Origin of the sequence: Staphylococcus sp. AntiMn-1 (assembly GCF_001663395.1) — a bacterium.
GTDB classification, from domain to species: domain Bacteria; phylum Bacillota; class Bacilli; order Staphylococcales; family Staphylococcaceae; genus Staphylococcus; species Staphylococcus equorum.
Window position 1 is genome coordinate 1038085 of sequence record NZ_CP012968.1, and the last position, 57671, is coordinate 1095755.

Annotated in this window: 50 protein-coding genes and 5 pseudogenes (1 of these 55 running past the window's edge); 18 read left to right on the top strand and 37 right to left on the bottom strand. The window is 32.8% G+C overall.

The features are described 5' to 3' along the window. Window positions 1-115, top strand: partial view of a nuclear transport factor 2 family protein gene (locus AOB58_RS05090; RefSeq protein WP_046465147.1) — the end only. Its footprint begins 305 nt before the window's first position; 115 of the gene's 420 nt are visible here — the last part of the coding sequence; the start codon falls outside the window, past its left edge; its stop codon occupies window positions 113-115. Between the two features lie 215 nt (window positions 116-330). Here AOB58_RS05090 and AOB58_RS05095 read toward each other — a convergent pair whose 3' ends face one another. Both AOB58_RS05095 and AOB58_RS05100 read right to left on the bottom strand, forming a co-directional pair. Beyond that, a complete protein-coding gene (locus AOB58_RS05095) occupies window positions 331-2151 on the bottom strand; it encodes an acyltransferase family protein (RefSeq protein WP_046465146.1) in 1821 nt (606 codons plus the stop codon). Window positions 2152-2383: 232 nt separating this feature from the next. Continuing rightward, window positions 2384-2692 carry a metal-sulfur cluster assembly factor gene (locus AOB58_RS05100; protein ID WP_002508116.1) on the bottom strand — a complete coding sequence of 103 codons (309 nt, stop codon included), beginning with the start codon at window positions 2690-2692 and terminating at the stop codon, window positions 2384-2386. Between the two features lie 113 nt (window positions 2693-2805). Here AOB58_RS05100 and AOB58_RS05105 point away from each other — a divergent pair, with 113 nt between their 5' ends. Together AOB58_RS05105 and AOB58_RS05110 are read left to right on the top strand one after the other, a co-directional pair. Continuing rightward, window positions 2806-3648, top strand: coding sequence for a Cof-type HAD-IIB family hydrolase (locus AOB58_RS05105; RefSeq protein WP_046465145.1), 843 nt, complete (start codon window positions 2806-2808; stop codon window positions 3646-3648). 32 nt (window positions 3649-3680) lie between these two features. Continuing rightward, a complete protein-coding gene (locus tag AOB58_RS05110) occupies window positions 3681-5003 on the top strand; it encodes a CoA-disulfide reductase (RefSeq protein WP_046465144.1) in 1323 nt (440 codons plus the stop codon). A gap of 81 nt (window positions 5004-5084) precedes the next feature. Here AOB58_RS05110 and AOB58_RS05115 read toward each other — a convergent pair whose 3' ends face one another. The 9 genes from AOB58_RS05115 to AOB58_RS05155 form a co-directional block, all read right to left on the bottom strand. Next, window positions 5085-5474 (bottom strand): YisL family protein, encoded by a 390-nt coding sequence (locus AOB58_RS05115; protein WP_002508119.1) that lies wholly within the window; start codon window positions 5472-5474, stop codon window positions 5085-5087. Window positions 5475-5716: 242 nt separating this feature from the next. Next, on the bottom strand, window positions 5717-6622 hold the full coding sequence (locus tag AOB58_RS05120) for a fumarylacetoacetate hydrolase family protein (protein WP_002508120.1): 906 nt from the start codon (window positions 6620-6622) through the stop codon (window positions 5717-5719). Window positions 6623-6735: 113 nt separating this feature from the next. Continuing rightward, window positions 6736-7875 carry a DUF418 domain-containing protein gene (locus tag AOB58_RS05125; protein WP_064783047.1) on the bottom strand — a complete coding sequence of 380 codons (1140 nt, stop codon included), beginning with the start codon at window positions 7873-7875 and terminating at the stop codon, window positions 6736-6738. Window positions 7876-7899: 24 nt separating this feature from the next. Next, the gene (gene addA / locus AOB58_RS05130; protein WP_177221968.1) at window positions 7900-11559 is read right to left on the bottom strand and encodes a helicase-exonuclease AddAB subunit AddA; all 3660 of its coding nucleotides are present in this window, start codon (window positions 11557-11559) and stop codon (window positions 7900-7902) included. Beyond that, window positions 11553-15020, bottom strand: a complete 3468-nt coding sequence (gene addB / locus AOB58_RS05135) for a helicase-exonuclease AddAB subunit AddB (RefSeq protein WP_046465141.1) — start codon at window positions 15018-15020, stop codon at window positions 11553-11555. Before addB ends, addA begins: the two co-directional genes overlap by 7 nt. 293 nt (window positions 15021-15313) lie before the next feature. Next, entirely contained in the window at window positions 15314-15889 is a 576-nt protein-coding gene (gene lepB / locus AOB58_RS05140; protein ID WP_046465140.1) for a signal peptidase I, read from the bottom strand. Window positions 15890-15907: 18 nt separating this feature from the next. Beyond that, complete coding sequence (lepB, locus tag AOB58_RS05145) at window positions 15908-16426, bottom strand: signal peptidase I (RefSeq protein ID WP_046465139.1); 519 nt, start codon at window positions 16424-16426, stop codon at window positions 15908-15910. 4 nt (window positions 16427-16430) lie between these two features. After that, window positions 16431-17006, bottom strand: coding sequence for a TVP38/TMEM64 family protein (locus AOB58_RS05150; protein WP_021339474.1), 576 nt, complete (start codon window positions 17004-17006; stop codon window positions 16431-16433). Between the two features lie 275 nt (window positions 17007-17281). Continuing rightward, window positions 17282-18613 (bottom strand): glucose-6-phosphate isomerase, encoded by a 1332-nt coding sequence (locus AOB58_RS05155; RefSeq protein ID WP_046465138.1) that lies wholly within the window; start codon window positions 18611-18613, stop codon window positions 17282-17284. A 341-nt stretch (window positions 18614-18954) separates the two neighbouring features. Between AOB58_RS05155 and AOB58_RS05160 the strand changes: the two are divergent. From AOB58_RS05160 to AOB58_RS05175, 4 genes and pseudogenes are all read left to right on the top strand, one after another. After that, window positions 18955-20159, top strand: a pseudogene (locus AOB58_RS05160) (argininosuccinate synthase). Continuing rightward, window positions 20149-21522: an argininosuccinate lyase gene (gene argH, locus AOB58_RS05165; protein ID WP_064783049.1), complete on the top strand. Its 1374-nt coding sequence runs from the start codon at window positions 20149-20151 to the stop codon at window positions 21520-21522. Before AOB58_RS05160 ends, argH begins: the two are co-directional and overlap by 11 nt. A gap of 355 nt (window positions 21523-21877) precedes the next feature. Beyond that, complete coding sequence (locus tag AOB58_RS05170; RefSeq protein ID WP_064783050.1) at window positions 21878-22867, top strand: glycerophosphodiester phosphodiesterase; 990 nt, start codon at window positions 21878-21880, stop codon at window positions 22865-22867. Between the two features lie 131 nt (window positions 22868-22998). Next, complete coding sequence (locus AOB58_RS05175) at window positions 22999-23379, top strand: YbaN family protein (protein WP_046465136.1); 381 nt, start codon at window positions 22999-23001, stop codon at window positions 23377-23379. A 531-nt stretch (window positions 23380-23910) separates the two neighbouring features. Here the strand turns inward: AOB58_RS05175 and AOB58_RS05180 are convergent. The 8 genes and pseudogenes from AOB58_RS05180 to AOB58_RS05210 all read right to left on the bottom strand — a co-directional run bounded on the left by AOB58_RS05180 (window position 23911) and on the right by AOB58_RS05210 (window position 32165). Further along, window positions 23911-24452 (bottom strand): annotated as a pseudogene (locus AOB58_RS05180) (GNAT family N-acetyltransferase). Window positions 24453-24558: 106 nt separating this feature from the next. Beyond that, window positions 24559-25362, bottom strand: a complete 804-nt coding sequence (locus tag AOB58_RS05185) for an MFS transporter (protein WP_237283172.1) — start codon at window positions 25360-25362, stop codon at window positions 24559-24561. 80 nt (window positions 25363-25442) lie between these two features. Beyond that, complete coding sequence (locus AOB58_RS13760) at window positions 25443-25760, bottom strand: hypothetical protein (RefSeq protein WP_237283173.1); 318 nt, start codon at window positions 25758-25760, stop codon at window positions 25443-25445. A gap of 582 nt (window positions 25761-26342) precedes the next feature. Beyond that, entirely contained in the window at window positions 26343-27587 is a 1245-nt protein-coding gene (locus AOB58_RS05190; protein ID WP_046465135.1) for a Glu/Leu/Phe/Val family dehydrogenase, read from the bottom strand. A 110-nt stretch (window positions 27588-27697) separates the two neighbouring features. Beyond that, window positions 27698-28888 (bottom strand): ornithine--oxo-acid transaminase, encoded by a 1191-nt coding sequence (locus AOB58_RS05195; RefSeq protein ID WP_002508135.1) that lies wholly within the window; start codon window positions 28886-28888, stop codon window positions 27698-27700. Window positions 28889-29466: 578 nt separating this feature from the next. Then, window positions 29467-30600, bottom strand: a complete 1134-nt coding sequence (locus AOB58_RS05200; protein ID WP_064783051.1) for an NADH-dependent flavin oxidoreductase — start codon at window positions 30598-30600, stop codon at window positions 29467-29469. Window positions 30601-30769: 169 nt separating this feature from the next. Continuing rightward, on the bottom strand, window positions 30770-31171 hold the full coding sequence (gene ygs, locus AOB58_RS05205) for a S1 domain-containing post-transcriptional regulator Ygs (protein WP_064783052.1): 402 nt from the start codon (window positions 31169-31171) through the stop codon (window positions 30770-30772). A 391-nt stretch (window positions 31172-31562) separates the two neighbouring features. Then, complete coding sequence (locus tag AOB58_RS05210) at window positions 31563-32165, bottom strand: peptidylprolyl isomerase (RefSeq protein WP_021339466.1); 603 nt, start codon at window positions 32163-32165, stop codon at window positions 31563-31565. A gap of 67 nt (window positions 32166-32232) precedes the next feature. Between AOB58_RS05210 and kapB the strand changes: the two genes are divergently transcribed. From kapB to AOB58_RS05250, 9 genes and pseudogenes are all read left to right on the top strand, one after another. Continuing rightward, window positions 32233-32613 carry a sporulation phosphorelay system protein KapB gene (gene kapB / locus AOB58_RS05215; RefSeq protein WP_002508139.1) on the top strand — a complete coding sequence of 127 codons (381 nt, stop codon included), beginning with the start codon at window positions 32233-32235 and terminating at the stop codon, window positions 32611-32613. A 126-nt stretch (window positions 32614-32739) separates the two neighbouring features. Further along, window positions 32740-35157, top strand: coding sequence for a Na+/H+ antiporter subunit A (locus AOB58_RS05220; protein ID WP_064783053.1), 2418 nt, complete (start codon window positions 32740-32742; stop codon window positions 35155-35157). Next, window positions 35138-35566 carry a Na(+)/H(+) antiporter subunit B gene (locus AOB58_RS05225; RefSeq protein ID WP_002512223.1) on the top strand — a complete coding sequence of 143 codons (429 nt, stop codon included), beginning with the start codon at window positions 35138-35140 and terminating at the stop codon, window positions 35564-35566. The genes AOB58_RS05220 and AOB58_RS05225 overlap by 20 nt, the downstream gene beginning before the upstream one ends. Further along, on the top strand, window positions 35566-35913 hold the full coding sequence (gene mnhC1, locus AOB58_RS05230; RefSeq protein ID WP_002508142.1) for a Na+/H+ antiporter Mnh1 subunit C: 348 nt from the start codon (window positions 35566-35568) through the stop codon (window positions 35911-35913). Before AOB58_RS05225 ends, mnhC1 begins: the two co-directional genes overlap by 1 nt. Further along, a pseudogene (locus AOB58_RS05235) lies at window positions 35900-37387 on the top strand (Na+/H+ antiporter subunit D); the annotation flags it as partial. The gene mnhC1 and the pseudogene AOB58_RS05235, both read left to right, overlap by 14 nt. Window positions 37388-37396: 9 nt before the next feature. Further along, the gene (locus tag AOB58_RS13630) at window positions 37397-37876 is read left to right on the top strand and encodes a Na+/H+ antiporter subunit E (protein WP_021339463.1); all 480 of its coding nucleotides are present in this window, start codon (window positions 37397-37399) and stop codon (window positions 37874-37876) included. Continuing rightward, window positions 37876-38169 (top strand): Na(+)/H(+) antiporter subunit F1, encoded by a 294-nt coding sequence (locus tag AOB58_RS05240; RefSeq protein WP_031266039.1) that lies wholly within the window; start codon window positions 37876-37878, stop codon window positions 38167-38169. The genes AOB58_RS13630 and AOB58_RS05240 overlap by 1 nt, the downstream gene beginning before the upstream one ends. Then, complete coding sequence (locus tag AOB58_RS05245) at window positions 38147-38503, top strand: Na+/H+ antiporter subunit G1 (protein ID WP_046465129.1); 357 nt, start codon at window positions 38147-38149, stop codon at window positions 38501-38503. Before AOB58_RS05240 ends, AOB58_RS05245 begins: the two co-directional genes overlap by 23 nt. A gap of 184 nt (window positions 38504-38687) precedes the next feature. Then, a pseudogene (locus tag AOB58_RS05250) lies at window positions 38688-39772 on the top strand (pyridine nucleotide-disulfide oxidoreductase). Between the two features lie 21 nt (window positions 39773-39793). On the opposite strand, the gene AOB58_RS05255 reads toward AOB58_RS05250, so the two are convergent. The 8 genes from AOB58_RS05255 to AOB58_RS05290 all read right to left on the bottom strand — a co-directional run bounded on the left by AOB58_RS05255 (window position 39794) and on the right by AOB58_RS05290 (window position 47172). Continuing rightward, on the bottom strand, window positions 39794-40171 hold the full coding sequence (locus AOB58_RS05255; RefSeq protein WP_021339834.1) for a hotdog fold thioesterase: 378 nt from the start codon (window positions 40169-40171) through the stop codon (window positions 39794-39796). Between the two features lie 30 nt (window positions 40172-40201). Next, window positions 40202-41518 carry a Na+/H+ antiporter family protein gene (locus AOB58_RS05260; protein ID WP_021339835.1) on the bottom strand — a complete coding sequence of 439 codons (1317 nt, stop codon included), beginning with the start codon at window positions 41516-41518 and terminating at the stop codon, window positions 40202-40204. A gap of 251 nt (window positions 41519-41769) precedes the next feature. Beyond that, window positions 41770-43248 (bottom strand): M17 family metallopeptidase, encoded by a 1479-nt coding sequence (locus AOB58_RS05265; RefSeq protein ID WP_064783054.1) that lies wholly within the window; start codon window positions 43246-43248, stop codon window positions 41770-41772. A gap of 205 nt (window positions 43249-43453) precedes the next feature. Continuing rightward, entirely contained in the window at window positions 43454-44299 is an 846-nt protein-coding gene (locus tag AOB58_RS05270; RefSeq protein WP_141712074.1) for an IS3 family transposase, read from the bottom strand. After that, complete coding sequence (locus tag AOB58_RS05275) at window positions 44260-44991, bottom strand: helix-turn-helix domain-containing protein (RefSeq protein ID WP_064783056.1); 732 nt, start codon at window positions 44989-44991, stop codon at window positions 44260-44262. Before AOB58_RS05275 ends, AOB58_RS05270 begins: the two co-directional genes overlap by 40 nt. Window positions 44992-45118: 127 nt before the next feature. After that, on the bottom strand, window positions 45119-46327 hold the full coding sequence (locus AOB58_RS05280) for an NAD(P)/FAD-dependent oxidoreductase (RefSeq protein WP_021339837.1): 1209 nt from the start codon (window positions 46325-46327) through the stop codon (window positions 45119-45121). Window positions 46328-46563: 236 nt separating this feature from the next. Further along, a complete protein-coding gene (locus AOB58_RS05285) occupies window positions 46564-46923 on the bottom strand; it encodes a HesB/IscA family protein (protein ID WP_002512219.1) in 360 nt (119 codons plus the stop codon). A 12-nt stretch (window positions 46924-46935) separates the two neighbouring features. After that, window positions 46936-47172, bottom strand: coding sequence for a YuzB family protein (locus tag AOB58_RS05290; RefSeq protein WP_002512218.1), 237 nt, complete (start codon window positions 47170-47172; stop codon window positions 46936-46938). A gap of 454 nt (window positions 47173-47626) precedes the next feature. Between AOB58_RS05290 and AOB58_RS05295 the strand changes: the two genes are divergently transcribed. Then, on the top strand, window positions 47627-48691 hold the full coding sequence (locus AOB58_RS05295; RefSeq protein ID WP_002508154.1) for an NAD(P)/FAD-dependent oxidoreductase: 1065 nt from the start codon (window positions 47627-47629) through the stop codon (window positions 48689-48691). A 138-nt stretch (window positions 48692-48829) separates the two neighbouring features. Here the strand turns inward: AOB58_RS05295 and AOB58_RS05300 are convergent, their stop codons facing one another. Beyond that, window positions 48830-49141, bottom strand: coding sequence for a YuzD family protein (locus AOB58_RS05300; RefSeq protein WP_002508155.1), 312 nt, complete (start codon window positions 49139-49141; stop codon window positions 48830-48832). A 106-nt stretch (window positions 49142-49247) separates the two neighbouring features. Here AOB58_RS05300 and AOB58_RS05305 point away from each other — a divergent pair, with 106 nt between their 5' ends. After that, window positions 49248-49490: a NifU family protein gene (locus AOB58_RS05305; protein ID WP_002483816.1), complete on the top strand. Its 243-nt coding sequence runs from the start codon at window positions 49248-49250 to the stop codon at window positions 49488-49490. A gap of 546 nt (window positions 49491-50036) precedes the next feature. Here the strand turns inward: AOB58_RS05305 and dltD are convergent. The 9 genes and pseudogenes from dltD to AOB58_RS05350 all read right to left on the bottom strand — a co-directional run bounded on the left by dltD (window position 50037) and on the right by AOB58_RS05350 (window position 57584). Next, window positions 50037-51182, bottom strand: coding sequence for a D-alanyl-lipoteichoic acid biosynthesis protein DltD (dltD, locus tag AOB58_RS05310; RefSeq protein ID WP_021339838.1), 1146 nt, complete (start codon window positions 51180-51182; stop codon window positions 50037-50039). Next, entirely contained in the window at window positions 51179-51415 is a 237-nt protein-coding gene (dltC, locus tag AOB58_RS05315) for a D-alanine--poly(phosphoribitol) ligase subunit 2 (protein ID WP_002508158.1), read from the bottom strand. The genes dltD and dltC overlap by 4 nt, the downstream gene beginning before the upstream one ends. Before the next feature lie 17 nt (window positions 51416-51432). Next, complete coding sequence (gene dltB / locus AOB58_RS05320; protein WP_064783057.1) at window positions 51433-52647, bottom strand: D-alanyl-lipoteichoic acid biosynthesis protein DltB; 1215 nt, start codon at window positions 52645-52647, stop codon at window positions 51433-51435. Continuing rightward, window positions 52647-54107, bottom strand: a complete 1461-nt coding sequence (dltA, locus tag AOB58_RS05325; protein ID WP_064783058.1) for a D-alanine--poly(phosphoribitol) ligase subunit DltA — start codon at window positions 54105-54107, stop codon at window positions 52647-52649. Before dltA ends, dltB begins: the two co-directional genes overlap by 1 nt. Window positions 54108-54121: 14 nt before the next feature. Further along, complete coding sequence (locus AOB58_RS05330; protein ID WP_002508161.1) at window positions 54122-54268, bottom strand: teichoic acid D-Ala incorporation-associated protein DltX; 147 nt, start codon at window positions 54266-54268, stop codon at window positions 54122-54124. Window positions 54269-54558: 290 nt separating this feature from the next. Next, window positions 54559-54969, bottom strand: a pseudogene (locus AOB58_RS05335) (transposase); the annotation flags it as partial. A gap of 427 nt (window positions 54970-55396) precedes the next feature. Next, window positions 55397-56356: a 2-hydroxyacid dehydrogenase gene (locus AOB58_RS05340; RefSeq protein WP_021339842.1), complete on the bottom strand. Its 960-nt coding sequence runs from the start codon at window positions 56354-56356 to the stop codon at window positions 55397-55399. A gap of 10 nt (window positions 56357-56366) precedes the next feature. Further along, the gene (locus AOB58_RS05345) at window positions 56367-57146 is read right to left on the bottom strand and encodes a TIGR01457 family HAD-type hydrolase (RefSeq protein WP_002508163.1); all 780 of its coding nucleotides are present in this window, start codon (window positions 57144-57146) and stop codon (window positions 56367-56369) included. A gap of 6 nt (window positions 57147-57152) precedes the next feature. Further along, window positions 57153-57584, bottom strand: coding sequence for a DUF86 domain-containing protein (locus AOB58_RS05350; protein WP_002512214.1), 432 nt, complete (start codon window positions 57582-57584; stop codon window positions 57153-57155). Window positions 57585-57671 lie beyond the last annotated feature (87 nt).

Here is a 57671-nt window from a genome sequence, read left to right on the forward strand (position 1 = left end):
GTGGATGCGTACGCATGGTAATGAACATTGGGAATTTAATGCTAATGGATTCATGACAAGACGTGATATGAGCGCGAATGATTACCCTATTCATGAAGCAGATAAAAAATATTGAAATTAAAATGTCCACTACATCATAGCGGTATTTTGTGACCACGTTTGACTAGTTAATACAACACTAGACAAAGACTACAGTTTGAAGCTATAGTCTTGGAAAGCATGCATAAAAATTATCGACAAAGCGTAAGACTTTGTCGACATTCTGAACGTCCTCAAAAATTGAGGGCGTTTTATTATTTTAATTATACACTTCCTCATATTACTTCTTGTTTATTCATCATTTTTCGGAATTATATGTTTTAATATTTCATCAGTCATAGCTTCAACACCTGACTTTTCTAAATGAATACCATCTGGTGCAAAGTATTCAGAGTGACCTGCAGAACGTTTGTACCAATCGATGAGCATGACATTATCATGTTCTTTAGCTGCATCATTCATCAGCGCATTAACGTGACTTTCATAATTTCTTGGTACTCGTGTGTTTATTAAATAAACTTTAGCACTATCAAATTTACCAATTAATTCATTTAATTGTTCTTTAGAAAAATCACCGTTTGTACCTAATTCTAATATGACTTGGTCATACTTTTTATTATATTGCCGTTCCACTAACGGTATAGCATCATATAAATTTCGTCCAACTTCACCGTCAATTTTAGCATTAGGCACACGCGAATTTAGATGTTGACCAATATCAACCATAACGGAATCACCAATAAACAACGGTTTTAAATCCGTGTACACTTTATTATCCTTATCCTTTTTAAAATTTGCATTACCTAAGAAATTAACATCATCTACTGGTATTGGATGCACTAAAGTTTTATCAATTTTTTCTGTATTAAAAGTCGTCTTTTTATTTGAATCTGTATCTTTACCTAAATGATCAAAAGCGCCTACAAAAACGAAGAGCGTTGGAATCACAATAAGAGTTAATATTACAGTTCTAATAAATCGAACTTTATTAAGCTTTTTAAACGTAAATATTTTAAAACCATTTTTCCTAAACGGTGTCTCAATATAACGATAAGATAATTCTGCGAAAATAGCTGTGAAAGTTAAGTCTATAATATAAACGTAAACAGGTATTTGACCGTCTACATAATAAGCATGTAAAAAACTAATAATTGGAAAATGCCATAAATATAAACTATACGAGCGTTTGCCAATATAGACAAACAAACGGTTACCAATAATTTTAGCGAAATAACCAGATGGATGTACTACGCTAATTATCACAAATAAAGTTAATGATGATATTAAATAGAATCCTCCATTATATATCCAACTACTATCATCACTTACTTTGAAAAACACTAACAATAGTCCTAGTAAAGCGAACATGCCTATACTATCAATTATATTGCGCAAAATGATATTAGGGTCTTTTTTTAGTTTGAATGGAGGCCAAATAAATGCAAGGATTACCCCTAACAACATTGTCTGTAGTCTCGTATCAGTCCCAAAATACACACGAGAATGTGATGAATGTGGCCCTGAAATAATGACCATCGTCAATAAAGAAATGATTGATGTCGCTAAAAAAATTAAGATGACATTACGACGTTTTTTCATTGTTAAAAGCAACATTATCAAAATTACCGGAAAAAATATGTAGAATTGTTCTTCAATCGCAAGCGACCATAAATGTTTAAGTGGCATGAATGCAAACTGTTCAAAATAATTAACATCTGTTGCTATATACCACCAATTAGATACATAAAGAAATGCCGCAAATGCATCATGTTTTATGCTAACAATATGTTCAGGTTTAAAGATAAGTGTAGCCAATGTAACTACAAGTACTAATACGAAAACTGCAGGTATAAGTCTTTTAACTCGACGCAACCAAAATTGTTTCAAATTTATAATACCTGTTTCTTCATATTCTTTTAACAATAAACTCGTTATTAGATAACCTGATATAACAAAAAAAGTATCGACACCAATGAAACCACCAGATAACCATTGTTTATTTAAATGATATATGATAATTCCAATTACTGATATTGCTCTCAATCCATCTAGTCCTGGCATATAACGCGTATGCTGTTGTATACCATTACGCTGATTCAAATTATTTTTCATTTTATCTCAAACTTTCTTCATTAAAATGTATAAATGACTGTATGTATAGTAACGTATTACAAAAGTCATTGTAATACTTTTGTAATATAACAGCAATACTTTTAATGAATTGAACAATATAAAATTAAACATTTTAAATTGTTTGTATTTTAGAAGACAAAAAAACTAGTCTAAGTAAAAGTACATTTGAAAATGTACTTACTAGACTAGTTTTCATTCTACATATTAAAGCTTAGCTTACGCCTAAAGCAATCTTAGCGTAACGAGACATCTTATCTTTGCCCCATGGTGGACTCCAAACGATATTAATCTCTGTATCCTTAACTTCCGGAACTTCAGCTAATACTTCTTTTACTTGATTCATAATCTGCGGTCCCATTGGACAACCCATAGAAGTCAGTGTCATATCTACTGTGCATAAGCCTTCATCATCAACATTCACATTATATATTAAGCCTAAGTTCACAATATCAATACCTAACTCAGGGTCAATTACCATTTCTAAAGCACCTAATATGCTATCTTTTAAATCTTCCTCCATAAATTTCACCTCTTCGTATTTAATCTTATTAACAATATATCAAATATCTTACAAAACGCCAATAAAATGCTATGATATTTATACATCAATTATCAAAGATTAAGGAGATTTACATGAAACCTTATTTAATTTGTCTAGATTTAGACGGAACACTTTTGAACGATGAAAAAGTGATCACACCATATACCAAAGAAGTACTAACAACTTTACAAAATAAAGGTCACAAATTAATGATTGCTACTGGTCGACCTTACAGAGCAAGCCAAATTTATTATCATGAACTTAATATGAATACACCTGTCGTTAACTTTAACGGCGCATTTGTACATCATCCAAAAGATGATCAATTTGAAACAATGCATGAAAGACTAGATTTTGATTTAGCTCGAAATATTATTCAATCTTTAAATGATTTTGGCGTTACTAATATTATTGCAGAAGTGAAAGATTATGTATTTCTTAATAGCTATGATCAAAAATTATTCGATGGTTTTTCCATGGGTACGCCAAAAATTGAAACAGGCGATTTACTTACATGTTTAAATGAATCACCGACTTCAATTTTAGTAGAAGCAGAAGAATTTATGATTCCTAGAGTTAAACAAATGCTTACACGATTCTATGCAGAAAATATTGAACACCGTAGATGGGGTTCACCTTTCCCAGTTATAGAAATCGTAAAACAAGGTATCAGCAAAGCACGCGGTATTGATTATGTTAAAACACATTTAGATATTGATAGAAATCATATTATCGCATTCGGTGATGAAGATAATGATTTAGAAATGATTAAATACGCAAAACACGGTATCGCAATGGAAAATGGCTTGGATGAGTTAAAACATATTGCGAATGAAGTCACGCATTCAAATAATAATGATGGTATTGGTCGTTATTTAAATGATTACTTCCAATTAAACATTCCATATGAAGTAACTGTAAAATCTTATATTTAGTATGAGAATTACTCACTAGGAGGCAATTTATTATGAATAAGATCATAGTCGTTGGTGCTGTTGCTGGTGGTGCGACTGTCGCCAGCCAAATAAGAAGATTAGATCAAGAAAGTGAAATCATTGTCTTCGAGAAAGATCGTGATATGAGTTTTGCAAACTGCGCCTTGCCTTATTATTTAGGAAACGTCGTAGCATCAAGAGATCAAATACTAGAAGCAACACCAGAATCATTTTACGACGCTAAACAGATTGTAGTGAAACCTTATCATGAAGTAACCTCAATCAATGATACTTCACAAACCATAACTGTTTACGATTACACCCAAGATAAAACCTTTGAAGAACGATATGACACATTAATTCTAAGCCCTGGCTGTAGTGCTAATACGTTAAACTTAAATAGCGATATGACATTCACTTTAAGAAATATGGAAGATACAGATGCAATTGAAGACTTTATTGAAGCTAACCAAGTTAAAAAAGCGCTCGTTATCGGCGCTGGCTATATTGGTTTAGAAATTATAGATAATTTATATGAAAGAGGTATCGCACCTACGTTAGTTCATCGCTCAACACATCTCAATAAATTAATGGACGAAGACATGAATCAGCCAATTATCGATGAAATTGAAAAAAGACATATAGACTATCGTTTAAATGAACAAGTATCCAAAATTATTGGTAATGAAGTTCACTTTAAGTCGGGTAAAGTCGAAGATTATGACCTTATAATAGAAGGTATCGGAGTCAAACCAAATTCAGCATTTATTGAGTCATCCAATGTCATTCTAGATGACAAGGGCTATGTGCCAGTGAATGATCAATTTCAAACTAACATTCCTAATATCTATGCTTTAGGTGATATTATCACTTCACATTATCGCCATGTAGATTTAAATGCACATATCCCGTTAGCTTGGGGTGCACATCGTGGTGCAAGCATCATTGCAGAACAATTAGCCGGTGACCCATCTATACAATTTAAAGGTTACTTAGGTTCAAATATTGTAAAATTTTTCGATTATACTTTTGCAAGTGTCGGTGTATCTCCACAGGAACTTTCGAACTTCGACTATGAAACTGTTGAAGCCAAACAAGGAGAACATGCGGGTTATTATCCAGGTAATACAAAGTTACATTTACGCATTCATTTTGACAAAACGAACCGACGTATTTTACGTGCCGCTGCTGTTGGAAAGAAAGGTGCAGACAAACGTATAGATGTGCTGTCTATGGCAATGATGCATAAATTAACTATAGACGAATTAACAGAATTTGAAGTTGCTTATGCCCCACCCTATAGTAGACCTAAAGATATCATTAATATGATTGGTTACAAAGCACGCAATAAATAGCACTAGTGATTCAAACTAAAAGGGACCTTCCAAAATTGGAAGATCCCTTTTTAATTAAACTTGATTTATGTTTTAAATTTTTTATAAACCAAATAGTTGCGTAATTGGTCCCCATGGCAAGATAACACCTAAAAGCATAGTAATTAAAATAACAATAATCGTTGTCCACAATAAACCATGACTTGATTGACCTTTTTTACGTTTTGCAAGTGACACTTCCATAAGTGCAACTACTGCTACGCCACCAATCATTTTCAACGTAAGTAACATATGCCCGCCAGCGTTACCAGATGAGAATGCTTGAATCCATGTCCAAAAACCTGAAATTAAAACTAATACCATAAACACTCTTAAGAGCATATGAATTGGTTTAAAGTAAGGTGATGCGCCTTGTTTTACTGAAAAATTAAAATAAGCAGCAAAGAACAAGATTACTAATAACACCCAACTTGCAATATGCATGTGTAACATAATATATAACCCCCACACAATTTTTACTTCAATAATATGTAAAACAGAAGTATGTTGCACCTTTTAATTAGTAAAATAAAAAGTGCCTTTCTTAATCATACTCAAAATAAGTATATTTTTCAAAAAAGAAATTCTGCACTACTTATTTTATTTGAATATGCCGGTTATTGCAATGTTAATTCTATTTTTCGCATATTAAAACCGGGCATCACATATGTCAGCCCGGTTAATATATCTATCGTTTATTTTTCTGCGATAAAATTAGTCAGTGTACCAATATTATCAATTGTAACTTTAACTTCATCACCTGGTTGTAAAAATTGTGGAGGATTCATTCCTGCACCTACGCCAGCAGGTGTGCCAGTTGCAATAATATCACCTGGATGTAAAGCAACATATTTAGAAATTTCTTCAATTAATTCATCTATTTTAAGAATCATTGCACTCGTATTACCATCTTGACGAATATCATTGTTTACTTTTGTAACAATATTCACGTCTTCAGGTGTAGGTAATTCATCTTTAGTTACGATGTAAGGTCCAACGGGGCATCCTCCAGTTAAACTTTTAGATAAGAATGCTTGATCTTGTGCATCTTGAGCTTTACGGTCTGTAACATCATTAATAATTGTATAACCATAAATGTAATCTAATGCTAAGCCTTTTGGTATTTTTTCACCAGATTTTCCAATAACAATACCTAATTCACCTTCATAATCTAATTGATCTGTAATATCTTTATGATTAGGAATTGTACTATTATCTCCAGTTAATGAAGAAGCGGCTTTAGTAAATACGTACAAGCGTTGAACTTCGTGATTTAATTCGTTAGCATGATCTTGATAATTACGTCCAAAGGCAATGACATTATTAGTTGGTGTTACTGGTGGTAAAAATTCAATGTCAGCAAATTGTACTTTATAATCTTCGCCTTTACCACTATCTTCTGCAGCAACAACTGCTTTACGAACTTCTTCTTGAAAATCTACGACTTGGTTTTGTTGAAGGCCGTCTAATAACGTTTTAGGATGGAACGCACCCTCCGAAAAATCTGCAAAAACTTTTTGTAAGTCCCACGCAGCTTCTTCACGTTTTACTTTCACACCATATGATGTCTGTCCTTCATGTCTGAATGATAGGAATTTCATTCAATATCAGCTCCTCATCTATATCTTATTACATATTATAACTATATTTACTACTAAATAACAAATAAATAACTAGAATTTTCAAAATTCTATTGTTTTGTGTCTAATGCGTCTTATTTTAAGTAAGTAATTTTCCGCCATAACCACTCGATGGGTCCATACTTAAAGAATTTCAGATAATAATAACAAGCTAAAAGTTGCAAACTATATACAACTACTACGATAATATAAGATTGATAGAGCGGTAACTTGTTGTATAAACTTAAGCCTATATCATAATAAATGAATGTGAAAATGATACTTTGGGATATATAAACTGATAAACTAAGTTTTCCAGGATATTTAAAAATGTCTAGTACCTTCGCAGCATTGGCATATTGACATAAACGAACAAAGATCAAGATGTATCCCATCGCAAGAATCGGCCCACCTACCATTGAACTTATGACTGAAAACGTATTGTTTGCATAATCTAAGGCAAATGGAAGTTTAATAAAATAACCGATAATAAATAAAGTGCTCCCCCATGTCATGGCACTACGTGGGTTGTTTTGAATCTTAGTTATCAAACTTAATTTTTGTGCGGCAATACCTATAAGTATGTAAGGTAAAAGATCAAGATATGCAGCTCTTGTAACAATATCTATAACACTATACTTACTTTCCAATCCATTTACTTGTAAGAATTCAAAGTAATGACCATTTTGTTTGATATCAACCAATTGCGCAAGTGACTTACCTGAATAATTACTTGCTTCATGGCGACCTTTATTCCAGTATGCTAAAGAAATTGGAATAACCAATATGACAATTTTCATTATAAATAAGCCAGCAGCTGATTTAATTAAAGTCTTAGGTTTCAATTTGATAAATAAAACTGCAATCATTCCGGTAAAACCATATCCAAATAAAATATCTCCATTAAATAAAAAATAGCCATGTAGTACACCAAAAATAAGTAAAACTACTAATCTTCGATATATAAAAGGATAATATGACATCCCTCTACGTTTACTATTTTCATACATTATGCTTAATCCATATCCAAATAACATTGTAAATATTGGATAAAATGAACTGATAACAAAAAGTGTAACAATGCGGAATAGCCCTTCATTGGCACCATTTAATACTCCAGGTAGATAAGTTTCCTCATAAGGAAAACTAAAAACTAAAATATTCATTAATATGATGCCAAACAAACTAAAACCACGTAATGCATCTACTTCAAATAATCTGCGTTGCGGTGACACAATATAGCACCTCTTTTTGGAAATTTAAGTATCAATTGAAAGTTGTCCAAATTTAAAGAAATATAAATATCCTTTAACTTCGGTTTTTAATATTGTTTCTAATGTGGTGCGGTAATATTCCATCTGTATCTTATAACGCGCTCTCAATTGAGCACCAATTTCTTCATCTGACATGTTCCGGCGTCTATTAAATGCGTCTGTCTTATAATCTACAAAATAATATTGGTCATCTTTTAAAAATATAAGATCAATCATACCTTGAATGATTGAAGCATCTTCGTCATCGGTTTTTAAATGATCCACATTGGATTGATTCACAACGAATGGTAATTCACGATATATTGCATCACTAGAGGCGATGGTTGTGTATAGTTCACTACTAATAAATGTGTAGATATCCTCATAGCGAATATCGTCTTTCGCATCTTCCGGTATGATGTGTTTTTCAATCATTTGATCAATATGTGCATGTAATTCACGTTGTGATAGACCATCGCGTTTAAATGGTAGGTGTTGCATCACTGTATGCATCAATGTACCAACTTCATTTGCTTTCCTTTTAGAGCTATGACTTAAAAAGCCAGGTCTTTCATAAGACGATGTTCCTATACGATATTGTCTTACTCTATCATAATTTGTATCTGCTTGTTCCGTGTCTAGTTGACGTTTTAATTCAGATACAGACTGCTTTGAAGGTTTATCGACAACGTCTTGATAAGGATACGTATAGCTCAGCTGTTGATGAATTTGTGATTTAATTGCTTCATCATTCGTATTCAGCGTCTCAATATCTTCTATCGTGCGTCGTTCACTTTCTTCAACTACCGCTTCTGATGCAATATCTTGATAAAAATCTATATTTAATTGAACATAGGGTTTCATCGTTGCATCGATGTCACCAATCGAGCGTTCAAAACGCAATTCATTCGGTAAAGCAGATGACTGATATTTAGACAATATTGGATAAATCATATCAATCGGTCTTTGCGCAGTTAGTCGATAACTTACAGGCAAATGAGTATCCGACACAGAAACTTGTTCAAACTGAGCTAATTCCTTCTCATCTTTAACACGTCCTATTAAAAATAATTGTTCTTTTGCACGTGTGAGCGCAACGTATATGAGTCTCATCTCTTCAGAGACCACTTCTTTTTCTGCAATGGCTTTATACGTAACGGAAGATAGCGAAGGATACGATAAGTTACTTTCCACATCGTAATAAGTCATTCCTAAACCATAAGTTTGATTTAAGATCACTGGTTTATGTAAATCATCTCTTCTGAATTTACGAGATAACCCCGAATATATTACAAAAGGAAATTCTAACCCTTTACTACTATGAATCGTCATCATTCTAACCACATCATCATTTGGACCGATAACGTTTTCTTCTCCAAAATCTTTGCCACGTTCTATTAATTCATCTATAAAGCGGATAAATTGATATAAACCACGGAAACTAGAATTCTCAAATTCTACTGCTTTATTAAATAATCCATATAAATTGGCGCGACGCCCTTTGCCTCCAACAATACCACTGAAATATTGAATCACATAATGCTCATTATAAAACTTATCTATTAGCTGATAAACCGGATGGCTTTGGCTATAATGTTGATACACCTCTATATCTTTTAGAAATGCATCTAATTTTTTCACTAATTTTTTATTTGCAACATCATTCAGCATATAATTTTTAATTGATTGATAAAAATAATCATCGTTAGGACTAAATACGCGAATATTAGATAATTCATCTTCAGTAAATTGATAAATCACAGAACGCATTAACCCTACTAAATAGATATCTTGTAACGGATTATCAACTGTTCTTAAAAAGGATAATATCAATCGTATTTCTACTTGTTCAAAATACCCTTCTTTACTATTCACATGGAACGGTATATTGTGATCTTTAAACGCCTGTTGAATCTTACGTGCTTGACCATATGAACGTTCAAGTATGACAATATCTTTATAGCTTGGTTTACGATATTCATCTAATTTCATATCATATATTTCATGTTTATCCATTATTTCTTCAACTTGTTGTACGATATATTCAGCTTCTTGCTCTGCGCCTTTTAAATCTGACTCAGCATCTTCTATCAACATATTCATCTGAACATCATGAGGCTTATCATCATAAGGAGCACCATAATACAATTGTGCAGCATCGTCATATACAATTTCTCCTACTGCTTCATCCATCATATGTTTGAATAAATAATTCGTTGTTGTTAGTACTTCTTCTCTTGAACGAAAGTTTTGTGACAAATCAATTCTCATACCATTTTCTAAGCCATCTAATGAAAAACGATTATATTTTCCTATAAATAAACTTGGATCTGCCTGTCTAAATTTATAGATAGACTGTTTCACGTCACCTACCATGAATAAGTTGCCGTCTGACTCGTTACCTCGTTTAATACATGATAATATTTTCTCTTGAACTCTATTCGTATCTTGATATTCATCAACAAGAATTTCTTCAAATTGTTGACGGTACATGTCCGCAATTTCTGAAGGCGTACCGTCATCATTCATTAATACGCGTAACGCAAAATGTTCATAATCAGAAAAATCCAAGAGATTTCTACTTCTTTTTTTCGAATTAAATTGCTTTATTACATCTGCTGTCACTTGCGTTAGATATGATACTCTCGGTGCTAAGCGCTGCATATCAAGCTTCAATTCTTCTGCTTCACGTGAAAAATAATCTTCCTGAACTTTTGAGACCAATGCTTTATATTGATCATAGTGTTTTTTACCATCATCATACGCATCAAGCATCATCTCATTCGCTTCTTTAATCTTCTTATTTTTAGCTGGGAAACGCGCTTCAAATTGGTGTTCAGCAATGACTTGCGTATTCAATTGACCGCCTTCCATCGCTTGATTTAAAAAGTGTCGTTCCTTATCTAATACAGCTACTTGTTTATCTACTTCTTCTAGCATCATGAATAAGTCATAACTTTTATTCAACGCTTCTAATGCTGAATTCATAAAAATCATTGCTACTTCATTCAATAATTGTAGTAAATCATCTTGTTGCTCAGCATTGTAATAAGGGTCTGCTAAATTTTGCAGCCAAGTTAAAGGATTGGGATTCGCCACACTAAAATAAAACATTTGTTTAATCGTATTCCGTAATTGATCATCATTTCGATCAGACGATAATTGTTCAGTCAAATCTACGAAACTTGGGTCTAACACATCATAATGACTTTCCAATACTTCATCAATCGTTTGTTCAAGCAATAAAATATTTTCCGCTTCACTACTTGTTCTAAAGTTTGGATCAATATCTAAAACATCGTAATGGTGTTGTATTAATTTCAAACAAAAACTATGGAGTGTAGAAATTTGTGCTTGGTGAATTTTGATCCGCTGATTTTTCAAATGTGCATTATCAGGTGATGCCATAGATGCTTCTTGAATACGTTGATCTACACGATGTTTCATTTCACGTGCACTTGCGTTTGTAAAAGTCACTACAAGTAAGCGGTCAACATCTATTTCATCTTTGATAATCCGCTGAATAATGCGCTCAACTAAAACAGCTGTTTTGCCTGATCCTGCAGCCGCAGCTACAAGTACATCTTGTCCTTTGGCATAAATACTTTTCCATTGGTTATCAGTCCATCTTGTATCAGCTGGCTTTGCTGGAATTTGACTCATAATTCATCTTCCTCACTATCTAACTCCACATTTTGCACTGCTTCTAACGGATTAATCGACTCGTCTACAGTACGATAACGTTTGCTATCAATAGCACCATCTACATGACATACAGATTTATAATTACAAAATTCACAAGGTAATGTTTGATTATATTTCATTGGTGCAACTTCTGTATGACCATCCATAATACTGGAGGCAGTTTCAATAAAATTCTTTTTATTATGCTTTATTAATTTATAAATTGTTTCTTCATCTGCAACTTTACTGTTACTTTTAATTCCGCCATCTTTTTTCAATCCAAGTGGTACAATATCAGAATTATAACTTGGCTCTAATCTTGTATCAAAAGCATCTAATACTGATTCATCACTATTTAATAACCCACTTAATTTAAACGAATTAATAAACTCCGTATCTCTTTTATCTTCATTTAATTGGTTCCACGCTAATTTAATACGCGGTTCATGAACATGAAAATATAAAAGTCCTCCTGGTTTAGTCATCTCTGTTAAACCAAGACGTGATTTATTTTGTAACACAATATCCATATACGTCATCATTTGCATTTGCATACCATAATAGACTTTAGTCAAATCTAGTGTCCCACTATATTTTGAAGACTTATAATCAATAATGTTCACAAAACTTTGATCACCTTGCTGATATGTATCTATACGATCAATTTGTCCACGAATATTGATTGGAACGCCTTGTGTTGTCTTCAATGGCTCAGCTAACAATTCACTATTATCACGCGGTTTTCTTCTAAATCCTGCTTCGAAACGTTGTGGCGTGAATTTTGTGTGACTACCTTGATATTTGAGCGCAGTCAAAGTGGTCTCAACAATAGCGCCGATTCGTTGTGATAAATAACGATAGTAAGCCGTTGAATTCAACAAGTTAAATTGAACTTCAGGTAATATTTCAGATAAAGCTTCTAATGTTAATTTATGAATTTGTTTCGTATTTAAGTTTTTAAAGTCACCATTCACTTTTTCTGAAATGAATTTCAACACTTGGTGAAAAATATCACCTAAATCAAAATTTTCAAGTTTGTATTTTGTACGTTCGTTAAGTCGTAAACCATGTGAGGCAAAATGTTTAAATGGACAAGCTTGATATCCTTCAAATCTGGATACACTTGCATTAATCGTCTTTCCATATAAATCTGAAGATAATGATTCACTTAATTGGACCGTTTCATTATCATACGTTAATGCCGATAATAAGTAACTCAAACCATCATTTAAATTGTCATCGTCTCTCATCACTTGATATGTGTCTAACCATGTATCAGCCACAATCTCATCATCTAACCATGCTTTTAACGATTCAAATAATGCAATTTTAGTTTGATGTGGATGTTCCATTAGTGATAATGGATTAGCTTGATGTTGATGATGAATATTTTGAATATCTAGATTTGTATATAACTGTTGAATTTGATTTAAAAATGGGCTCGGTTCTTTTTCATCTCCGCTTGTTCCCATCAAAGAATAAGAAAATGTAACAGCTATACGGCTTCTTGTCATAGCAATGTAGCACACAAACGCTTCATCCATTTGTAATATATCTGCTGTAGGGCTCAATTCTATCGTTGACTGTTCTTGGAAGTATTTCTTTTCGTCGTCTGTAATCAAACTCGATGATGCAACGGTTTGTGGCATGACCCCATCATTTACACCGACAAGGTATACATGTGCTTTGTTATCAACTTTAGCTAAATCCATCGTCCCTATACTCACTTGATCAATCGTTTGCGGTATCATCACAAATTCTAATTGCTCTAAGCCAATATCAAACAATTCTAAAAAACGTGTTTGAGTCATAGTCTGTTCGCCAAAAACAGTAACTAAATCATCCAATGTTTGAATAAAACCATTCCATATCTGGTCAATTTCTTCTGCTTTTTTATGTTCGCCCTCAACATCTAATGTGTCTCGGTCTGTCATCAATTGACTAGGTAAATCGAATGTTTCTATAGCTTCATAAAAGGCTGTCGCAAATTCAATTGCAGTTGTAGCATTATTCATTTTCGATTCAAACATCATCACTTTATCAATCACATCTGTTTTCATTTGAATTACACGTTCAAACGTTTCACGTTCTTCATCAGTTAATGGCTGGCGCTTTAATCCCATTTTTCTAAATTGTTCAACATGGAAATATTTTTCATCAATCCAGCGTTTGCCATAAATTCCACGTTCCAGTACAAAGTTTTCTAAAATATCAATAAGATAATGACTATCTTTAAACTTTTTAGAAAGTATATTTGTCTTAAACAGACGCATAAGTGGATCAAAATTCCAATTTGTTTGTATGACTTCAATAAGTGAGCGCATCATTTCCATTACTGGGTGATGCGTCATAGATTCTTTAATATCTATATTGTATGGAATATCGTATTGCGGTAATATCGATTCCATCAAATATGCATAAGATTCATCTCTATACAAAATTGCGATATCTTGAAAACGTCTTCCTTGTTCGCGATTTTCTCTCAAAATACGACGAGCTACTTCGTTAATTTCTTCGCGCATTACAGATGCCTCTAAAATTTCAATATTGCCTTGTGCCGAGATTGGCTCAAATTGTAATGCGTTAAAGTTATGCTCTAAATGTTTTAAATCACTATTATTAAACCGATTTGTTTCATTAAAACGTTTAGTGTTGACCTTAATATTCAAATCATTCGCGATGCCTTCAATATGCGTTAAAGATTCAGATGGTTTTCTAAATAAACTAAACGTATCTTTGTCCCCGTCTGTAGTTAATACTACGGTAACCTTTTTCGCATAACTTACTAAGCTACGAATAATTTGATATTCTAACGTCGAAAAGTTATGAAAACCATCGATATATATTTCGGCTCGCTTCAACCACTCAGATTGATCCATCATCGTTATAAAACGTTGAAGCGAATCCTCAGTTGATACATATTCACCATTTATTCTATCTTCTAAATGCTTATAAATAAGCGCGATGTCTTGCAATTTATGTTTCGTGCGTGTTTGTAAGTGATTTGCAGCTATATATTCCTCTAATTGTTCTGGAGAAACTGCATATTTTTTAAAATCTTGTATTTGTTCATAAAGTTTTTCACTAAAACCATAGTATTTAACTTGAGAGCGATAGAGCTTCAACTCTATTTGATGTTGTTGGATGATATCATAAATCATCATCTCTGTACCTGCTTTTGATAACTGTTGTTCCATCAAGCCACCGACTTCTTGAAACACACGGTAACTCAAACGTTCAAAGTGTAGCACTTCTGTTCTAAGACTACCACTTAGTTCAGGATCGTTTACAAATGCTTGTTCGAGTTGAAAAGTATTTTGCGTAGGAGCAATTAATACAATGGGATCGCCTAGTGGATCTTGTTTCATTTTACTTTTAATTTCTTCAATGATTTCATGTGACTTCCCTGTTCCTGCTCTTCCAATATAAGCATTTAATTCCATGGCAAACTTCCACTCCTTTGACTCACATTTTAACATAGAAAAGGTTCTTCTTTACGAATCTTTCATCTGACTGATTCAACTATTTTAAGTATTTGAATCAGTTCTTTATAAAAAATACCCCTTCATATGTTTTTTTAAATTCCGTAACGATCTCTGATTTAAATTACCTCTACGCTGATTAATGAAAATTATTTAATTTCATAGATTTTTGTATAGAAAAAGTGCTAATTCATTAAATTAACAGATTAACACTTCTCTTATAATATTAGGTAACTATATCTTAAATTCAGTTATTATTTATCTTGATTTGTATCAGGATCAAATCCAAATTTCATTTCATTAAGTGGCCAGAAACTAAATGCTACTTTACCAACCACTTGATCTTCGTCTATTAAACCAAATGAGCGGCTATCTTTACTTACTTCACGATTATCACCGAGCACAAGTAGCTTGTCTTCAGGGATTTTATTTTTCCCATCTACTTGATTTAAATCTTTTGTTTCAAAGCTGCCTGTAATATATTCATATTGTTTATTTTTTTTGTTTGAATCTAAATATGGTTCTTCTACTTCTTTACCATTAACAAACAATTTGTCTTTTTTGTATTCAACATTATCGCCAGCAGTTCCGATAACACGTTTAACATAGTCGCTTTCTTTATTTGCATGAAAGACAATGACATTACCGTTTTTTATATCGCCAAATTTATAACCAAATAAATTGACCATGACACGTTCGCCGTCTTTTAGCGTAGGATCCATGGAGTCACCTTTAACTGTATATGGTTTTGCCACAAAATTTACAATTAGTAATACCAATGCCACTGCAACGACAATCGACACAATCCATTCCAATATCTCTTTTTTCAATTTTTACACCTCGTCTATTTAATTAAAGTTCACTGTGAATTTTTCAAATGGGAAATACCTCAAACTTACATTTCCAATAATGTCTTCTTTTTGTATAAATCCAGTCGTTCTAGAATCTTGTTTATTTTCACGATTATCATTGAGTACAAAATAAGCATTCGGTGGAATGATATCTCCTTCAGATTGCTGAATATTTCTAAGTGATAAATCATTTATACTATTACTCGCATAAGGCTCATCCACTGCCCTGTCATCTCTGTATAACGTCCCGTTCTTATATGCAATAGATTGACCAGGTTTACCAATAATTCTACTGAATTGAATTTCATCGCCTTTACGATACATTATAATATCATTACTATCTAATATGTTAAATGTAGTTTTAATCTTATTTACAATAATTCGATCATCTTGTTTAAGGTTCGGAGCCATCCAATCATTTTTAATGACGGCGCCTGTAATTACAAACGCTTGTATCAATAGTACAATAATAATCGCAAATATTATGGAAATCAAATGTTTTAATATGAATCGCACGTTGTCACTCCTCTGAAGAATGCATAAAATGTTTCTCGATTTTTCGTCCTACAAACCATACTATTAAAATGACGATGATGATAGTTATCAATCTTGTAGGGCTTGTGAATAAAGTTGTAATATCATTCCCCAACCAACCTACAAGCCCAATCATTACAAATTTTGAAGCTATAAGAACGGTCAAATAGACATGTGCTTTAATATGCGATAAACTTGCGACAATATTGACTAGCGCACTTGGTGTAAATGGAAAACACATTAAAATAAAAATTGGAAGAACGCCTTTTCTATCAATGAAATGTATCAATCTCTGAACAGAGGTACGTTGTTGTATTTTCTTCATATAACGTGTATGCGTAAGCCTTCTAAAAAATAGGAACACGATATAACTACCAGCCACTGTACCCATCCAAGCCAATAAAGTTCCGATTATAAAACCATATGCATTAACGTTAACAATGACAAATACAATGATTGGCAATATAGGAATAAAAGCTTCAATAAATGGCAATAAAAAACCTACAATATATCCTAGGTTTCCGAATAAATCAAACCAATATTGTACTTGTTCTTCTGTCATCTAACCCATCTCCATCATTTCTATTGATTATAATTATAAGTGTAATATCATGTTTTTAAAACTATAAAGTACTAGATTTAATATAAATCAGTCTCGAGAATGAAGAAAGCATCATGTCAGAGACTTATAGTATTAGTAATCGTAATGTGCTTGAAAAAATATAGCTAATTATTATTCACTTTAGCGTTATCAATACAGAAAAGACTCATTCCAAATTTATCTTTGGAATGAGTCTTTTCTTAAATCACTATTTTAATGAAACAAGTGTTTCTATATTATAAACGTTTTTCTAATTCTGCTTTTTTATCTTCAAATCCAGGTTTACCTAATAAAGCAAACATATTTTGTTTGTATGCTTCAACGCCTGGTTGGTTGAATGGATTCACACCTAATTGGTAACCACTCATTGTACAAGCCAATTCGAAGAAGTAAACGATATAACCAAATGTTTCTTCATCTAAACGAGGAATATCAACAACAATGTTTGGAACGCCACCATCTGTATGCGCTAATAGTGTACCTTCAAAAGCTTTTGTATTAACTTCGTCTATTGTTTTACCTGCTAAGTAATTTAATCCATCTAAATTATCATTATCTTCTTCTATAGTAATGTTATGTTTTGGATTATTTACTTTTACTACTGTTTCAAATAAGAAACGACGTCCTTCTTGAACATATTGGCCAAGAGAATGTAAATCTGTTGTATAGTTTGCACTTGAAGGATAAATACCTTTGAAGTCTTTACCTTCAGATTCGCCAAATAATTGTTTCCACCATTCATTGAAATATTGCATTGAAGGATCGTAGTTGATTAACATTTCAGTGTCATAACCTTTTGCATATAAAACGTTACGGATAGTTGCATATTGATAAGCAATATTGTCTTCTAGGTTTTCTGATGACAATTCTTCACGTGCTTTAACTGCACCTTCCATCATTGCTTTAATATCAATTCCAGCAACTGCAATTGGTAATAAGCCCACTGCAGTTAATACTGAATAACGACCACCAATATCGTCAGGTACAACAAATGTTTCATAGCCTTCATTTGTAGCTAATTCTTTTAATGCACCTTTTTCTTTATCTGTAGTTGCAAAAATACGTTTTTTCGCTTCATCTTTGCCATATTTATTTTCAAGTAATTGTTTAAACAATCTGAATGCGACTGCTGGTTCAGTTGTTGTACCAGATTTTGAAATTACATTGACTGAGAAATCTTTTCCATCTAAATAATCAATTAGCTCTTGTGTATATGTTGAAGATAAATGATTACCTACAAATACGATTTCTGGATATTCATCACTATTTCTAAATGAAGAAGTTAACATTTCAATAGCTGCACGTGCACCTAAATATGAACCGCCGATACCAATTACTACAAATACATCTGTATTTTCTTTAACACGTTTAGAAGCTTCTAAAATACGTGAAAACTCTTCTTTATCATAATCAACAGGAAGGTCTATCCAACCTAAGAAATCACTACCAGCGCCTGTTCCTTCATGAATTGTTTTATGAATTGATTTAACGATATCTTTTTGTTGTTGTAGTTCGTGTTCTCCAAAAAATTCTAAAGTTTTACCATAATCTAATTGAATATGAGTCATTTGATATTGCCTCCAGTGTTTTTAGTTTCAGTATAATATTACTAAGTTTATTTTGACTATTCAAACAACTAGCCTATAATCAGTCATAAATTATGACAATTTTGCTAATTATTTTTAGCGTATCACTTTTTTTATTCATTATTATATGCATATAGATATAATCCTTCAATCAACACTATTCCAATATTCGTAACATAAATACTTCCTTTAATGAATAAGCCCATCCAAATATTTTTGCATATTTATGTATAAAAGTGGTTTTATTTTCAATAAACATCTGCTATACTATTCAATATCAAATAAAAAACAAATTTTAAAAATATCAATTAGAGGTGGAAATTATGAAAGAGAAAATAGTATTAGCATATTCAGGCGGTTTAGACACAAGTGTTGCAGTAAAATGGTTATTAGATAAAGGTTACGACGTTGTAGCTTGTTGTTTAGACGTAGGTGAAGGTAAGGATTTAGACATCGTTCATCAAAAAGCATTAGATATGGGGCAAGTGAATGTCACATTATTGATGCTACTGAAGAATTCAGTCAAGATTTCGTATCATATGCAATTAAAGGTAATTTAATGTATGAAGGTACTTATCCATTAGTATCTGCATTATCAAGACCTTTAATTTCAAAAAAATTAGTTGAAATTGCTAGCAAAACAAATTCAGTTGGTATTGCACACGGTTGTACTGGTAAAGGTAATGACCAAGTTCGTTTTGAAGTAGCAATTAAAGCTTTGGATCCAGAACTAAAAGTATTTGCTCCAGTTAGAGAATGGGCTTGGAGCCGTGAAGAAGAAATAGATTATGCAATTAAACATAATATCCCAGTACCGATTCAACACGATTCACCTTATTCAATAGACCAAAACTTATGGGGTAGAAGTAACGAATGTGGTATTCTCGAAGATCCATATGCTACACCACCAGAAGATGCATATGACTTAACTAATCCAATAGAAAATACACCTGACGAATCAGATGAAATTGTACTTTCATTTGAGCAAGGTATCCCTACTGCTTTAGACGGTCAATCATATAAATTAAGTGAACTCATTTTATATTTAAATAAATTAGCTGGTAAACATGGTATTGGTAGAATTGACCATGTAGAAAATAGACTTGTAGGTATTAAATCAAGAGAGGTCTATGAAACACCTGCAGCTGAAGTAATTGTAAAAGCGCACAAAGCACTTGAAACAATTACCCTTACAAAAGATGTAGCACATTTCAAACCAGTAATCGAAAAACAATTCTCAGAACAAATTTATAATGGCTTATGGTTCTCTCCATTAACAGATAGCTTAAAAGTATTCGTCGATAGTACGCAACAATATGTTATAGGTGATGTACGTATTAAATTATACAAAGGTAATGCAATCGTTAATGGCAGAAAATCGCCACATACACTATATAATGAAAAATTAGCTACTTATACAAAAGAAGACGCGTTTAATCAAGAATCAGCAGTTGGTTTCATCGATATCTTTGGCCTACCTACTAAAGTGAATTCTATGTTACATGGCGGATATAACGATGAGCAGTAAAGCTTGGGGTGGTAGATTTAGTGAACAACCAGAAGCATGGGTCGATGAATTCAATGCTTCTATCCACTTTGACAAAGCATTAATCGAATACGATGTCCAAGGTAGTATTGCTCACGCAACGATGTTAGCCAAACAAGGTATTATTTCTGATTCAGACTGTGAACAAATTATAGATGGCTTAAATGCTATTTTAGCTGATTATAAACAAGGTAATTTAAACTTAGACGTTTCTTTAGAAGATATTCACTTAAATATTGAACATGAATTAATTAAACGTATCGGTGATGCTGGTGGCAGATTACACACTGGCCGTAGTAGAAATGATCAAGTCGCTACTGATATGCATTTATATACAAAAGAAGAAGTTAACTACTTAATTGAATCTATCACTGCTTTCCAACAAACTATTGTAAAAGTTGCTGAAGTACATGTTGATACAATTATGCCTGGTTATACGCATTTACAAAGAGCACAACCAATATCGTTTGCACATCATATATTGACGTATTATTGGATGTTAGAAAGAGATAAATCACGTTTCCAAGATAGCTTAAAGCGTATTGACACCTCCCCTCTTGGTGCAGCTGCATTAAGTGGTACTACTTATCCAATTGATCGTCATGAAACACAATCTTTATTAAACTTTAGCGCACTTTATGAAAATAGTATGGATGCTGTAAGTGATAGAGATTATATTGTTGAAACGTTACACAACATTTCATTAACTATGGTTCACCTTTCTCGTTTTGCTGAAGAAATTATTTTTTGGTCATCAGCAGAAGCAAATTTCATAACTTTATCCGACGCATTTTCAACTGGTTCTTCTATCATGCCACAGAAGAAAAATCCTGATATGGCAGAATTAATTAGAGGTAAAGTTGGACGTACGACAGGTAATCTTATGAGTATGCTTATGACACTTAAAGGTTTGCCTTTAGCATACAATAAAGATATGCAAGAAGATAAAGAAGGACTCTTTGATGCTGTGCATACACTTAAAGGTTCTCTACGTATCTTCGAAGGCATGGTCGATACAATGACTGTGAATGTGAATCACTTACAAGAAACAGTCTACAATGATTTTTCAAATGCAACAGAACTTGCAGATTACTTAGTCAACAAAGGTGTGCCATTTAGAAATGCACATGAGATCGTCGGTAAAATTGTGCTTTGGTCTATACAACATAACGTTTATTTACTAGACGTTCCGTTAGAAGAATATCAAAACGCGCATGCTAGTATCGAAGCGGACATTTATGATTACTTAAAACCTGAAAACTGTGTAAGTCGTAGAATCAGTTATGGTTCAACGGGACAAGAAGCAGTAAAACAACAAATCAATATAATAAAGCAACAACTTTAGCAAAAAGAACTGGAAAACGTGCTTAAAAAAGCGGTCTTCCAGTTCTTTTTGTTACATATATAATCATAACGCCTTAATAAATCATCTTAAATTATAAAGACATATATAGCACTCTGTGACGCAATGACAGTATTGCTAGTTAATATATCTTCAAATAGCCACAACTCTTGAGAAAACAGCTTGTATTAGCCATTCAAGGTATAGTGTCGTTCTTTTATTTGTAATTTTTTGATATAAATTGTAATTATATGTTTAACATTATTTAGTTTGAATAAATATGTTGTAAATCCTATTCTTATTTCTGATTTTATTTTGTACTATGAAATTACAGTTCAGATTAAGGAGTGACAACATTATGAAACACGTCAGTAAATTTATCATTTCAAGTATTGCAGTAACATCATTATTGAGTCTCGGTGCATCTCCAGAGATTCACGCAAGTGGTAAAGGCAGTCAGATGGAAAATCAGAGCGCTTCTCATTCACAACAAAGCGCTCATTCAAACGGTATAAATAATAAGCAGAACGAATTACATAATTTAACAGGTGAAAAATTCACAACAATCGCTCACAGAGGCGCAAGTGGCTACGCACCAGAGCATACCCTAGCGGCTTACGATAAGAGTCACAATGCCATAGGTGCATCATATATAGAAATTGATTTACAAATGACTAAAGATGGTCACCTCGTCGCAATGCATGATGAAACTGTTGATAGAACAACGAATGGTACAGGTAGAGTCGATCAATATACACTTAAAGAACTGAAACAATTAGATGCAGGAAGTAAATTTAATGCGGAAAATCCTCAATATGCAAATTCAAACTATGAAGGTGTCCAAGTACCGACATTAGATGAAATTTTCCAACGCTATGGTTCAGGTGCCAATTATTATATTGAAACAAAATCGCCTGATGTTTATCCTGGCATGGAAGAAAAACTTCTAGATACATTAAATAAACACAATTTATTAAATAGTGATTCGCTTGAAAATGGACATGTTATGCTTCAATCCTTTTCACAAGAAAGTTTATTAAAGCTACAAAACCTTAACCCTAACATACCGCTTGTACGCTTATTAGATAAGGGTGAATTACCTAGTATGACACAACAAGACTTTAATGCGATCAAACAATATGCAGTCGGCGTAGGACCTGAATATACAGATTTAACAAAACAAAATGTGCATAATCTCAAAAAAGCAGGTCTCTTAGTTCATCCGTTTACTGTTAATGAAAAAGCAGACATGCAACGACTCAATGAATATGGCGTAAATGGCGTCTTTACGAATTATCCAGATTTATACAAACAAGTAATTAATGAAAATGAAACACAAGCAAAATAAGAATTTCCATTACCTACAACAAATGTCTAAATTAACAACCAAAATAAAAACTATCCTGTAAAATGTTATGTTATTTACTATAGTGATGAATTAGTTTATTATTGATAATAGCTATCAATAGGAGTGTTTTTTTGAAATATTTTTTAATTATTATTGGTGTGTTATTTACAGTCATTGGTTTTGCTGGTGTTTTATTACCTTTGTTACCAACTACGCCATTTTTATTAGTTGCAGTACTTTGTTTTTCTAAAAGCTCTGATAAATTTGAAAAATGGTTAGTACAAACAAAGGTTTATGTGAATTATGTTGAGAGCTTTAAAGAAAACAAAGGCTATACATTGAAGGATAAGTTCAAACTTTTGTTAAGTCTTTATATAGTTATCGGCTTTTCAATTTTCATGTTAGATCATCCTTATATAAGATTGGGTTTATTAATCATGGTAACGTTGCAGACGATAGTTTTATTTACTTTTGTAAAAACATTACCAGCTAATTTTTATGATAAAAAATAGTTTTCTGGTAAAAATAATAGTGTTGAGGAAAGTATTATTTTTTAATAATCATCCCATTACTGGATATATATGGATTAACTATTAAATTTATTAAAAGCATTTACTTAAAAAGTTAGTTTTCAAACTAACTTTTAAGAGTGTCAACAAATTCTGTGACTTTGTTGACATTTTTTTATGCACACTTTCCACGGACACAGCCTCTTCCTGTATTTTTTGTCTAGTGCTTTTTTACCGAGTAAGAAATCGCACAATAAATCGCCCTTTTTCAAAAGAAAATGAAATTAATATATTTACTGTGTCAACAAATAGAGATACCCTAAATTTCAAAAAGAATTAAATGATAAGTTTCATGGAAATAGAGTGTTTCAAAGATATAATATCTATAAAAAACACCCCTAAAAATTAGATTTTTAAGTCCAACTTTTGGGGTTCACATCACAATTGATTTGTCTTTGTTTTAAAACGTGAGTTTGAAATGTAAGTTTTTATTTGTAAACTTCGGTAACTATAATCTTCTGAAAAATTTAGTTTTTAATTATTATATTCAGATTTAAGCAAGCTAAACACGTAACTATCAACGAATTTTCCATTCAATTTTTCATCTTCTCTTAAAATGCCTTCTTGTTTAAATCCTAATTTGCGGGGATTTTTTGACTTTTAATATTTTTAGTCGCTGTTTGTATTTCAATTCTGTTCAAATTTATTTCATTGAAACAGTAATCTATTAAAAATTTTGTGCATTTTGTCATTATTCCTAAATTTTCGTAATTTTGATCAATATAATAGCCTATAGATGTTTTTTCATTCAACCAATTTATGTAATGTAATCCGATGACACCAATCAATTGTTCGTTGTACCAAATACCACAGTGAAACCCATCATTTTCTATAAATTGATTTAGCGCATATTTTATAAATTGCTTAGTATCTTCACTTGTTTTCGTGAATTTTACAAAGGGAAGCCATTCATTTAGATAGTCTCTTGAATTATCAACTATATTAAAAAGTGCTTGAGTATCTCTTTCTTCTAAAATTTTAAGGCTTAAATTGTCATTAATCTTTGTTTTAAACATAGTACTCCTCCTTTTAAAATCTTATAAGTGTGTTTATATTTTGATATTTTATTTAGGTGTAAAACGAATAATAAATGTATTTTCCTTTTCATTTAATATAGATTACTCAAATATCCTTTCTATTTATAATCACAATAATCGAAGATATAAAAAGCAGTGTTGCAGCTAACATAAATATGAATCTCACACCAAATAAGTCGGTCAAATTACCTAAAATTAGCGAGGAACCCCCGAAAATTGCCGTTATTAAAGCGTCTTTTGCTGAGTAAATATTAGGTAAAAGTCTATGAACCACACTCTTCTGTACTAATGTCTCTTGAGCAACATCCTTCATCTGATTTACCAAACCAAATAATAAGGATAATACTAATGCCATCCACGGAGTCGACGTTAAACCAAACATTAGAGTTGTTAAACTAGCTAAGAGAGCTCCAACTAAAATAACTTTACTGGAAAGTCTATCTACTAAATGTGACCATTTTAAACTTAAAAACCCACCTATCATTAATCCAGAGAAGAAAGTCGCGTTTATATACCCCCACCATTGTTCTCCAGTTTGCAAAACTTGGTCTACATACACGTACATAATTGCAGCTACCCACACCACATTTGCAATCGATTCAAAAAATTCTACGATACTAATAGTACGTAAGGTGGGTGTTTGCCAAATAGTTACCCATCCTTTTTTTAACACTTCCCAATTTGATAGTTTTATTGACTGTTCATCGCTCACTATATTTCTATCAATACTAGGAATTAAAAACATCATAAAAGTTGATGTTACAAACAAGAAAAATGTAAACCAAAGAACGTTTACTCCCCCTATAATAGCAACAAGCATTCCTCCAACTGCCCATCCGCCTAAACGAATTGTTTGATCAAGAATAGCAAGTAAACTATTAGCTTTCACCAGAGCATTTTGTTCGACTAATATTGGAATAAATGCATTTCTCGCTGGATTTGCCCATCCGTCTAAAAAGGAGATGGCAATTACAAAGAAAAAATTAAAACAGATGTATTAATAGAAGAAAAAACATCTATATAACCTATAAGTATAATTATAGCTATTGTTTTACCTAATTGGGAATAAGCTAAAAGTGCCTTTAGGCTAACTCGTTCAATAATTAAAGGAGCGATGATGCCACTTACAAACCTTGATGCTGTTATAAAAAAAGGTACAAAAGCCATATAAGTTACAGAACCTGTTAATTCGTATATTATCGCTATTAAACCCACCATATAAAAAACATCTCCGCTATTTGCGAAAGATTGACCAATCCATAAAAAACGAAACGATGATTTATTCATCAGAAATTACTCCTTGAATTAATTTATTATTTAATTTTTATTTTAAATTAAATATGATCTTACGTCGGGTCGTCATCCTTTTCTTTATATAATTTATCAGGTGGAGTTAAATTATTTAGCTATTAATATTCTTTTTTACAATAGCATAACTAAAAAAGTACGACAAGTCTGATAATTCGGAAAATAAATAACATAGCATTTTAAATTAAATCAATGTTAATAACAATTATAAGTTTAGTATAGATTTTTGTGTAGCATAAAAAAAAATAAAGTTTTTCACTTTTTAAACTTCCACTTTGAAGAGAGCATATAAAATACAATAAATGTTTATTCATTAACTGAAATATGATTAAAGTTTCTACCAGTACTCATAGCCTTAGAAAAATGGATAATTAAATGTAATATACTAACAAAAAAATATCGATAAAGTTATAAGACTCAATCGACATTTTGAAAGGAAGTTTCTCCTAAAAAATGAACTCGTAATAAATAGAAAGTACCCACTATTAAAAATTAATAGTGGGTACTTTCTATTTTTCTAAATCAATAACTATTTAAACCATTTATACTCTATTTTACGTTTTATGCCCAACCACGATAACGAGCTGCCTCTGCAGTACGTTTAATACCAACGATAAACGCAGCTAAGCGCATATCAATTTTTCTATTTTGTGATAATTCATAAATTGTATCAAAAGCAGTTATAAGTTTTTCACGTAATTTAGTGTTTACTTCTTCTTCTGTCCAATAATAACCTTGATTATTTTGTACCCATTCGAAGTATGAAACAGTTACGCCACCAGCACTTGCTAATACATCAGGAACAAGTAGAATGCCACGTTCAGTTAAGATACGTGTTGCTGCTGGTGTTGTTGGGCCATTAGCAGCCTCAACCACGATATCAGCTTTAATATCTGCTGCATTATCTTCAGTAATTTGATTTGTAATTGCTGCCGGAATCAGCACATCACAATCAAGTTCGAACAATTCTTTATTTGAAATTGTTTCTTCAAATAAATTTGTTACTGTTCCGAAACTATCTCTTCTGTCTAACAGATAGTCAATATCTAAACCTTCTGGGTCATGTAATGCACCATAAGCGTCTGAGATACCAACAATTTTTGCACCCATGTCGTACAAGAATTTCGCTAAGAAACTACCTGCGTTACCGAAACCTTGAATTACCATACTTGCACCTTTTAAGTCTAGCCCTCTTCTTTTTGCAGCTTGCTCAATGGCAATTACTACACCTAAAGCTGTTGAACGATCACGGCCTTGTGAACCGCCTAAAACAATTGGTTTACCAGTAATGAAACCTGGTGAATTGAATTTGTCTAATGAACTATATTCATCCATCATCCACGCCATAATTTGAGAGTTTGTAAATACGTCTGGTGCTGGAATATCTTTAGTTGGTCCAACGAATTGAGAAATTGAGCGCACATACCCACGAGATAGACGTTCTACTTCATGAATGCTCATTTGTCTTGGATCACAAATGATTCCACCTTTACCTCCGCCGTACGGTAAATCCACTATGCCACATTTCAATGTCATCCACATTGATAGGGCCTTAACTTCTTCTTCATCAACATCTGGATGGAAACGAACTCCACCTTTTGTTGGTCCAACAGCATCATTATGCTGTGCACGATAACCAGTAAATGTTTTAACAGTACCATCATCCATACGGACAGGAATTCGAACTTCAAGGAATCTTAAAGGTTCCTTTACTAAATCATACATACCATCGTCAAATCCCAGTTTATGCAATGCTTCTTTAATAATTTGTTGCGTAGAAGTAACTAAATTATTATTCTCAGTCATGATTCATTTCGCCTCTTTTTCGTAACTAATGATTTCGCTTTCATGATAATTGTAACATAACATTTCGCTTTTTAAAGAGTTTTCAAAACTTATATTTTTTAACTATAAATTTACTCGAAAACGCTTCTTACTTTGTCTAATGCAAAGTCTAATTCTTCTTTTGAAATAATAAGTGGTGGAGCAAAACGGATCACAGTGTCATGAGTTTCTTTGCATAATAACCCTTTTTCTTTTAATGCTTCACAATAAGGTCTCGCATCTTCATTTAATTCAATTCCGATAAATAAACCGCGACCACGAACTTCTTTAATTGCAGGGTGATCTATTTTTTCTAGTTCAGATTTGAAATAATTTCCTAATTCTAATGAACGTCCTGGTAAATCTTCGTCGATAATAACATCTAATGCAGCATTTGAAACTGCACAAGCTAATGGATTACCACCAAATGTAGAACCGTGAGACCCAGGTGAAAACACACCTAATACTTCTTCGTCTGCTAATACGACTGAAATTGGTAATACGCCGCCGCCTAATGCTTTACCTAAAATGTATACGTCTGGTTTAACGTCATCCCAGTCTGTAGCAAACAATTTACCTGAACGACCTAAACCAGCTTGGATTTCATCGGCAATAAATAAGACATTATGTTCATCACATAATTCTCTAATTGCTTTTAAGTAACCTTCTGGTGGAACATTGATTCCAGCTTCCCCTTGGATTGGTTCAATTAAAATTGCAGCAGTATTTTCGTTGATTGCGCCTTTAACAGCTTCAATATCTCCAAAATCAACTTTATTAAATCCTTCTAATAATGGACCATATCCACGTTGATATTCAGGTTCTGATGATAACGATACTGGCGCCATAGTACGACCATGGAAGTTACCATTGAATGCAATTACTTCTGCTTTATCTGGTTCTATATTTTTAACATCGTAAGCCCAACGACGTGCAGCTTTCAACGCAGTTTCAACCGCTTCAGCGCCTGTGTTCATTGGCAATGCTTTTTCTTTACCTGAAAGTTTACAAATTTTTTCATACCATTCGCCTAGATTATCACTATGGAATGCACGAGACACTAAAGTAACTTTATCTGCCTGGTCTTTCAATGCTTGAATAATCTTTGGATGTCTGTGACCTTGGTTTACAGCTGAATACGCAGATAGCATATCCATATATTTGTTACCTTCGGGATCTTTAACCCAAACACCTTCTGCTTCCGATATAACGATTGGAAGTGGCACATAGTTTTGTGCTCCATAATGATTTGTTACTTCTATGATTTCTTTTGATCTTGACATGATATCTCCCCTTTGAAAATATTTAAGAGTCTTTTTAAACTCTAAAACGATACTTGTTCATAGCATAACGTATTTAGAGTTCAACTGAAACCATTTTCTAAAACTACTCATTTCATGCGACTTATAAGCTGATACATCAACAAAAATCAAGCTTTAAACATATCTTTAAACTACTCGATTTATATGTAAGCCCTTACATATATAATGACATAATTACCTATGTTTACACAAGATAATTTTGTCTGATTTAAAAAATAAAATATCGTTTATTATTTTTACATAAAATTGTATATTCAATCATAGCTTCATGCATTATAACAGTGGATAAATTAATAAATATACACTGTTATTTACTCGTAATTATATATAATTACTAATGAATAATACCTTGCCCAATATCTATTAGTTTGATGAAGCCATAATAATAATTGTTATTTTTAAATTATTTTTCCGAATTTTTCGTTTTATTTTATCTATAAGCTGCTAATATTTTACTTTTATCTATAATTAAAAAAGTAGCATATCAATCACAATATCTTTGGAAAATTGTGATAATACACTACTTGATGTTCTATATACTATTTATTATCTGTTCTTGGAAGTGGGTAGAAACCTTTATTAAACTGTTCCCATAATTTTGGTGGTAAATGATGCTTGTCTTTTCTATTTGGATCAAAATAAGAAATAATTTGATCTTCTTCACCGTTTTTAATTTTACTAACAAAATTGTGATCTAATAAGATTTCTCTACCTAAAGCTACAAGTTCTACATTTGTTGATTCAATCGCTTCAATTGCTTGTTCCGCAGTAAATATTGAACCAATACCAACAAGTGGCATACGACCATTAATCCATTGTAATAACAATTTAATACGTTCTTGACCTTTATATTGTCCTTCACGCGTTTTTGAATGTATATCCATCAATGAAACGTGTAAATAGTCTAATGGTTTTTCAATTAAATGTTTTACTAACGTTTCTGTAATTTCCATGCTTATACCCGGTGTTTCTGCTTCTTCAGGTGAAAATCTATATCCAACGATAAAATCTTTATTCCCGTGACGTTTAACTGTTTCTGTCACTTCATCAACAACTGCATTTACGAATTTATAAGGATCTTCGCCCCATTCATCATTACGACGGTTGTAATAAGGTGAGACAAATTGATGGATTAAGTAGTGGTTAGCACCATGAATTTCTACGCCATCAAAACCAGCTTCAATCACTCTTCGTGTCGCTTCACCAAACGCTTTAATTGTTTGTTCTATTTCTTCAACAGTGATTTCACGTGCATGATGTTCTTCTTGTTCTCCAAAACTTTTTAATGAAATTGGACTCGGTGCAGCTACATCTCCATTAGGAGTTAAATTAGGTAATGCCTGGGCACCACCATGATGGATTTGAACGACAGCTTTAGATCCATTTTTCTTCATTGCTTCAGCTAATCGTTTCAACCCTTCTAAATTTGAATCATGTGCTACAGAAGGTTGTCCAGGAAATGCTTTACCTAAATCTGTTACATTACTAGCAGCAGAAATAGCTAATCCCACATCTTTTGAACGTTGTTCCATATATACTACTTCTTCATTTGAAATCGACCCATCATCATTAGAAGATACGTGTGTTAGCGGAGCTAAGACAAATCTATTTTCTAATACAACTTTATTAGGTAATGTGAGCTTTTCAAATAATGGTTGAAATTTTTTATCCATTACAATTATTCCTCCTAAGTAAAATACCATATCGCTTTTTTCCACACTATTTGAGTGCTTGTTAATTCTAACTACCAAAACTATAAAGATAAATAAATATGCTCACGCATGTAATTTTTGATTATATCTTCTTCACAATAAAAAAATACTGACATTTCTTATCGAAATGTCAGTATCTTATTAAAGATGTTTTTTCATCTTTAATAGCGTTTTTGGACTGTTTAATCCAAACCGGCAAGCGTTCTTTAATTGTTTGAAACCCATGTTTTTCGGTTTCTTTAATTTCATCTAATACTGATTGCTTTTCCTTCTTACGTTCATAATTTTTAAAATAGTCATTATCTTTTAAAGAAAGATTCAGTTTACCTTCATCATCAATTGAAATCACTTTCGCTCTTACAATTTGTCCTTCTGATAAAAACTTTTTCAAATTATGGACGTAATCATCCATAATTTCGGATATGTGGATTAATCCTTCAGCATTGTCCGGGGTTTCTACAAAAGCGCCATACGGTTGAATACCAGTCACACGAACTTTGATATGTTGACCTACTGTATAGTGATTATTCAACGTGATAACCCCTTATTTCGTTTTACTTAACACTATTATAATAGCATAAATTATAACTTGGTACTAACATTTAATAGAAAAATTTCACATTTTATATATTCCATACAATAATTCAACAAAATAAAAACCTGAACCTTCTATGTATAGCAAGTATCTACTCTCATTTAACACTTAAAATTGCTAGACTATAAAAAATGCATACATAAAAATGTGTCTACCTATTTTCAATACGTTTAATTACATTGTTAACTTGTAAAGTAGTTTCAATAAAAAAACAGGCTCAACTTCACACTCAACATAAAATTACTAAATTGGGTGTTCGATTGAACCTGTTTTATATATTATATTTTATATTCTGCTTATAATTGCAAAACTATCATTTCTTACTCGCTTACTTTTGGTTTTCTTCGATATCAATTGAATCAATTGTAATATCATGTACTGGTTTATCTTGAGGGCCTACTTTTGTATTTGCAATGTCTTCTAATGTTGCTTTCCCATCTATTAATTGACCAAAAACTGTATGTTTTTGATCTAACCAAGGTGTACCACCATTTTCACCGTATGCTTTAACAATCGGTTCTGGCCAACCACCATCTGCTAATTGACTTAGCATTGATTCAGGTACTTCTGTCATTTGGACAATGAAGAATTGAGATCCATTTGTATTTGGACCAGAGTTTGCCATCGATAAAGCACCATATAAATTAAATGCTTCAAGTGAGAACTCATCTTCGAATGCGCCACCATAAATACTTTCACCACCCATGCCACTTGCTGTTGGGTCTCCGCCTTGTACCATAAAGTCATTAATTACACGGTGGAAAGTCACACCATTGTAATAACCATTTTTAGCATGTGTTACAAAGTTTTCCACTGTTTTTGGTGCCACGTCAGGTAATAATTTAAATGTCATATCTCCTTTATTTGTGTGTAATACCATTTTAATTTCGTTACCGTTTATTTCTGAATTTAACTGAGGATAGTTCGTCATTTTTATTCTCCATTTCATGTTAAGATGATATATGTATTCTAACACAAATGAAGGGATGTATTGAATTATGTTATATCGTTTTGCACATAAAACTGGAAGTTACGGTGTCATAATAAAGGAAGAAGATGAAAATCAAGTCTTAGTACAAGTCGAACAAGTTATCAAACACCCAAAACAAGGGGATTTACATAGCCCAACTGAAACTGAAAATGTATTTTTTCATGAGCGTAAAGCGTTAAGTCATTTTGAAAAGCGCTATACAACTAAATCGCATCTTAAATCATTCACAGAAGACGAATTACCTTATGAACAATCACTACAACAAGCAATCACTAAACTGGAACTTAAATTAAAAGATCAGGATACGTTACATGCAAAGAAATCACTCGAGAATTTACAGCAACTTAAGAAAGATTACGCAATTCAATATAAACAAAATTTTGAATAAAAATACTGCGTTTCTTCTTATTTAAATAAACATTAAATTCATGTGCTTCATGGGTTAGCCATGTTTTTCAGAATAGTCTAATTCATGTATAATAACCTTATACTATTTTTAAAGGAGGATAAAATAATGAGTTTGTTACATATAGCGGTTCTTCTACCGTTAATATTTGCACTCATTATTCCATTTGTATATCGGTTTCATAAACGAATACATTTAGGATGGTTTGTGTTACCTATCCCCGTCGTCTTATTTATATATTTCCTTTCATATATTTCTACAACCATGTCAGGGAATACCGTAATGCAGAAAGCAAACTGGATGCCTCATTTTGGTATGAATTTCGATTTATATGTTGATGGTCTGGGATTACTATTCAGTTTGTTAATAACTGGCATTGGTAGTTTAATCGTACTATATTCTATAAGTTATTTAAGTCGACAAGAGCAATTAGGGAATTTTTATTGTTATCTCTTGCTCTTTATGGGTGCAATGTTAGGTGTTGTTTTATCTGATAATATTATTATGTTATATCTATTTTGGGAGTTAACTTCATTTTCTAGTTTTCTACTCATATCATTTTGGCGTGACAAACAAGCATCTATTTACGGTGCTCAAAAATCAATGCTTGTCACTGTCTTTGGTGGCTTGTCACTACTGGGTGGTCTTATTTTATTATCACTCGCAGGTGGCTCTACAAGCATTCAAGAACTTATTGGAAATGCATCTGAAATCCAAACAAGTCCGTATTTCATTTTATCAATGATATTCGTATTAATTGGTGCGATGACAAAATCTGCTCAAGTTCCATTTTACGTTTGGTTACCGGATGCAATGGAAGCGCCAACGCCGGTCAGTGCCTACTTACACTCAGCTACAATGGTTAAAGCGGGTCTTTACTTAGTAGCACGTATGACACCCATCTTTGCACTTTCGCAAGGTTGGATTTGGACAGTAACTGCTGTCGGTTTAATTACTCTATTTTGGGCGTCATTAAACGCTACAAAACAACAAGATTTAAAAGGTATCTTAGCATTTTCTACCGTTTCACAACTTGGTATGATTATGTCTATGTTAGGTATAGGTGCAGTAAGTTATCATTTTGAAGGTGCTGAAAGTCAACTTTATGTTGCTGCGTTCACCGCTGCTGTGTTCCATCTTATAAATCACGCTACATTTAAAGGTGCGTTATTTATGATTGCTGGTGCCATTGACCATAGTACAGGTACTCGTGATGTAAAAAAATTAGGTGGATTGCTAACAGTAATGCCTATTTCTTTTACAATTACCATAATCACCTCACTCAGTATGGCAGGGGTGCCACCGTTTAACGGTTTCCTTTCTAAAGAGAAGTTCTTGGAAAGTATGATTGAGGTCACAAACGTTAACTTATTTAGTTTAAATACGCTTGGCTTATTAATTCCAATCATAGCAATTATCGGTAGTATATTTACATTTGTATATTCTATAAGATTTATTGGCCAAATCTTCTTAGGTAGCCATAAATCAGATGCTTTACCGAAAAAAGCACATGAAGCTTCTATACTAATGTTGTTTTCACCAGCTATTTTAGCAATATTAGTTATTGTATTTGGGTTCTTCCCTTCTATATTAACGGGATCAATTATTGAACCTGCTGTTAATTCAATTAGTCAAAGTACTGGAACGCATGCAGAATTCCATATGTTCTATGGTTTTACACCAGCATTTTTCTCTACCATTGGTATATATATTGTTGGTATATTGCTAATTTTATCGTTTGGCTATTGGGTGCGCTTATTACGCGCACATCCTACAAAACTTACAATCAATTACTGGTATGATAAGTTCGGTAATGATTCGCCAGGTTACTCAAGTAAGTTCACAAATGCTTATGTGACTGGTTTTACGCGTAACAACTTAGTAATTATATTTATTTCTTTAATTTTAATTACTTTAGCTACATTATTAGTCACACCATTTGGTATTAACTTTAAAGACGTGAGTGAAGTACGTCCATTTGAATTAATCATAGTGGTACTTATAATTACATCAGCTTCTATGATTATATTTGCACGTTCACGACTGTTCAGCATCATTATGGCAAGTGCTGTAGGTTATTCTGTCGCTATATTCTTTATATTCTTTGGCGCACCAGACTTAGCCTTAACACAGTTTATAGTTGAATCAATTTCTACAGCGTTATTCTTATTGTGTTTCTATCACTTACCAAACTTAAACAGACATAAAGAGACGCGTTCATTCAAACTTGTAAATGTTTTAATTTCTATTGGTGTGGGTGCAGTCGTAACTGTACTTGGCTTAATCGCTTATGGTAACCGACATTTTAGCTCTATTTCTGAATTCTACAAAGAGCATGTATATGACTTAGCAAACGGTACAAATATGGTTAACGTTATACTTGTCGATTTCCGTGGTACCGATACTTTATTCGAATCTGCGGTGCTTGGAATCGCTGGTTTAGGTGTATATACAATGATCAAACTTCGTACAAGTAATAAAACAAATGACGAAGGAGGTAAAAACATTGAAAAGACAGAAGAATAATATAATCTTTCAATATTCAGCTGTTGTTATCTTCTTCCTCATCGTAATGTTTGGTTTATCTTTATTTTTGGCAGGACATTACACGCCAGGTGGTGGCTTCGTAGGTGGACTGTTATTAGCCAGTGCGCTTGTCATCATCACTGTGGCTTTTGATATTAAAACTATGAAAAAAATCTTTCCTTGGGATTTCAAAATATTAATAGGCATTGGTTTGCTATTTTGTATAGCAACACCTATGGCGAGTTGGTTTTATAGTAAAAACTTCTTCACGCACACACCGTTTGAAATACCTTTAGGAATATTACAACCGATAGAAATGCACACAGCAACATTCTTTGACTTAGGCGTACTGTTTGCGGTTGTCGGTACCATAATGACTATAATCTTATCGATTGGAGAGGATGAGTAATGGAAATAGTAATGATATTTGTTTGTGGTATCCTCACAGCAATGAGCGTCTACCTCATTCTTTCTAAGAGTTTGATACGTATCATTATTGGGAGTACCCTTTTAACACACTCTGCCAACTTATTTTTAATTACAATGGGTGGGTTAAAAAAAGGTGAAGTACCGATATTTGAAAAAGATATTACTTCATATGTAGATCCGCTACCACAAGCGTTAATTTTAACAGCTATTGTAATTTCATTTTCTGTAACAGCGTTCTTCTTAGTACTTGCCTTTAGAAGTTATAAAGAGTTAGGAACTGACAACGTAGAAAGTATGAAAGGAGTGCTAGATGATGATCGAGAGTAATCTCATTATTTCACTACTCGTCATACCAATGTTAACTATTATTGCACTTGTGTTCATTGGTAAGCGCCCTATTATTAAACGATACGTTGCACTAAGCGGGACAGCTGTCACATTAATTTTTGCATTTATTAACTTAAACAACGTATTAAAGAATGGGATTATAACTTTAGAACTTGGTTCATGGGAAGCTCCATATAGTATTGTATTAGTACTCGATATATTTAGTATCCTTCTCGTGATTTCAAGTTTAATCGTAACAATGCTGATTATTTTATATTCTTATCAATCAGTGGGCATAGAACGTGAAACGTATTACTACTACTTCGCAGTAATGTTCATGCTAACAGGTGTCATAGGTTCATTTATCACAGGTGATATTTTTAACTTATTCGTATTCTTCGAAGTATTCTTACTGGCATCTTATATTCTATTAGTTATCGGTGGTACGAAAGTACAATTAAGTGAAACAATAAAATATGTACTTATAAATGTTACATCATCCGCTTTCTTTGTTATTGCGGTAGCAATGCTCTACTCGGTAGTTGGTACGTTAAATTTAGCCGATATTGGTGAAAAATTAGGACAACTACCTGCTGCTGATACTGGGATTGTAAATATCATATTCATCATGTTTATCTTTGTATTTGCAACAAAAGCCGGCGTTTTTCCAATGTACATTTGGCTACCAGGTGCTTATTACGCCCCACCAATTGCAATCATTGCCTTTTTCGGTGCATTATTAACAAAAGTTGGTGTCTATGCAATTGCCAGAACATCAAGTCTATTCATTCATGATACATCAAGCTTTCCGTTCTACATTATTCTTTTCTTAGCATTATTAACCATTATTTTTGGTTGTGTAGGTGCAGTGAGTTATTTTGATACTAAGAAAATTATTATCTACAATATTATGATTGCTGTCGGCGTTATTTTAGTCGGTGTAGCTATGATGACCCAAACTGGTATGATGGGTGCTATTTATTACACGTTACATGATATGTTAATTAAAGCAGCACTGTTTTTCTTAATTGGTGTTATGTACAAAATTACTAAAACGCATGACTTACGTAAGTACAGTGGTCTCATTAAAGACTATCCAGTTTTAGGTTGGACATTCTTTATTGCAGCGCTTAGCTTAGCAGGCATACCACCACTAAGTGGTTTTTATGGTAAATTTTATATTGTACAGGCTACCTTCGAAAAAGGTTTCTATTTAAGTGGTATTGTCATACTGCTTTCAAGTCTTGTTGTACTTTATTCCGTTATTCGCATTTTCTTACAAGGATTCTTTGGCGAATCAAAAGGATATAAAGTCAATCCTAAATTACAATATAAAGGTATACTTGCGATTGCTATTGTATCAGTTGTAATTTCAGTACTTTTCGGATTATCTGCAGACTTTCTACATCCAATTATAAAAGATGCTGCAGAGGCGTTCTATGATCCAAGTGTTTATATCGATGGCGTATTGGGGGAAAATAATATGGCAGTCCAAATATTAGTAAATTTACTTTTATCCGTTTTTTGGTTGTTTGTAACAGGGAGTTATACTTTTAATAACTTTATACTAGGCTACTTATTTGCCCTATTATTAGTATACCTAATGCGTGGTATTTTACCTGGAAGGTTTTATATTATTACAGTTTATAAAATAATTAAACTTTGTTTTGTTTTCATTATAGAATTAATAAAAGCAAATATAGATGTGATACGTATTATTATTAAACCTAAGATGGACAATGAACCAGCATTTTTCACTTATAATACTGACTTAAAAACAGACTGGGAAATTGCGTTATTATCTAATTTAATAACTTTAACACCTGGTACAGTAGTGTTGGGTATAAGTGATGATCGTACTGAAATTTATATACATTGTATTGATTTTAGTACTAAAGAGGAGGAAGTGGACGGTATTAAATCCTCCCTTGAAAAAGTCGTTAGAGAGGTAGGCGAAAAATGATGAACTACAATATAATCTTAATTATCGCATTAGTCATCGTAGCGTTGTCTATGTTAGGTATGCTTGTGCGTGTAATCTTAGGTCCTTCTCTAGCTGACCGCGTTGTTGCACTTGATGCAATAGGTATTCAACTTATGGCCATCGTCGCATTATTCAGTGTGTTCTTAGGCACTAAATATTTAATGGTCGTCATCCTATTAATCGGCATTTTAGCATTCTTAGGTACAGCAGTATTTGCGAAATATATGGATAAAGGTAAGGTGATTGAATATGATAACGACGATCGTCATTAGTATCGCACTTATTTTAGTTATCCTTGGTTCACTCATCAGTGCACTTGCAGCGATTGGGCTCTTACGTTTAGATGATGTCTATTCAAGGGCACATGCTGCTGGTAAGGCAGCTACATTAGGAGCTATGTTATTAATTAGTGGTGTATTCTTGTTCTTTATTGGACATGAAGGCTACGCAAGTATGCAGTTACTTATTGGTATATTATTTATCTTAATTACCGGTCCATTATCAAGCCACCTCATTGTTAAAGCTGCATATAATTTAGATACACCCGCTTCAAAACGAACAAAACGTAACGATTTAAAAGATGAGTTAAAAGATACAAAAATCTAATATAAATTGCTTTTCCCTATATTATGAAACACTCAGCTATCATTAAATAGCTGAGTGTTTTTTTAATTTATAGACACAGATTAAGATAATTTTAACCAGTATGTTCATTTCTATTTGTCATAGATAAAAATTAATGATATATTAAATCGTAATCATTTCGTTTTGAAGGGGAGATTTAATACTTATGACAACTTGGACAATTATCGGTGGTGGTTTGCATGGTGCTACAATAGCTATCAAACTAAGATCGAAGGGGTTAAAAAGTGACCGTTTAAAAATTATAGACCCACATCATAATCTCTGCGAACAATTCAATAATTATACTAAACGTATAGACATGCCCTATTTACGTTCCCCATGTGTACATCATGTTCATCCTAACCCATTTCATTTGAAACAATATGCTAAGAAAATGCACTACACACATCCAGCTTATGGTCCCTACAAACGACCAAAACGTGATATGTTTATGGATCATACGCATGAGCTTATTCATCACTTTGAATTAAACCAAAGTCATATACAAAGTTATGTCAATAAAATAGAAAAAGACGACAAGCAATGGTTAATACAATTAAGCAATAATGACATGTGTTCGATAACGATGAATCCTATTATCAGGAAACTTCACATGTCGTTGGTAGTGGTATATCAGCTGCACATTTATGCTTAAGACTATTAAAAGAAAATAACAATAAAATTCACTTGTGGACGAATAAACACATAGATGTACATGATTTTGATGCAGACCCAGGATGGCTCGGTCCTAAAAATATGACTTCTTTTAATGCCATTGAATCTTCTGAACAAAGATTTGATATTATTAAACGCGAGCGACATAGAGGATCTATGCCTAAAGAACTAGAATTAAGGCTTAAAAAGTACATCAAACAAAACAGATTGAATATGCATATCAATGAACTTACAGATATTCAACAACATCATATTTGCACTGAAAATTATTGCTTGCGCTATGATCATATTTTATTAGCTACAGGGTTTAAAGAATCAATCATGCAGCAGTCCATTATTAAGCACCTTACGAATCACTTCCAAGCTCCTATAGCATCCTGCGGCTTGCCATATATTTCTCCAACCTTAGAATGGTTACCTAACCTCTTTGTCACAGGTGGTTTAGCTGATTTAGTGCTTGGACCATTTGCACGCAATATTATGGGCGGACGTGAAGCAGCACTTCGTATTGCAGAAGCTTATGATGAAATTGAAAATAAAAGCAAATCAAAAAGCGCTATAAAGTTAAATAATTAACTTTATAGCGCTTTTTGATTATTAACGTTTCAGAGGCTTTATAGCAATTGTTCCGCGCATGACACAAATTAATCTATCTGTATCATCTTTAATATCTATATTCCAGACCTGTGTTGTCTTACCCTCATGTATGATAGATGCTGTTGCGTAAATTGTACCCTCTGTAGTAGATCCAATATGATTTGCATTCATTTCTAATCCTAATGGTACATATTGAGCCGTATCGATTAAATATGCCGCACCCATAGAACAAGCTGTTTCTCCTAATGCTAAACTCGCACCACCATGTAAATAGCCAAATGGTTGTTTAACTTGATCCGTTACTGGCATAGACATAATTAACAAACCCTGTGCTTCTTTTTCTATTTTCATATTTAACGCTTCTAACATATTGGTCATTGCTGTCACTCCGTTTTCCACTTAATAGCTTTATAGTACCATAGCAGCAATTGTACCGAAAATAATTAACGGTATATTGTAAAACACAAAGTTAGGTATACACGTATCTCTAATGTGATCATGCTGACCATCAACATCTAATCCAGCAGTTGGGCCAAGTGTTGAATCACTTGCGGGCGAACCAGAATCACCTAACGCACTCGCTGTACCAATTAAAGCTATAAGCCCCATTGTGCTTAATCCTAAAGATTCGCCTAACGGAACAAATAATGTAGCTATAATAGGTATCGTAGCAAATGATGAGCCAATACCTAACGTGACAACTAATCCAATCAAATACATTACAATAATACTTATAAGTTTATTATCTCCTATGACACCACTTATGCCATTCACTAACTTAGAAATGTCACCTGTTTCATTCATCACACCCGCAAAACCATTTGCAGATAAAATAACGACACCGATAAAGGACATAATTTGTATACCCTCAACAAATTTCTTATCTAATTCAGTCCATTTATATGCTCTAGAAATAAAGAATACTAGGACACCTGCTAATGCACCAAATATCATTGAATCAGTAAGTAATTGTACAAGGAATGTTGCGATAATGGAAACTACTGTAACTATAAGTATATAAGGTTTAATTTCAGTGTGAGTTGTATCTTTTACTTCATCACGTTGTATATATTTTCTTGGCTTTCTATAATAGTATATACCTGCAATCAAGCCGACAATATACCCTATCGATGGTATAAGCATCGATTTCCAAATCATACCCATTTCAATTGGATGATCTGCTTTTGAAAAACCACTTTGAATAATTTGGTGGTAAATCTGTCCAAAACCAAAAGGCATAAGAACATAAGGAAAACATAAACCAAAGCCAATGATGATTGCTATTTGTCTTCTATCGATATTAAGTTCATTAAATAAACTGATTAATGGTGGAATAACGATTGGGATAAATGCAATATGTACAGGAATTAAGTTCTGACTCATTATACTTATCGCTAATAATGCAACAATAATAATAATTTTCACTTTTACTCGTGACATTTTACTATTTTCAGCATGAATAGCATCTATAATTTTATTCACTAAATAATCGGTAATGCCACTATAAGAAATAAGTGCTGCAAAACCACCTAACAAGGCATAACTAAGTGCTACTTCAGCACCATCTACTATATTTTTACCAAATACGGACACAATTTCAGTGATATTCATTCCTGAAATTAAGCCACCTACGAGCGCACCAATAAATAAACTTATCACTACATTTAATCTACATAAACATAAGACAATCATCAGTACGACTGCTATAACTACTGCATTTATCACAAAGCATGACTCCTTTACCACGTTATCGAACTAAAGCGTTACGAAATTTATAATATCAATATCCACTTCAATTGTCAATGGCATTTATCCAATGTGTTTCCATATTTTTAGCTCATTGGTAATTCATAACCTACTGTCAAATGATTATTACATGTTTTTCATATTATAAATAGAAAAATGGAAAACCCTATAAAATAATTTATGAGTTTTCCATTAAAATAATAACAAAATGATTTAAATTACTTTAACATTTACTTTAATGTGCGCAACCATTGAACAATAGTTGGAATTAAATAGCCTGTCGGTCCTTTTGGTCCTTTATATGTGTTGCTTTCAGTTGTTGCAGGCCCTGCAATGTCAAAATGTAAATGAGGTGTCTCACCTGCAAAATGATTAATAAATGTAGCAGCAAACAAAGCTTTTCCATGACCATTCGTATGATTCACTAAATCAGCGACTTCACTTTTACGGATTAAACTTTGTTCTGTAGAGGTCATTGGTAATTCAAAAACATATTCGTCTACTAATTGTGCTTTAGCAATTATAGCCTCAAGCTGGTGTTCTGCGTTATGTTTAAACACTGCAGCTTTATCTTCACCAAGTGCGGCTACAGCTGCGCCGGTTAAAGTTGCAAAATCAAGAATTACTTGTGGCTGAAATTGGTTTGCATAAAATACTGCATCACCTAATACTAAGCGTCCTTCAGCATCCGTATTCAATACTTCAACAGATTCACCGTTTAACGCTGTATAAACATCGTCAGGTTTCATAGCTATTTCATTCACCATATTTTCAGCAGCTGCAATAACCCCTACAATATTTACTTTTAGTTTTAATTGGCGTGCTGCTTCAATCATTGCGATCACATTCGCAGAACCACACATATCATACTTCATCGTTTGCATGCCTATTTTCGGCTTAATAGAATAGCCACCCGAATCGTAAGTGATACCTTTACCTACAAGTGCTATAGGCTCAGCATCCGCATTGCCTCCATTATATGTAAGTGTAATAACTCTAGGACCATGCTTTGAACCTTTACCAACTGCATGTATCAATCCAAAGCCTTCACGTTGTACGGTATCGCTATCTTTAATATCGACAGCAACGTCTGTATCTTTAAAGTGATTTTGAATGCATTCAGCATAATAAGCTGGTGTTAATATATTAGGCGGTATATTACTATAATCGCGCGCTAAATTAATCGATGAACCAATAATTAATCCTTGCTTAACAAATGTGTGCACTGCTGAACTTTCTGTATGTATATCTAAATCAAGTTGATAAGGCGGCATTTTATTCGTTTTATAGCCATCAAATTGATACGTTGCTTGTTCACTTTGTTGCCCTAAAATTTCTGCAACCGTATCTATCGTAATTACTTGAGAGCCAAACGTATCAAATAAGAGTGAAGCCTGAGTAATTCTATCTTTTTTTAAATATTGAAATAAGTTGCCAAATACTTTTAAAAAATCACTATAGTTTGTTGTTTTTAAATTGCCTAAACCAACTGTGATGAGTTTTAATTTTTTACCATTTAATGAAAACAGTGTACTAGAAATTGTCCCAACATTTGTATTAATAATTTGATTGCGTTTTAGTTCTTCTAATTTTTCAATTATATTTTCATCTTCTATAGTTAACTCACTAATTTGATTCAAGTGTTCTGGCACACCAACTACTAAAGTTTTATTGTTAATATTAGTATTGCTTTGCATTGTTACTTGCATTGCGCATCCCTCTTTTTCAATTATATTTTTAATGTGTCATTATCTATCCATTATTTTATTAAAAATAATACTACAGTTTATATGGCTTAGTGCTTTTTTATTTAATAAAAAGACCTATCTATTTACTGAACTGCCCCTGTCAAGTAGACAGGTATAAAAACAAATAGTGTTTTGTGCGCACACGACTTTTGTCGTGTGCGTTTTTTTATGCTGGAATCTTCAAGCCCATTTTCAATGTGACACGCTGAGTATTATAAAATTTAATGTACGCATTGATATCCTCTTTAAGAGCCTCAACAGTATCGTATGAATTTAAGTAATACTTCTCAGACTTAATAATCCCCCATACGTTCTCGATGGGGCCGTTATCAATACATTTTCCAGGGCGCGACATACTATGAATGGATTGGGTGTGTTTAATAAAATGATGAAATGCATGAGATGTGTACTGTGAACCACGGTCTGTGTGTATGATGGTTTGGCGGCCAATAATCTGCGACTCTATTTGTTTGAATGTCTGGGTCACCAGCGACTGCTCGCTGTGTATATCCATGTGATGCGCAATGATTTTATTGGTGCAGAGATCCAGCACGGCACTTAAATATACTTTACGACCATCAGTCGTACTGAATTCAGTAATATCTGTCACCAATTTCTGCATGGGTTTGGCTGCATGAAATTCACGATTGAGTATATTCGCAGCGATATAGTCTGGTTTGACTGTTTTGTATCTGCGTTTCTTCTTACGGATGACCGATTTCAAGTTCATGACCTGCATTAGTCGATACACATGTTTGTGATTCACCTTGGCCTGTCTGTAATGATTCAGGTATATCGTCATCCGGCGATAGCCGTAAATACCGTCTAACGCATTATATGTATCTAACATCATTGACATCAATGTTTGATCTCGTGTTTCATACTGTGCCGGTTTACGATTGAGCCATTTATAATAGCTCGCTCGGGAAATCTCCAGCACCTGGCACAAATGGACAATCGGATACTTATGTTTTAACGCTTCGATCGTCTGGTACGACGCTTTTTGACGGATTCTTGTTTGATCAGCTCTCTTTCCATTTGTTCCTGCTTTTTTAAAGTTTCATTTTCCATTTCTAACCACTGATTACGGACTCTGAGTGCTTCGATTTCTGCTTTCAGCTGTTCTTCACCCGTCTGCGCTTCTGATGCTTTCTTCTTGCCTCGATTGTCTTCCAACGCTTTCGGTCCAAACTTCTTATATTTTTGCGTCCATGAATAGACGTTATTGTAACTAACCTTGAATTTTTCTGATGCATCCTTATAGGATAACTGTTGATTCAACACATACTTCACAATTTCAATTCGTTCTTCGTATGTTGTTTTTCTGCTTTTCATTTGATAGACCTCCGGTTTTGGAGAATACGTTCGATTCTCTTTGCCTTCAGTATATCGCATTACCCATTGTCGTACCGTCTCATGACTCGGAATATTATATTTAACAGCCAGCGCTTTATAACTGGTATTACTGCCAAGATATTCCTGAATCACTTGGTGTTTAAACTGATTTGAATAATGGCGATTATTTTGTTGTCTTAGTATACCGGTCATTCCGTGTTCCAGATACTTACGTACATACAAATGGAAATTTGTCGCATCTAAACCTAATTGATAATCATCATGGAGCTCCCGTAATGAGACACCATCCAAATATAACTCGATATATTTCAACAGTTCCTTCGTTGAGTATTTAATATTCGATTTCAAGAGAAAACTCCCCCTAAAGTAGTTTACTTTTTTAAGTGTCTACTTTAGAGGGAGCATATCATACTAGACAGGTCTTTTTAAGTACAGAATCACATAGTGCATGCGCCTGTATTATTTAATTGCTATATTAAAATTTACCTTTTTTAAATGCTAAGCCGACACCGCCAAGTTTGTAAACTGCACGTGTATCGATAACTTTTTTCATGAAAGCAGCTTTTTTACCTTGAATATCTTTACCGTAAACAACGCCTACACCATCATTAGAACCTAATGAACATACAGTACCACGATCAACATATTCAAATTCTTGAGTTGGTTGACCTTCTAAAATATTTATAATATTTTTAGCAGTTTGTTCACCTTGTTGCATAGCAATTTGCGCAGTTGTTGGTAATGGACGTTCTTCACCAGCTGGAATAAATGCAGAAACATCACCAATTGCAAAGACATCGTCATAACCTTCTATAGTTAAATCTTGTTTAGTAACGATGCGTCCACGTTTAACACCTTCAAATGATTCTTCCATTAAATTGCTACCACGAACACCAGCAGCCCATACAACTGTATTAGCTTCTAGTTGTTGCTCTTCATCGTTAACTTTTACTACGAAACCTTTTTCGTTAGCTGCAACGATTGGAGTACCAATTTTGAATTCTACGCCTCTATCTTCTAAGTAACTTACAGCGTGGTTAACTAATTCATCAGAGAACATTGGTAACATTTTTGGAGCAGCTTCGACACAAGTAATTTTAACTTTGCCTTGTTCTACACCATATTTATTACATAATTCAGGGATGCGGTCAGTTAATTCACCTAAGAATTCCACACCAGTAAATCCTGCGCCACCAACAATAATAGCTAAATCTTTGTCATCTTTTTGTTTAGAAGATGCATAGTTAGCAAATTTATCTTCGATATGACGAGATAATTTACGAGCAGTTAAAACGTTTTCGATTTGGAAAGCATGGTCTTTCATGCCTTTGATACCAAATGTTTCAGTTTCGAAACCTAATGATACAACTAAGATATCGTAATCAAAAATACCAGCGTCAGTTTCTACTTTTTTAGCATTGCGGTCGATTTTTGTAACTTCTGCTTTAACAAAGTTAACTTTGTCTTTGTTTACTACACTTTCAACTGGATATAGTAAATCTTCATAGCTAATCGTACCTGCTGAAGCTTCATGTAACCAAGTAGCTTCATAATGGTAATCATTTTTATTAATTAATGTAACTTCAGCTTCATCTGCTGAAATTTGCTTTTGTAATTTTGTAATAGTTTGTAAACCTGCATAACCCGCGCCTAAAACTAATACTTTTTTACGATCTTGAGCCATTTCATTCACCTAAACTTTCATAATTTTTTTGTTGCCTTAGTCTTTTGCTATACCCTATATTTTAATTAGTAATTCACAAAAAAGACATTTTTTATCCAATACTAATTTTATAGTTTTTATAGCTTATTTTCAAGCGCTAATGCCCATATTGTTTATTATTTCACATAAACTTATAAAAGGCTATAGCTCACCTTGGATATTATGCGAACTATAGCCTTTAAATTTTAAAAATTAAATTAACAATCTTCTGGAGAACCAGCAACTTTGGCTGTTCTAAATGAACTACCGCAACCGCAAGATGCAATTGCGTTTGGATTATCAATTTGGAAACCGCCGCCCATGAGTGACTGTTTGAAATCAATTCTAGTACCATCTAATACAGGTTTGTCATATTTTTCTACAAGTATCTTCAAACCGTGGACTTCCAAGACTTCATCATTTTCACCTGGCTCTGCTTCAGCTGACATACCATAAGTAAGGCCTGTACAACCTCCACCATTTATTTTAATTTTTAAATAACCATCTGCCATATCATTTTGCTGTAACATGTCTTTTACTTCATATGCTGCTGCTTCAGTTATTTCAACTACTGCCATTATAATTACCTCCTAAAAAATCCATGTTTCTTCTATATGTGCGTAAATTTTTTGTAATAAGTCATCTGGCGATTCACCTTCAACGATATCACCATTCACTAGTGCGTACAACCCACTTGAACATAGTCCACAATTTTGTAAGCAACCATATTCTAATACGTCTACTTCTGGGTCATTTTCAAGTTGATTATATACGTAGTCCCCGCCTTTCGCTAAATTCGAAATGCAGAACTCAATTATTGGATTCATAATACACCCTCTCATAAATTATCAGTTAAGCAATTATAACAAACACTGCACATAGTTGACTACATACTAGCTTATAAAATCCACACTTTTATACTGTCTTATCAACCAGAATAAACAATTGATTATAGATATATAATTAATCAATTAGCCACATTTATTTATCAAATAGATTGCGTCAAAATAAGCTGTTATTACTTAGGTAGATGAAATAATAAATTCTGTTACAAATTAAATGTAATTACAAATAATAAAGTATCTACTTTATTTGTAGAAGTATTCAAAAAGGCTTATAATATATCTAAGTAAGCTGATTATAGAAAATTGGTATATCGATGAAAGACGAAATATGATTTAACCACATTATATTTAATAACTTACATTGACGAGTTGAAGATAAAATACATCTCATTTTATCTTAATGCTCAATACAATTTTTACTAGAGGGGTATCACAAATGAAAAACTTAGTCTTATTAGGTGGCGGCTATGGAAATATGCGCATCATGTCACATATTTTACCATCTGCACTTCCTGAAAATTATACGGTCACATTAATTGATCGTATGCCTTACCACTGTTTAAAGCCAGAGTTTTATGAGTTGGCTGCTGGTACTAAATCTGATAAGGATGTTCGTATGAATTTTCCTGATTCTGATCGCATCAACAATGTTTTTGGAGAAATTAATGATATCGATTTAGAAGATCAAATTATTTCCGTTGGCAATACGAAAGTAGATTATGATGAATTAGTGATTGGTTTAGGCTGTGAAGATAAGTATCACAGTGTGCCAGGTGCTGAAGAATACACACATAGTATTCAAACATTATCTAAATCTCGTGAGACATTCCACCATTTAAGCGAATTACCAAATGGCGCCAAAGTAGGTATCGTTGGTGCTGGGTTAAGTGGTATCGAATTAGCAAGTGAACTACGTGAAAGTCGAGAAGATTTAAAAATCTACCTCTATGATAGAGGCGAACGTATTCTACGTCGTTTTCCTGAAAAGTTAAGTCAATATATTGAAAATTGGTTTAAGAAAAATGATGTAACTGTAGTACCAAACTCTGATATTAATCGCGTAGAACCAGGCTGTATCTATAATAATGATGTACCTGAAGAATTAGATTTAGTCGTATGGACTGCAGGTATTCAACCTGTTGAGGTAGTTAGAAACCTTCCAATAGACATTAGTAAAGGTGGCCGTGTTATTTTAAATCAATATCACCAAGTGCCTACCTACAAAAACGTCTATGTGGTAGGTGACTGTGCAGAATTACCGCACGCACCAAGTGCACAGCTCGCTGAAGCACAAGGTGATCAAATTGCAGATGTTATGAAATTACAATGGCAAGGTAAAGCACTTCCAGAAAAAATGCCTGAAATTAAAGTTCAAGGTTTCCTCGGCTCACTTGGGGATAAAAAAGGATTTGCTTATATAATGGACCGAACTGTTACCGGCCGCTTAGCTTCTATTTTAAAATCAGGCGTGCTATGGTTATATAAATACCATAACGGTTAAAAAGTACTCTCTCCTCAAAATTAGTAATATGAAAAACAAATTTGGACAATAAAGCGCTTAAGACATTATAATAAGATGTCTCAAGCGCTTTATCTTTTTAAAACGTAATATTTAATTGAAAGACTAAATAGGATGTGATTAATGCGCATCCATAAATTTCGTTATATCTTTTAATTGTACATAACCATCTGATACATATTCTTCATTTATAGTAACTAATGGATAGAATAATTCATCTTCTTGAATGCGTTCAATGTACTGTTGGTCATGATCTGTTAAGTTCTCAGTATCTTTTTCAATATCAATATATGTGAATTCAAACTGAACATCTGGATATTTCCTTTTTAACAATGGTTGTAACCAATCGTAAGTATTGCGTGCTGTTGGCGCATTAACGCAACTTGCACAAACAATATCTGCACCATAAACGATGACACTAGCTTTATTCATTTTAACATTCCCCTTTTGTATTGATTGATAGATTTTTCCTTACATTTCTATTATAATAAAAAGATAAGTAGAATATGAAATAACTCACTTGAAAGGAGGCATTTCCATGCCAACTGAAAACGTAACAATGTTTGATCAAGTAGCAGAAGTAATTGAAAAACTTCGTCCCTTCTTACTACGTGATGGCGGTGACTGTTCACTCGTTGATGTAGAAGATGGTATTGTTAAACTACAATTACATGGTGCATGTGGTACATGCCCTAGTTCAACAATCACTTTAAAAGCAGGTATTGAACGTGCTTTGCATGAAGAAGTACCAGGAGTAATCGAAGTAGAACAAGTATTCTAATTGATATATTCATATATAGATAACATCTCAAGATTAAGTTTCTTTCGAGCACTTTAATTAACTATTTCATTTTTGTAATGCGAATAGTTTCAAAGCATAGTCAAGCTAAACGAATAACATCGTTTAGCTTTTTATTTTGCAAAAATTACAAGTGCTTTACTAGAAATGTATTCTCCGTCATAATATCAATTTTCCGACTGATTATACAATATTCCGTACTTTTCCATCGTATATTTCTAGTGAATGCCACTTTTTGGATTGTTTAAAGTTAAACAAGAAGTGGAGTTATCTTAATGGCAATAAGCATAAAGAAAATTGTTGATCATCGAGCTACTCAAATATATAAAACATAAAAATGATGGCTTCTATTTTATTTCACATAGAAACCATCATTTTTCAGTTATCTAAGAAGCTTATGTTCCAGATTTAATCCATAATTTTAACTATAAAAAAGAATAGAAGCGTTGAAACTTTCACATTTTCAATTCAGACAACAACTTGATTGATTTAACAATAGACTCTGAAACTTGTTAGTAAAATGCTAAATTATTCTTGTAAGTGTTGATTAATTCTTTCGCTTATATACACCCAGCCTTTCCAGCCAATATGTACTGCATCACTTACAACGTATGGTTCATAATCTTTATCTGACATATCATAAACGTCCCCACCATGCTCTACAATTGTTTGATTAATTTTTTTATAGATACCTTGTCTTCTCTGTTTATCAATACCAATATAATCATACCACTTACCATTAGATGGTAAGATTATATATTCAACATCAGCCCCAGCTTCGTTTAGTGTGTCTACTAACAATGCTAAATCATTAAACTCTGGAGAGTTAATATTAAACTCATAATCTCTATTTATTTTACGTTTATGACTTTTTATTAAATCCCAATATTCATCTCTAATACCAAACTCATTTGATTTCGTTCGTGCTTCACCATATTTTCCTGCTTGCTTTTGAATATCCTCCCATGACTGACCTTCTTGAGTTACAGGTTTAACTTGCGATAATGGAGAAGAAGTTAACGGAAACATCGCTTTTATTAATTCAATTTTTTTCAATTGATTATCTGTGAAAGATGAAATATAAGTATCCTTAACATTTTGAGGTTGTTGCGCTACTTTTTTCAAATACGCCTTATTTTCAGCATCTTTAAACTGTAATAGTCTTTTAGCAAAACGTTGTTTAAGTTCAGGGCTTAACTTATTTTGTTTAAACAGTTGGTTTAACTGTCCTTTAGCAATACGTGCTTTAAAATTTTCAGATGTTAAACCATTATTAGTAAACCATTGCGGTGATACAATAAACGCTATTTTTTTACCTTTAAGATTATCATATTGCGAACCAATTTCTACTGCATTGACTAAATCTGTTGAACCACCTGTTCCAATTAAAAATGGTTTCTCAGGAATATTTTTATCATTGTTTATTAATAAAGCTGGGTTAAAAGGATCATCTTTTTCAAGTTCACTCGAACCATAAATTGGATAATATGCATCAGATTCATACATCTTATCTTGAATTAATGTTCCTTTTAACACTTGATCTGATAACGATATACGTTGTGTTTCTAAAGTTTTTGAATTAATTAAACCTGTAAACCAACTTACTGGTATAGCTAAGAAAATTCCAAACAATATAAGACTTGCGATGATTGGTATAAATGGTTTTAGTTTCATCTTAATTCTTCTAAAACCGCTACTATTTTATTTGGTGTTTCCCATTCGTCTCTATCAAAATCCATGATTGAAACCTCTATATCTAATTTGTTTTGTATTTCTAGTAAAAGTCCCACTGTTTGAAAAGAGTCTATTATACCTTCTTCAAATAATTCAACATCTGGATTTTCTTTAACGATACTATTTTCAGCTACTTCTTCTAATAAATCTAAAACTTGTTTTCTAAATTCCATAAAAATTCCTCCTATTTTTAAAACAGTTTTCCAGAAAATATCAGAAAACCAAACGTTACAAAATGAAATGTGATAATGATACTTAACATTGTTGTAAATAGATTTTGCCATCGTGGCGGATGATTTTTTCTCCACTTTTCATAATAACCGTAGCCAATAAAAAGTACCGCATGATATAAACCATATAAAATATAATGGCTTTCAATACCATGCCACACACCCATGATTAAAAAGTTAAGTGAAAATGCAATATTGGACATCGCAAATTGACTTTTCAATAATTTTTTCTTTGACATAAAGAATAATGATCTCATATATATACAATCTCTGAACCAAAACGATAATGACATATGCCATCTATTCCAAAAATCTTTAATATTTTTAGCTTTAAAAGGTTGCTTAAAGTTTTGAGGAGTTTGTATGCCATACAAATAACTAAATGCAATGGCAAACAACGAATAACCTGCAAAATCAAAAAATAAATATAAACTATAAGCATACATATACAGCCATTTTGCAGTAAAGCTCGTAAAATCTAACATGAGTGGATTGATTGCATACATTTGGATTAAGTACGCAATAATATATTTATACAAAAATCCAAGCATTATAAAATGAATTGCTTTAACTAATAGTTCACGATAATGTTCTCCATTAGGTATTTTATTATCATCTTTTACAAATCGTTTATAACGATCGATTGGTCCAGATGAAATGGTTGGAAAGAATGAAATAAATTGTATGACTTTCCAACTTTTTATTTCTTTAATTGAGCCATCACGTATTTCCATCAATAATTGAACACTTTTAAAAGTTACATATGAAATACCTAAAAATCCTATAAATTCTATGACTTTATTTTCATGAAGTTTCAGCTGTGCAGCTCCAAACCAAGAACTTTGCATCACTTTCACAATAATTAACGGTAATATAGATAATGTGATGACCATAAAAAATTTACTGAATGTATTATTTTTAGCTCGAGATTTCCAATAATACATAATAATTAAAACTTGCCAAATCGTATAGAGCAAAAAATTTATAACTTGAACACTTAAATAATCCTGTCCAAATAAATTGTGTTTTTCAGATGAGAAAATAAGTACAATCATTATTACAGTACTCACACCATTATATATGCGGCTTCTTTTACCCATAAGACCAAGAATAATGACGGGTATTAATACTATAGTTGCTATGAGAAAAAACGTAAATGTGCCATATGGAATCATTACATTACATCCTCAGCAATCTTTTTACGATCTAATTTACCATTTACTGTTAAAGGCAATTTATCTTGGAATATAACTTTCCTTGGAATCATATATTCTGGTATCCGTTGTTTTAATTCATATTTGATGTTATGAATTGCTTCTTGTTCATTTTCCACACGGTCAGCTTCATTTACTACGATTACAGCATTTAAATGTATAACTTTATTACCTTTGTATATTGGCACTACTATAGCTTCCTTGATACATGCTATTTGGCCTAATTGAAATTCTATTTCTTCTAATTCCATTCTGTAACCATTTAATTTAATTTGAAAATCTATACGACCATTGATAAACCATTGGTCATCTCTTATTTCTGCTTTGTCACCTGTATAATAGTACTTTTTATTATTATTTATTTTAAACACTTCATTAGAACGAACCTCATCTTTGACGTATCCCGCGCTTACACACTTTCCAGAAATAACAAGCTCACCTTTATCTGTCAGTGATAAAGATGTACCTGGTCTTGGAACGCCCACCGGTAAAGGATTATATCGCTCAATTACCGCTTCAGTAATCAATATACTCGTAACAGCTACAGTTGCTTCTGTAGGACCATATGTGTTGTATATATAAGCAGATGGAAAGCGCTGTAATAACATTTGAGCAGTTCTATGTGCCAAAATTTCACCACAAAAGAAAAATTCTTTTAAACTCGTGTATGTTGTCTCAGATAAATTGGGTAGCATTAAACACATCTCCATAAAGGATGGTGTTGAAACCCATATATTTATTTTTGAATGCTCCAGCATTTGATTTAATAGTTTAGGTTTATTAATCATCGTTTTATCTACTAAATTTAATGTACCTGCAGTTGCGATACATGGATAAACTGCCATAACTGATAAATCAAATGAAAATGGTGCTTGATTTAACCATTGTTGCTTATGACCTAATTTATTAAGGTCAACCATCCATTTAGTGAATTGATTCAAACTTTCATAGCTTATTTGAACTCCTTTAGGTTCTCCTGTAGAGCCAGATGTGAATATCGTATAAGCAATATTCTCTCCTACCATTCTAGAATCAAATTGCTCCATGTTTAATGCGCTTGTCATCATACTCTGTTCTAGCACATCAATTCCCTTTATATTTATATCATTTTCAGTTGTATTGAATATAAATTGCCCTTCTATTTTTTCAATAATGGACTGAATACGCTCATGAGGTATAGATGTATCGATTGGAACATAACCGCAACCAGCTTTTATACTTGCTAACATACCGACAATCATAAATGGAGACATGTGACCATATAAAATGAGCGGTCGCTTAGAATCTTTAATAATATCGGCCAGTATATTTGAATATTGGTTCAATTCACGATAAGTCAAACTCTCATTATTATGTTGAATTGCTTTATGATCAGGGGGAATTTGGGCATTTTCAATTAGTGATTGTATAATATCTTTCATGCTTCTCTCCTCTATTAAAATTCATTATAAATAAAGTTATTATGAGTATCGCCGGTACCATATATGAGATACAGCGCTATAAAAATAGCAAAATAAAGCAGCGTTATGAGCCAAGGTTTTAACTTATTAAATAATGAATCTTGTTCTATTTTTTTACTCATTGGTCACCTCTTCTTTTCATTTCAGACTAAACTATAATTAAATTATGTAATAAATAAAATTTTATTAATTAAAGCAATTTACATTGCGTTAACATTTTACTAATATATTATACATTTTTTACGACAGATTGACAATTGAATAAACAAATTTATATATAACAAAAGTGTTATATTGAATAACGCATAAAAAAAGAGTGGGATTACTTTTTTAAAAATATTAATATAACAAAGTGAGTTTCATGAAAAGTTGTGCACAAAAAAACTGCTAATAAAGTCAAAGACTTTATTAGCAGAAATATAGACTCATTATCAATGAGTTTTTGTTCTATAAGTTGGGTTCTAAAGTTAACAAATAGGGACTTTAATAATTTATCCATGATTGGATGTACTCTAAAACGATTGACTGTTCTATATGATGGTTTTTGATTTTGAGATAACCACATCATACGAACACTATCTGAAAGTGCAGCTTCAATTCTTCGTCCAGAAAATATTGATTGTGTATAAGCATAAAGAATTATTTTTAAAATCATTTTAGGGTGATAAGAGGATGCGCCATTTAAGTGATTGAATTCGTAGAATTCTGTTTCTGGAATTGTTTTAATAATTTGATTAACTGCATGTGCGATATCATTGTTAGGGATCAAAGTTTCAGTTTCCATTGGTAGTGTTAGCTGAGTCATATTGTAATTTTTATACATAAGACACTTCGTTTTAAAGTTATGTTAGAGTAACTTTATTATACGAAAATGGCTTATTTTTTTGTGTAAATTTATATAATTGTACCGATTTTGTAAAGTGCTGACGCCGAGGCGAATAGTATGAGTCTGTAAAACAAATAATATCTCAACTCTATTGCTATATTGGCAGTAGATGACTGAAGTGAAAACGCGCATAATATTAAGCTTGTTTCACTTCTAGTCATCTTTGCCGTGGTGGGACGACGAAATCTTATTAGAAAAATTAGATTTCTGTCCCACTCCCATACCCCAGACAAGTATGCACTTTCAAAATCGGAATATTTTAACATAGAAAAGCAGCAATCCATTAGAAACTAATAAATTGCTGCTTTTAATTTGAGAATGGGATATTTATGTCCCATTCTCTCTGAGAAGGTGTAATTTAATTTTATGAAATCGGTGTTTTAGCCTGTTTATGACTTAACACTAAGCGTATATTATCTACACAAAGTTGAATCATGCGATTTCTCGTTACTACAGATGCACTACCAATATGTGGTAAAATGACTGCATTTTTCATTGATAACAATGGATGTGTCATATCAATCGGTTCTTGACGTAAGACATCCAAACCACATGCACCAATTTCTCCATCTTGTAAAGCATTAACAAGTGCTTGCTCATCAACAACTGCACCTCGGCCGATGTTAATGAATATCGCATCATTTTTCATCTTTTTGAATGCAGCAGTATCAAATTTATTTCTTGTATCTTCAGTAAGTGGCGCTGTACAAATAATAAAATCACTATGCTCAAGCATTGTATCAAAAGGCACGTATAAAGCGCCTAATGCTTCTTCAGCATCTTTATGTCTTGACCTATTGTGATACATGATATTTGCATTGAATCCTTTCAAGCGTCTCGCAAAGGCTTTTCCAATATCTCCCATGCCGTAGATGCCTACCTTAGCATTATATAAATCTTTACCTGCCAACAGATATGGCCCCCAACTTTGCCATTCCCCTCTTTGTACGTATTGTTCCGCTTCAACAATGCGCCTTGCCACGGTCAGCATCAAAGTGAAACCTAGCTCTGCTGTTGTCTCAGTTAACACGCCAGGCGTATTCGTAACAACAATCCCTTTACTTTGTACAAGTTGGACATCTATATTATCGAAACCAACTGCCATATTTGCGATTACTTTCAAATGAGGTGCTGCTTCTATAACTTCTTCGTCAATTTTTTCACTTAAAGTTATAAGACAGGCAGTTGCATCATTTAAAGATGCCAAAAATTTATCTCTTGGCATTGGCGTATAAGATTCATTCCAAACTTCTACATCTGCAAGTGTTTCTAATTGTTCTATAAATGACTTAGGTATTTTTCTACTAACGACTATTTTATTCATACAATCACCCCTACATTTTGAGTTCTTTGATCACTTCATTCAAATCTTTAAACGTATAAGTCGGAGGTATTTCTTTGAGTACGATTTGTTCCTTAGTTGTGACACCTGTTTGTACATGTATCGTATCAATGTCCACATTAATTCCTGAAAGAATATCCGTATCATATAAATCTCCAACCATAGCTACTTCTGAACGCTCTAAATCTAAAATTTCCAATGCTTTTTTCATAATAATAGGTTCAGGTTTACCGATAAATGTCGGTTGAATACCTGTAGATACTGTTACAACACTCGTAATAGCACCGTTACCTGGTAAGAAGCCTCGTTCTTTAGGTATCGACACATCTTGATTTGTTGATATAAATTTCGCACCATTACGTACGCCTAATGTTGCAGTAGTCAATTTTTCATATGTAACTGCTTCATCTAATCCAATTACTACGTAATCCACAAACTCATCGTCTTTCAATATTAATCCGTGACTTGTTAGTGCTTTTTCAAGGCCGCTACCACCTAACATATAAACAGTAGCACCTGGAGATTCTTCTGAAATGTATTCAGCAGTTGCAAGTGCGGAAGTAACTACTTCGTCTGCCTTTGCATCTACACCCATTGTATGTAATTTTGAAGCTACTTCTTCTGGTTCTTTCGTAGAATTGTTCGTTACGTATAAATGTGGAATTTGTTGTTGGTTTAGATATTCTATAAATTGCGTTGCACCATCAATAGTTTCATTACCTTTATACATCGTGCCATCTAAATCAATAAGATAAGCTTTGTAATTTTTCATTAATATTTACTCTCCTTTTTTACCAAAAGCTGTAACTGGCACATCTTCACTTTTTAGAAAACGTATGACTTCTTCAATAAATTGTTGATAATAAGGCACCGTCTCATCAAAAAGTGGTATAAGACTAGCCGTATCAAGCTCATCATAATAGTGGACGAATTGTTTTCTTACATCGACCGTTTTGTTAATGTGAACTTGTGTATCTTTAGAAATCACTTTTTCTAATTCTAAAATATCGATAACATCTTTATAGTTACCTGGATCTCTTAATATAAAGCCATCAATAACCATATTTCCGATATCTACAGCTGACTCTATAAACATTTGTGCAATACGTTCGAACGCATAGTGATTATCTTTACTTTGAGGATAATCTGTAATTAATTGTTGTAAATAATTTAACTTTGTATTCAATTTTTCTTTATTAACAAAATACATCATCGTCACCCCTATCATTCTAATCATACCATACCTTTGCAGTCGAATTCATTTATCGTTATACTGTGAATTAAGACTTTTTAATCA

What these genes read in the sequence shown, in the direction of transcription:
- dltA (WP_064783058.1), bottom strand. Translation starts at nt 54,107, where the DNA reads ATGAAAGATATTATACAATCACTAATTGAAAATGCCCAAATTCCCCCT.
- AOB58_RS05255 (WP_021339834.1), bottom strand. Translation starts at nt 40,171, where the DNA reads ATGACCAATATGTTAGAAGCGTTAAATATGAAAATAGAAAAAGAAGCA.
- AOB58_RS05195 (WP_002508135.1), bottom strand. Translation starts at nt 28,888, where the DNA reads ATGTCAAGATCAAAAGAAATCATAGAAGTAACAAATCATTATGGAGCA.
- AOB58_RS05290 (WP_002512218.1), bottom strand. Translation starts at nt 47,172, where the DNA reads ATGAATCCAATAATTGAGTTCTGCATTTCGAATTTAGCGAAAGGCGGG.
- AOB58_RS05105 (WP_046465145.1), top strand. Translation starts at nt 2,806, where the DNA reads ATGAAACCTTATTTAATTTGTCTAGATTTAGACGGAACACTTTTGAAC.
- AOB58_RS05190 (WP_046465135.1), bottom strand. Translation starts at nt 27,587, where the DNA reads ATGACTGAGAATAATAATTTAGTTACTTCTACGCAACAAATTATTAAA.
- kapB (WP_002508139.1), top strand. Translation starts at nt 32,233, where the DNA reads ATGTTATATCGTTTTGCACATAAAACTGGAAGTTACGGTGTCATAATA.
- mnhC1 (WP_002508142.1), top strand. Translation starts at nt 35,566, where the DNA reads ATGGAAATAGTAATGATATTTGTTTGTGGTATCCTCACAGCAATGAGC.
- AOB58_RS05100 (WP_002508116.1), bottom strand. Translation starts at nt 2,692, where the DNA reads ATGGAGGAAGATTTAAAAGATAGCATATTAGGTGCTTTAGAAATGGTA.
- AOB58_RS05210 (WP_021339466.1), bottom strand. Translation starts at nt 32,165, where the DNA reads ATGACGAACTATCCTCAGTTAAATTCAGAAATAAACGGTAACGAAATT.
- addB (WP_046465141.1), bottom strand. Translation starts at nt 15,020, where the DNA reads ATGGAATTAAATGCTTATATTGGAAGAGCAGGAACAGGGAAGTCACAT.
- AOB58_RS05220 (WP_064783053.1), top strand. Translation starts at nt 32,740, where the DNA reads ATGAGTTTGTTACATATAGCGGTTCTTCTACCGTTAATATTTGCACTC.
- AOB58_RS05340 (WP_021339842.1), bottom strand. Translation starts at nt 56,356, where the DNA reads ATGAATAAAATAGTCGTTAGTAGAAAAATACCTAAGTCATTTATAGAA.
- AOB58_RS05350 (WP_002512214.1), bottom strand. Translation starts at nt 57,584, where the DNA reads ATGTATTTTGTTAATAAAGAAAAATTGAATACAAAGTTAAATTATTTA.
- AOB58_RS05265 (WP_064783054.1), bottom strand. Translation starts at nt 43,248, where the DNA reads ATGCAAGTAACAATGCAAAGCAATACTAATATTAACAATAAAACTTTA.
- AOB58_RS05345 (WP_002508163.1), bottom strand. Translation starts at nt 57,146, where the DNA reads ATGAAAAATTACAAAGCTTATCTTATTGATTTAGATGGCACGATGTAT.
- dltB (WP_064783057.1), bottom strand. Translation starts at nt 52,647, where the DNA reads ATGATTCCATATGGCACATTTACGTTTTTTCTCATAGCAACTATAGTA.
- AOB58_RS05240 (WP_031266039.1), top strand. Translation starts at nt 37,876, where the DNA reads ATGAACTACAATATAATCTTAATTATCGCATTAGTCATCGTAGCGTTG.
- AOB58_RS05110 (WP_046465144.1), top strand. Translation starts at nt 3,681, where the DNA reads ATGAATAAGATCATAGTCGTTGGTGCTGTTGCTGGTGGTGCGACTGTC.
- AOB58_RS05280 (WP_021339837.1), bottom strand. Translation starts at nt 46,327, where the DNA reads ATGGCTCAAGATCGTAAAAAAGTATTAGTTTTAGGCGCGGGTTATGCA.
- AOB58_RS13630 (WP_021339463.1), top strand. Translation starts at nt 37,397, where the DNA reads ATGGCAGTCCAAATATTAGTAAATTTACTTTTATCCGTTTTTTGGTTG.
- AOB58_RS05095 (WP_046465146.1), bottom strand. Translation starts at nt 2,151, where the DNA reads ATGAAAAATAATTTGAATCAGCGTAATGGTATACAACAGCATACGCGT.
- AOB58_RS05120 (WP_002508120.1), bottom strand. Translation starts at nt 6,622, where the DNA reads ATGAAATTCCTATCATTCAGACATGAAGGACAGACATCATATGGTGTG.
- AOB58_RS05115 (WP_002508119.1), bottom strand. Translation starts at nt 5,474, where the DNA reads ATGTTACACATGCATATTGCAAGTTGGGTGTTATTAGTAATCTTGTTC.
- AOB58_RS05330 (WP_002508161.1), bottom strand. Translation starts at nt 54,268, where the DNA reads ATGAGTAAAAAAATAGAACAAGATTCATTATTTAATAAGTTAAAACCT.
- AOB58_RS05285 (WP_002512219.1), bottom strand. Translation starts at nt 46,923, where the DNA reads ATGGCAGTAGTTGAAATAACTGAAGCAGCAGCATATGAAGTAAAAGAC.
- AOB58_RS05295 (WP_002508154.1), top strand. Translation starts at nt 47,627, where the DNA reads ATGAAAAACTTAGTCTTATTAGGTGGCGGCTATGGAAATATGCGCATC.
- dltC (WP_002508158.1), bottom strand. Translation starts at nt 51,415, where the DNA reads ATGGAATTTAGAAAACAAGTTTTAGATTTATTAGAAGAAGTAGCTGAA.
- AOB58_RS13760 (WP_237283173.1), bottom strand. Translation starts at nt 25,760, where the DNA reads ATGAATAAATCATCGTTTCGTTTTTTATGGATTGGTCAATCTTTCGCA.
- dltD (WP_021339838.1), bottom strand. Translation starts at nt 51,182, where the DNA reads ATGAAACTAAAACCATTTATACCAATCATCGCAAGTCTTATATTGTTT.
- AOB58_RS05170 (WP_064783050.1), top strand. Translation starts at nt 21,878, where the DNA reads ATGAAACACGTCAGTAAATTTATCATTTCAAGTATTGCAGTAACATCA.
- AOB58_RS05155 (WP_046465138.1), bottom strand. Translation starts at nt 18,613, where the DNA reads ATGACTCATATTCAATTAGATTATGGTAAAACTTTAGAATTTTTTGGA.
- AOB58_RS05305 (WP_002483816.1), top strand. Translation starts at nt 49,248, where the DNA reads ATGCCAACTGAAAACGTAACAATGTTTGATCAAGTAGCAGAAGTAATT.
- AOB58_RS05200 (WP_064783051.1), bottom strand. Translation starts at nt 30,600, where the DNA reads ATGGATAAAAAATTTCAACCATTATTTGAAAAGCTCACATTACCTAAT.
- argH (WP_064783049.1), top strand. Translation starts at nt 20,149, where the DNA reads ATGAGCAGTAAAGCTTGGGGTGGTAGATTTAGTGAACAACCAGAAGCA.
- AOB58_RS05300 (WP_002508155.1), bottom strand. Translation starts at nt 49,141, where the DNA reads ATGAATAAAGCTAGTGTCATCGTTTATGGTGCAGATATTGTTTGTGCA.
- AOB58_RS05150 (WP_021339474.1), bottom strand. Translation starts at nt 17,006, where the DNA reads ATGACAGAAGAACAAGTACAATATTGGTTTGATTTATTCGGAAACCTA.
- AOB58_RS05245 (WP_046465129.1), top strand. Translation starts at nt 38,147, where the DNA reads ATGATAACGACGATCGTCATTAGTATCGCACTTATTTTAGTTATCCTT.